Consider the following 57671-nt stretch of genomic DNA (forward strand, 5'->3'; position numbering starts at 1 on the left):
TCGTGAGCTGTTTCTATCTCTATATATGGGAAGGGACAGAAATTTTTATCGTTGATGTCTATCTCAACTAAGGTGTTTTTGTATTTATAGCTTTCTCTAGATTTTTTTATAGTTTCAACTAAAGTTAATCCTAAAGCATTAAATAGTTTTTCGGCAGTATCACCGTCATCTACTATTATCTCGTTTTCTTCCATTACCTTATATTTTTCTTGGGATAGCATCTTTTTAGTGGTCATGTAATAAACTATTTTATTATTAAGTTTGTCATCAATAGTTCTAACTCTTGCGTAACCTTTAGCTGATAAAAGTCTTCTATCTGGAAAATCAAAGATCTTATTTACTTGATCCTCATCTTTAACTTTATAGCCTCCAAGAGCAGTTATCTTATTTTTGATTTCTTCAACATCAATATCTAAAATTCTTGTTTCTAATTCTTGCATAGCTTCCTCCGAGTTTCCTTAAAATTATAGAAAATGTATTTATAGTTTAATATAAATCGTATTGTATAGCTAATAATAGTTTATCAAAGTACCCATAAACTGCAATACTTAAATTCATTGGGATTACGTATAAGGATATTTTCAACATATTGTATGAAATATATAAGAACTTTAACTTATTTTAGTCAAAGTAACTAAAATGAAAATCCTTACGGAAAGGATTACATTTTATGCTATAATGATATCATTAAGGTATTCTGTAATGGAAATACAATGGTTGAGGGGGAAGTCATATGGATCAGTTTAAGGAACAATTAGTCAGAGCTCAAAATGTAGGAAAATATAAGACAGTAAAAATACTTATGTACATATTAGGTGTACTTGCAGTACTTAGTATACTTACTGGGAACTTTATGTTAGGGTTGCTACTTGCAGCAATTGCAGGTATACTTTTCTATGTGAAAAGATTCTTCTATCTTGAGTTTGAATATGTAATAACCAATGGGGAAGTTGATGTTGATGTTATATATGAAACAAAAACTAGGAAGAAGAAGATGTCCTTTAACATGAAGGAAGTTTCACTTTTAGCACCTTATGACAGTGATGCATATAAGGCGCTAAATAACAAACCTTCGAAAGTAATAACTGCAATACCAGATGGAAACAAAGATAGAGCTTATGTAGCTGTAGTTACAGAAGGAAATGATAGAGCTCAGCTTATCTTTGTACCTAATCAAGACTTTGTGAATATTTGCTTTTTATTCAATCCGAAGGTGGTAAAGAAAAATTAGTACCAGAGGTGAGTAGATGGAATACGTAAACGACATAAGTATCGTAGAAGCTGTAATTCATATATTGGATACAAACGGAGATGAACCTATATTAAACGAGTATAGGTTAGAATTAAACGAAGATATATATAAATTTTTATACAGACATATTGAAAGAGCCTTTAAGGATGAAGAACTTAAATATGCTGTATTCAATCCAGAAAGAAATATAGTAAAAGAAGTTTCTCAAGACTATCTAGATGGAATTAACTCAGATATTGTGTCTGTTTCTAAGGAACTTGCAAGACAGATGTTTGCCGTAATGAAAGGCAATGTGAACATCCCATCCTGTGATCTTATAGTTGTGTCTATTTCAACGGATCAGGGACCAATGCTTGCAATAATGAAGATGGATTATGTAAGAAATTTTACTCATAAGATAGACTTTATTGAAGATAAGATTGGAATTGATATAATAGAACAGGCTTCAGGACTTCCTGCAAGTAGCTCAAGGCTTCAAAAGTGTGCATTCATAAAACCATTAAGAGAAGAGCATACAGTTAATCTAATGGTTATAGATAAGCAAAAGAAGTCAAAAGAAGAGGAAGAATACGGAGCAAATTACTTTATAAATAATTATCTTGGCTGCTCAATTGTAACTAATGAGAGAGATATGACTAAAACCTTTGTAAAGGCTGCAGAAGCATGGACTAGAAATAACATGTATGAAGATGCAGATAAAGCCGAAAAGATAAGAAGTACCATTAAAAGCAAGCTAAAAGAAGAAGATACAATAAATATGCAAGAACTATCTCATGAGCTTTTCAAAGAAGAGCCTCAAGCTAAGGAAAGTTTCGATCAATTTGTATCTGCCCAAGGCTTAGAAGAAGAAATAGCAGTAGATAAGCAATGGGTAGAGAAAAAACTTAAAAGGGTAAGACTTAAAATCGATAAGGATATAGACTTATATTTGACTGAAGAAGCCTATAATGACCCTCAGAGATTTGAGATACAACGTAATGGTGACGGAAGCATAAACCTTGTGGTGAAGCATGTTAAAAACTATATAGAAAAGTAAACATATGCCTGAAATTACATATAAGTTAATGAGGAAAGACTGTGGGAGACCACGGTCTTTTTTTCATAGAAATATAAAAAACTAAGCTAGATAAAGCTAAAGATTTAAATAGTTTTACAATATTATAAAGGATATGCAGTAAAAAACTTATGGTTACGGAGGCAAAAAATAATACATATAATGTAAAATAATAGTTGTATATTACAACTATTGCATGATACAATAATTGTAAGGAGTGATTGAACATGATTTTTATGGATGATCCAAAGAAGTTAAGAGAATTAATACGAATGCTTGAGAGAAAACTTGGAATTTTACAAGATAGCGGGTTTTCGTGTTGCCAAATAACAATGTCACAGTGCCATGCTTTAGTAGAGATTGGTCGTGCAAAAGGCATTTCATTAAATGAATTAGCAGAATTATTAAATTTAGAGAATAGCACTATGAGTAGGACAGTAAATAATTTGGTAACAAATGAGCTTGTAAAAAGAGATATTGATCCAGAAGATAGAAGGTATGTAACTATATCTCTTACTGATAAAGGGAATGATATCTATCAAGAGATTGAGGAAGAAATGAATGTATACTTCACAAAAATATATGAAGCAATACCTGCTGATAAAAGACAACAAGTTTTAGAAAGTATAGATATTCTTCTTGAATCAATAGACAAAAGTAGTTGCTGCGAGTAATAAAAGAAGATTATATATGGAGGGGTATGAGGTGAGTAGTAAAGTGTATTTTAAAGAAGTAGCTAAAGAATGGGATACTATGAGGCAAGACTTTTTTTCAGAATCCGTAAGAGATAAGGCTTATGAGGTAGCAGATGTAAAAGAAGGTAAATTAGCTGCAGATATTGGAGCTGGAACTGGATTTATAACTGAAGGGCTTTTACAAAAGGGTTTAAATGTAATAGCTGTAGATCAATCTTATGAGATGATTGAGGAAATGAAACAGAAATTTAATTTATCTAATCAAGTAGAATACCGTCAAGGAGATGCAGAGAAACTACCAATCGATGATGTCACAGTAGATTATGCGATGGCAAATATGTACCTACATCACGTAGAAGATCCATTGATAGCTATTAAAGAAATGGTAAGGATACTAAAACCTTCTGGAAAACTTGTGATTACGGATTTAGATCAACACAATCATGAGTTTTTAAGAACTGAACAGCATGATAGATGGATGGGATTTGATCGTAAAGATATTGAGAATTGGTTTGTAGAAGCAGGATTATCAAATGTATTTGTCGATTGTGTAGGTGGAAATTGTTGTGCAACCTCAAGCTGTGGAGGTGAAAGTGCAAGTATAAGTATCTTCGTAGCTTATGGCGAAAAGTAATTAATAAAGATGTAATTTAAAAAGTAAATATATATTATAAAGACAAGGGACTCTATATAAAGTTGCTTGTCTTTCTTAGAAGGAGAATATAAATGAATTATAGTATAGAAGAGATGAAGTTATCAGACTGGGAACAGGTTAAGGATATTTATTTAGAAGGAATTAATACAGGAATAGCAACCTTTCAAAGCGAGGCACCAACTTGGGAATCATGGGATAAAGGTCATCTTGCAGCATGTAGATTTGTTGCTCGTTTGGATAACGACATCTTAGGTTGGGTTGCATTAAGCACAACTTCTACTAGAGAGTGCTATGCAGGAGTAGTGGAAGTAAGCATCTATATTGGGGAGAAATATAGAGGAAACAATATAGGATCAAGTCTTTTGACAAAGGTAATAGAGCAATCAGAAGAAAAGGGAATATGGACACTATATTGTGCTATTATTAGAGAAAATATTAAAAGCATAGAAATGCATAAGAAATGTGGATTCAGAGAGATTGGTATAAGAGAAAAAATCGCTAAAATGCCTAGTGGTGTGTGGCATGATGTTGTACTAATGGAACGAAGGAGCAAGGTGGTTGGGATAAGCTAAGAATGGTAGAAATATAACTTATGGCCAGATAGGGAATCCACTAGCCTATAATGCATACTCTGATATTTTTCAAGCATGTTTTTAATAAGGAATTACATTAAAAATATTATAAGGAGAACTTGAGTTGAATACACTTGAATTAAGAGAATGGGTTGTAAAGAATGATATTGAAAAAAAGACTATTAAAGGTTTTTGGAACTACTATAATAATTTCCTAGAGGAAGATTCAGAATCCTTTTACTCTATATATGGTAAGTTGGATCAAAAAATGATTTGTGTTAACTTATCGAAAGTTGCATTGACAATAGTAAATTGGCCGGATGATTATGTGAATGATTGCATTATAGCATATGCATCTATAAAATATGACGATATTAATATCGCAGAGTATAAGCTGGTTTTCAATCTTAAAGGTGAGATAGTTGATGATTATCTATTACCGGATTAAATAGTTATATGAATAATTAAATGAAAACCAATGGGGAAACCTATTGGTTTTTCTTGTTTTTTCATATTATCTAATCCACAACCCAATCTTAAGGTAATCTTAAGATAGTATTAATAACCACTTAAACAAAAGTGGTTAGAATTAATAATGTAGATAAACGTTGGAATAATGATTGCTACTAAAAGTAATAATGGTTTTGGGAGGATAAAGATGATTGAAATAAAGGAATTATCAAAGGTTTATAGGATGGGAAAGGAAAAAGTTATAGCTTTAAATAAAGTGTCTTTTAATATTCAAGATGGTGAGTTTGTGGCTATAGTTGGACCATCTGGATCAGGTAAATCAACTTTGATGCATCTTGTAGGGGGACTGGATACTCCAACTAAGGGTAGCATAGAGGTTGATGGTAAGGACATTGCGAAGCTTAAGGATAAAGATATGGCTAAATACAGAAATGAGAAAATCGGATTTGTATTTCAGGCTTTTAATTTAGAGAACACTCAAACTGCTTTAGAAAATGTTATGATGCCTCTTATATTTTCTGGAGTAGGAAAGAAGGAAAGAAAAGAGAGAGCACTTAAAGCTTTAGAACTTGTTGGATTAAGTGACAAGGTTAAGCATAAACCTACTGAGATGTCTGGTGGTCAGAGACAGAGAGTTTCTATTGCTAGAGCTATAGTAAATAATCCTCAGATTGTTTTTGCTGATGAACCTACTGGTAACCTGGATTCTAAAACTGGTGAAAATATAATGAACTTGTTTCAAGAGTTAAATGACAAGGGTTATACCATAATAATGGTTACTCACAATCAGGTTGAAGCTCAAAAGGCTAAGAGAATGATCAAGATTATGGATGGTGTTATAACTGATGATTTGGTCACTGAAAGGGGAATAGAAAATGCGATTTAGGGACAATATAGGCATGGCCCTTCAGGACTTAAAAAGAAGAAAAGGAAGAACTTTTTTAACTTCACTAGGTATAGCCATCGGTACAATGTTAGTGCTTATAATGGTAGGACTTGGCTTCACTTTGAAGAATTTTATAGTTGATGCCATGAATGGAGAGTTAAGTTCTAAAGTTATTACCGTAGCTTCTATAAAGAAAGATGCAGAGGAGTTAGATAATGCTGCAGACTATGAAGAATGGAATGAAAAAAACTTTAAAAAGATCGACAGCAGTATGTTAGACAAGTTTGGTGCTATAAACGGAGTTAAGGAATTAAAGGCATCTATGTCTACTATGGTGGAAAAGCTTAAGGTAAACGACAGTACAAAGGAAGGTGCTTTTAGCATACAAGGTTATGATTTAAACCACTCAGTATTCTTTCAAGATGAGATAGAAAATAAGAAGAAAGCTGAAAAGGATGAGAATTTAAAGACTATAGTAAGCGGAAGTATGTTAAATAAAGATTCTAAAGCAGAAGCTATTATAAGTGAGGATATGCTTTCTACTTTAGGTTTTAGCAAGGCTGAGGATGCTATAGGTAAAAATATATCTATAATAGTTGATAAAGCTAAGGGTATTTCTATAAAACCTGTAGAGAAGAATCTAAAGGTTGTTGGGGTTGTAAACAAAAAGCTATTACCTGGAAATAGTATAATAACCTCCTCTAAAGATGCAGCTGAGATAATAGGTTTAACTGAATTAGTTGAAAACTACGAAAAGGAAAAAGGCTTTAGCTCTGTTCAGATTTCAGCAGATGATATTAACAATGTTGAAAAAGTAAAAAATGCAGTACTTGCAGAAGGATACCAAGCAGTTTCTAATCAAGATATGATAAAAGAGATAACTAAAGCTTTTGATAATATAAGCTTAGCTTTATCAGTACTTGGAATAATAGTATTATTTGTTGCTGCCTTAGGTATAGTAAATACAATGGTAATGGCAATATATGAAAGAACTAGAAGCATTGGAGTAATGAAATCAGTAGGAGCAAATAATGTGAGTATAAGAAATATATTCTTAGTTCAATCAGGCACCATAGGTTTCTTAGGTGGAATTACTGGTATTGTGCTAAGTCTCGGAATATTTAAGGTAATAGAGTTTGGACTAGAAGCTTATTTAAAATCTAAGGATATAAGTATGAGTTTGAATTTTAACATACCGCTATGGCTGATAGGCACTACTTTAGGTTTCTCTATCGTTATTGCAGTGCTCGCAGGATTATACCCAGCTATGAGAGCATCAAGATTAGATCCTATCGATGCACTTAAGGGTTAGGAGGGGAAGATAAATGAAACTATCAGATGGATTTTCAATGGCAATAAATGATATAAGAAAAAGAAAGATTAGAACTGTTTTAACGGTAGTGGCTTTATCGGTAGGAAGTTTTCTAATGGTTACTATGATGGGCGTAGGAGATTCTATCAATAAAGGAGCTTCTAATTTATTTTCAAGTTTTGGAGATACGAAGCAGATTGGTGTACAACCAGAGAAATATGACAAGGCATCTTCTCCAGTAAATGTTACAGTGAATACAGGAACTAGTAGTACCTCAACCACTCCAGAAAAGAAGGAAGATAAATTTAAGAAAATTGATAAAGATGCTTTAACAAAGATGTCAAAGCTTGATGGAGTGGATAAGCTTTATGCTTACCTTAACTCACAAATAACTGGTGTTGATATTGAAGGAAACAGCAGTATAAAGAAAAAGAGTACTAATATAGTTGGAGTATGTTTTGATTTTGATTATAAAACAGATAATGAAATAACCTATGGTAGCGAACTTTCAGGAAAAAATGATGAGATCGTTGTTGGTGAAAAGTACTTAAGTAAGATAGGAATAACAGATTATAAATCAGTCATAGGTAAGAAGATAACACTAAAGGTTGAGTTCCCTAAGATCAATGGAGTAGAGATTAAGAAACCCTATTCTATTGATGGAAAGATTGTTGGAGTAGCTAAAGGTAAAAGTGATTTCGGAAATGAAATTCTAGCGTCTGAAGACTTAGTAAATAAAATACAAGGTTATTATGAAGATAAAGCTGACTACTTAAGTGAAAAAGGATATTCAGGTGTAGCTTTGATGGCTAAGAATGAAGACAGCGTGAAACCTATCACTGATAAGATAAGAAAAGATTTAGGGTATTCTGCATCTAATATGGTAGAGATGCTGGATATGGTAAATTCTATGACTAAGGTTGTAAAGAGCATACTTGCAGTAGCAGGTATCATCGTACTTTTAGTTGCTAGTTTAGGACTTATAAATACCATGACAATGACTATTCAAGAAAAGAAAAAATCTATTGGAGTTATGAAGGCTGTGGGAGCTTCAAAGAATCAAATACGTTATATATTTATATTTCAATGTTTAGTTCTAGGACTACTAGGTGGCTTAGTTGGATGTCTATCATCCTCAGCTGCAATATATGGAATAAACTTATATATGAAGTCAGTGGCAAGCACATTAACATTAACTTTAAATATTAATAATATTTTGATAGCACTTGGAGTATCAGTTGTTGTAGCATTCTTTGCAGGGATAATACCAGCAGGTAGAGCTGCAAAGTTAAATGTAGTAGAGATATTAAGTTATGAGTAGAGGAAGTTTGAACGTATAATGAAATAAATTGTGGATAAGTACAATTTTATCTGTAACTATTATAACAAATCATAGTTAGTTTGCTTCACCTTTAGGTGGAGCAAATTTTTCTTGTGCCCAAGACTTCAGTAAATTATAATATTTCTATAACTAGAAAAAAATGTATAGTAATAATTAAGTTGGATTACTATAAATCTAATTTGGGGGTATTTATGGCAAAGAACATATTAATTGCTGATGATGAAGTTGAGATAGTTGAGTTAGTTGAACTTTATCTTGAGAAGGAAGACTACAACATAATAAAATGTTTCAACGGAATAGATGCATGGAATATCATGTGTGAAAAAAATATTGATTTGGCCATATTCGATATAATGATGCCTGGTATTGACGGGTACCAGCTTATAAAAAAGGCAAGGGAAAAACTTAATATCCCAATAATATTGATATCTGCAAAAAATGATTTTAGCGATAAGATACTGGGACTGGGACTGGGAGCAGATGACTATGTAACTAAGCCTTTTAACCCACTTGAACTAATTGCTAGAGTTCAAGCACAGCTTAGAAGGTATTACCTTTTGAAAGGTGATAATGATAATGGGCAGAAGACTGAAAGAATAGTATATGGTGATATTGAGCTTGATGAAGAAAGCTGTGAGGCTTTCAAAGGTGGCAAGCTTTTAGAGCTTACCTCAACTGAGTACAAGATACTTAGTCTTTTCATAAAAAATATCGATAAGGTATTTACTAAGAAGCAAATATTTGAAACTGTATGGGAAGAAGTATACTACGGTGACGATAATACCATAATGGTTCATATAAGTAACCTTAGGGATAAGATTGAAGATAACCCTAAAAAACCAGAATATCTAAAGACTGTGAGAGGATTAGGGTACAAGTTTACTGGAAAGTTAAAGGTGGACTAGATGAAAACAATTAAGAGGAAAAGAAAACCTAAGAGTATATATATAAAAATAATGCTAGGATATTTTATATTTGGAGTCGTAACCATAGTTCTTCTTTTTACTCTTATAATTGCCCTTGCATTTTTTACTCTATTTTCAGCAAGGAGACATGATGAAAATGATTTTCCAAAGTCTACAGCAAAGGCTATTGTATGTAGTGATTACAAAAAAATTGATTCTACGTACATAGAAAAAAGTGGTGGATGGGTAGAGATACTTAAGGATAACAAAGTTGTTTTTGTAAAAGGTGATAAGAAGGATAATATAAATGAATACACAGAGGAGCAACTTATTAACTATACTTCTACAGATCTAAAGTCAAGCTTTGATTTTAACAGAGTAATTTACTCAGCAGCAGCCTTTAAAGGGCAGGATGGCAATAACTATATTTGTCTTGTTAAGTTTCCACCGAAAAGTGGTGATATGACCTTTGGAGGACAACTTAGTGGTTCTCCCCTTGGAAAGGAAATAGAGATGTTTACCACCTCAATCTTTAGTGGTGCAGCACTTATACTTTTAATTATAATGTTTATACTTAGTAAGATAGTTGCGAAGCAGATAAGCAATCCAATTAAACATATAGTAAAAGGTATACAAACTATAAGTACTGGTGAGTATGATTATAGAATTAAGTGTAAAGCTGATAGTGAACTGGCTATGATAAGGGATGCGCTTAATGACATGTCTAAGAGAATACAAGAGGCAGAAGCTCAGAAAAAACTCGCTGAGGAAAGTAAGAGGATGATTATAGCTGATATTTCTCATGATTTAAAAACACCAATAACCTCTATTCAAGGATATGCAAGAGCTTTAAATGATGGGCTTGTTGTAGATGAGGAAAAGAAGAAAAAGTACTTAAATTATATATATGAGAAATCTAACAGGATGAATTATTTAATAGATGAATTATTCACCTTTTCAAAAATGGATGCTCCATCCTATAAGCTTAACCTCATTGAAGGAGATTTAGCTAATTTCTTTAGGGAAAGCATAATAGGATTTATTCCAGACTTTGAAAAGTGCAATTTTAATTATAATGTGGACGTAAGAGAAGAATATATAAAGTATAGCTTTGATAGAGATGAGCTGTATCGTGCCATATCAAATATAATAATAAATGCACTGAAGTATAATTCTCCAGGTACATCCTTAAACTTCTTTTTGATAAAGGAAGAAAATAAGATAACTATGTCTATAGAAGATGATGGAATTGGAATATCAGAAGAAGTTAGAAAGACTATCTTTAATGAATTTACAAGAGGAGATAGTGCTAGAAGGTCTGATGGGGGAAGCGGTTTAGGCATGGCTATTACTAAAAAGGTTATAGAACTCCATGGAGGAAATATAGGAATAGAAAGTGAGATTGGGAAAGGAACCAAGTTTATAATTAACCTCCCAACTATGGATGATGAAAGTTAAATTTGATCTAGAGCTTAAATATAAAAACAGAATAGTGATTCGGGAAGATAGATATACAAAAAAACCACTAAAGTAAGACACTTTAGTGGTTTTTTATATTAAGCTTGGTTAACTGAACCGAAAAGTTCCATCTTTTCTTTAACTGTAGCTTTTATAGCTTCGAATCCTGGTCCTAAAAGTTTACGTGGGTCAAATCCCTTTCCTTCTAGGTCTTTACCAGATTCTATATACTTACGAGTAGCTTCAGCAAATGCTAATTGACATTCAGTGTTAACATTTATTTTTGCAACTCCTAAAGATATAGCTTTTTTAATCATTTCTGCAGGAATACCAGTACCACCGTGTAGAACTAGTGGAACGTCACCTGTAACATCATTGATTTGGCTTAATGCATCGAAAGCTAATCCCTTCCAGTTTGCAGGGTATTTTCCGTGGATATTACCGATACCAGCAGCAAGCATTGTTACTCCTAGATCAGCTATTTGTTTACATTCGTTTGGATCAGCGATTTCTCCTGCTCCAACAACTCCGTCTTCTTCTCCACCGATTGAACCAACTTCAGCTTCTAATGAAAGTCCTCTTTCACCAGTTACTTTAACTAATTCAGTTGTTTTTGCTATATTTTCATCTATTGCATAGTGTGAACCATCAAACATGATTGATGAGAACCCAGCTTCCATTGCTTTGTAAGCTCCTTCGTAGCTACCGTGGTCTAAGTGTAATGCTACTGGAACAGTTATTTTTAACTCTTCTAATAATCCATTAACCATTCCTACAACAGTCTTATATCCGCCCATGTACTTTCCAGCACCTTCAGATACACCAAGGATTACTGGTGAGTTGTTTTCTTGAGCAGTTAAAAGTATAGCTTTAGTCCATTCTAAATTGTTGATGTTGAATTGACCAACAGCGTATTTCCCATCTCTAGCTTTATTTAACATTTCTTTAGCACTTACTAATGACATGTTTATACCACCTTTCTTCTCTATAAAAAATCATATGGCAAGGGACTTACTGAGTCCCAGTGGGACTATTTATCCCTTGATTACATTATATACTATTATTTTTATATTTTCTACCAGAAAATAATAAAAATAATTTTAAAATATATTTTGTATACTAGGCGTTTGAAGAGCTTTTATTGCTTTGGTAGAGTACTTTATAAGATGGATACTTGAAAGAGCCTCTGATTTATCTTTATATTTGCTATACTGAGATAGTTTAAGTGCTTCATTTATCAATAGGTCACCGTCTTGATGATTTATATAAACTGAAAGAGGCTCAAAGCTTTTTTCTATGTATTCTTTAAGTTCAACTGAAAGCTTATAAGAATCCTCCCAATCATCTTCCTGAAGGCTTTTTTCAAGAACTGAACACTTTTCATTCACGGCATCACATACCTTGATGAGGTTACCGTGTGAGTAAATAATAAAACCGAAGAGACATAGAAAAATAAAAAGTGATGTAAGTGTATTTTTCATAAATCATCATCTCCAAAATCAATGATGTCATCCTTTTTTTGAAGAAAAAACTGTGCATTTGAATCCATCATAGCTATATATACATTTTTTAAATCATCTACATTATTCTTTTTCAACATTTTTTCAAGCCAAGAAAAGTCTTTATTTGCTCTATGAAGTGCTTTTTTATCTAGCTTACCATTAATGACTAGAACTAATGGCAGTTTGTCCTCTTCTTCATCTACTTTTACATCTTGTTTGGTAGCAGGAGATAAAGCTTTTTTGGGAATAACTGAAACCTGCCCATTATTCTCTAAGATTGCATACTGTATGTCTTTGATATTAAAGTATCCACTAAGTCTGAGCTCTTCCATCAGATCATCTATATTTATTCTCTGACTTATAAGTGATTTGAAATTTACTTTACCTTCCTTTATAAGCACACAAGGAGTACCATCTATAACTTTTCTAGCTATTTTACTTTTAAGTTGTATTTCAGATAAAAGGGTTTTTAACATTAATAATGTTATTATTGGTATAACTCCTAAAAGAAGCGGTAGCCTAGTATCTTGCATTGGTAATGCAGCGAGGTCTGATATCATCATGGTTATTACAAATTCATAAGGTTGAAGTTCACCTATTTGTCTTTTTCCCATAAGTCTCATAACTAAAACTACCACAGAGTAAAGTATTACTGTCCTTATAAGTACTATTAGCAATTCAATCACCTCTCCAAAGTTATAGTTTGTTATACTAGCTTAAATTATTCAAATATTAGGATTTTTTTAAATTTAAAGATGTATAATATTATTAGAAAAATATTATTTTGAAAATGAAATTCAAACTTCTATTTCAATAATATTTTTAAACATAGCCTGAGTAAAAAGATATAAATTAAGCTTCTTAATAAAATTGAAAGTTCTAGGAGTGGATACATGATGGTATTGAGACTTGAGGTTAATAATCAAAGTATTGAAGTGGAAAAGGGCACCACATTTAATGAGCTGGTTAATATTTATTGCCAAGGGAATAATGTGCCTATAGTGTTAGGCAAGTTGAACAATAAGTATTATGAGCTTAGTTGCTCCATAGAAGAGCCGGGTAAGGTGGATTTTATAGCGGCTGACGATAGAATTGGCAATAGAGCTTATGCAAGAACCTTACAATTTCTATTTATAAAAGCAACTTTAGACTTATTTCCAGAAGCTAAAATCACAATAGAACATTCTTTGAGCAAAGGCATATTTGGGGAAGTTCATATGGAAAAAGCTTTGGATGCAGAAGATATCATCTTGATTAAAAAGAAAATGGATGAACTTATAGAAAAAGATATTCCTATTAAGACTCTTAAAGTAAAAAAGGAAGAAGCAATAAAGATTTTTTCTTCATATGGTATGGAGGATAAATTAAAACTTCTTAAGAATCTTAGAAACAATGAACTTAGATTATACGAATTAGATGGAAGATATGATTATTTTTATGGTAAATTAGGCTATTCAACAGGAGTTCTTAAGTATTATGAGCTTGCTTATCATGAACCAGGTTTTTTGCTTAGGTTTCCTGAAGAAGGGAAAGGTGTAGAAATTCCTGTTTTTGAACCTCAAGAAAAGCTTGAGAAGATATTTCAAGAAACAGAGCAGTGGCTCAATATATTAGATATTGCAGATGTAGGTTCGTTAAATGAAAAGGTGCTTAGGAAGGAATTTGATGAAATAATAAGAGTTTCAGAGGCATTGCATGAAAAGAAAATAGCATATATTGCAGATATGATTCATGATAGAAATGAAGTGAAAATAGTACTCATTGCCGGTCCGTCATCTTCAGGTAAAACCACTTTTTCAAAAAGATTAGCAATACAATTGAGGGTTAATGGATTAATTCCAATTCCTATTTCCCTTGATGATTATTTTATTGATAGAGATAAAACACCACTTGATGAAGAAGGAAAGCCAGACTTTGAATCAATTTACGCACTAGATCTAGAATTATTTAATAAACAATTAAATCTTTTGCTTGAGGGAGAAAAGGTTACTATACCATCTTATAATTTTAAAACTGGAACAAGGGATGAAGAAGGTCATGATATGCAGCTTCCTCAAAATGGAGTGTTAATAATTGAAGGGATACATGGACTGAATGATATTTTAACTTCGACTATTCCTGATCACAATAAATTTAAAATTTATATAAGTGCCTTGACACAACTTAACGTAGACAATCATAATAGAATTGCAACAGCAGATGTAAGAAAAATAAGAAGAATTGTAAGAGATTTTCTATCTAGAGGTTACGGTGGAGATGAAACTCTAAAAATGTGGCCTTCAATAAAGCGAGGAGAAGAAAGAAATATATTTGTATATCAAGAGCAGGCAGATGTTATGTTCAATTCAACTTTAGTGTATGAATTATCAGTTCTAAAAAACTGCGCTATTGAGGAATTGTCCAAAATACATCAGGATAGTGAAGTATACAATGAAGCTGAAAGGCTTATAGATTTTCTAAAACTTTTCGAAGCTATAGATAGTGATATGGTTCCTGAAAATTCTATCCTAAGAGAATTCATAGGTGGCAGTTGCTTTTATAAATATTGATTTTTAAATATGGAGTGTGACAAATGAAAAAATATGGAGCTTTTGATATAATTGGGCCTATTATGGTTGGGCCATCAAGCTCTCATACTGCAGGGGCAGCTAGGCTTGCAAAAGTTGCAGCTGCCATTGCTGGTGAGAGAGTAAAAGAGGTTACATTTCTTCTTCACGGTTCTTTTAGTAAGACCTATAAGGGACATGGCACTGATAGGGCTTTGGTTGCAGGCATACTTGGAATGGAACCTAGCGATTTAAGACTTAGAGAATCTATTGATATTGCTAGGGAAAAAGGGATAAAGATTGAATTCAAGGAAAAATATCTAGGAGAAGTTCATCCAAACACAGTTAAATTTGTAATAAAGGATGAAAATGATAGAATTTCTGAGATAACAGGCTCTTCGATTGGTGGAGGAAGTATTGTAATAACTGAAGTAAATGGCCAGGAAGTTAACTTTACAGGTCAGTATCCAACGGTAATAATATCTCATAGAGATGTTCCTGGAGCAGTATCTAAAGTATCATCAATTCTTTATGATAATAATATAAACATAGCTTTTATGAGCGTATTTAGAACTACAAAGGGTAAGGCAGCTACAATGATATTTGAAGTTGACAGCATTCTTACAGATGAAGTTGTAAAAGAGATAAAGCAGGTAGAAGCTGTTGATAATGTTATAAAAATAAATCCAGTTAAGGCTTAAATATAAATTAATCCTATTAGGGAGGGAAAAACAAAAGATGGTTAGGAATGGGGAAGAACTTATTAGTTTATGTAAAAAGAATAATTGGACTATTAGCGAATTTGCAATTCAATCAGAGATGGAGAGAAGTGAGTCTACCAGAGAAGCTATCCTTGAAGAAATGATGAAAAGCCTTAGGGTTATGATTGAAGCAACTGCTGAAGGTTGCGAAAAAGAAGTACATTCAGTAAGTGGTTTGATTGGTGGAGATGGATACAAGCTTCAAAATTACTTAAAGCAAGGGAAGAGCTTAACTGGAGATGTTATGGTATCTGCTATGGCAAAGGCTATATCCTGTGCTGAAGTAAATGCATCTATGGGAAGAATTGTTGCGTGTCCTACAGCTGGTTCTTGCGGAATACTTCCTGCAGTACTTCTTACTGTGGGAGAAAAATTACAATTATCTAATGAGAAGTTAGTTGAGGGATTATTTGCAGCAGCAGCTATTGGTAGCATAATAGCTCAAAATGCAACAGTGGCTGGTGCAGAAGGTGGATGTCAGGCTGAATGTGGCGCTGCAGCAGCAATGAGTGCGGCGGCAGTTGTGGAACTAATGGGTGGGACACCTGAAATGAGTTTAGATGCAGCTGCTATAGTTATAAAGAACATACTAGGACTCGTATGTGACCCTATAGCTGGACTTGTTGAAGTTCCTTGCGCAAAGAGAAACTTCGCAGGAGCAGTGAGTGCTTTAACTACTGCTGACTTGGTTATGGCAGGAGTGAATTCAAAGATACCTTTTGATGATACTGTGGATGCTATGTATAGAGTAGGTAAGAGTTTGCCGAGCGAACTTAGAGAGACAGCTCAAGGTGGTTTAGCTGTTACTAAAACTGGTTTAAAACTTAAGAAACAAGTCTTTGGTGATGAATAAGAATATTTAGGAAAGTAAGCAAGAATCAATGTTTAAGCTAGGATTGGTAGTGATGAAAATAGTGACAATCTATAGCTTTTATGTTAAGATAATTTATATTAAAAAATAAATAATAATCTGTGCTAGAGGGGCTGGTTATGCCGGCTGAGATAGAGAACGATATTCTCTGACTCTTAACACCTGAACTGGTTAAAGCCAGCGTAGGGAAGCAACAATAATTTTGTTAATTAATGCAGCTTTCTAGCTGCATTTTTTTGCTGTATAGTAAAGTATAAAGTTTCTAAGTTAACTAAACCTAGGTATTTAAAGTGTCTTAGAAATTTATTATGGATATAAGCAAAAAACAGAGTTTATATGATTCCTTCACAGATTAAAAGAAGGAGGCTTTTTTATGAAACAAAGTAGTGCTAATGTAAAAAATAATCAGAGTATGGTATATAAGTTAACCTTAAGTGGTTTATTTATTGCTTTTGGTACAGTTACAGGATCAGTTTTCTATATACCATTTTTAGGCGGAAAGATGTTTCCGGTTCAACACTTTTTAAATGTAGTTGCAGCAGTAGTACTTGGACCTTTCTATGGAGTAGCTAATGCTTTTTGCATCTCGCTACTAAGAAATATTTTAGGGACAGGTTCCATACTAGCATTTCCGGGAAGTATGGTTGGAGCTTTTTTAGCAGGAATAGTTTATAAGAAATTTAAAAATATATACCTTACAGCTGTAGGTGAGTTCGTAGGAACAGGAATACTAGGAGCCTTAATAGCATACCCAATGGCTACAATGATATTAGGTAAAAAGGTAGCTGCTTTTGCATATGTGTTCCCATTCTCATTAAGCTGTGCTGGAGGAGCAATCCTTGCAGTAATATTATTATCAGTACCAGTTATAAGAAAGGTGATCAAAAGGGAGGCATTATAAATGATAAGAAAGGCACTTACAATAGCAGGTTCAGATACTTGTGGAGGCGCTGGAATTCAAGCAGATATAAAATCATTTTCAGCTAATGGAGTTTATGGAATGAGTGTTATAACTGCAATAACCGTTCAAAATACTCAAGGTGTTTTTGGTATACAGGATGTTAACCCAGATATAATAGAGAAGCAAATAGAAGCTATATTCGATGATATTGAAGTTGATGCTATAAAGATAGGGATGGTATCTAAAATAGAATCAATTAATGCTATAGCATCCGCTCTAAAAAAGATAGATAAATTACCACCAGTAATTTTAGATCCAGTAATGGTTTCAAAAAGTGGATTTAAGCTTCTTTCTGAAGATGCAAAAGAAACTCTTATAAAAGAGCTATTTCCATTAGCGGAGGTTATTACACCAAATATACCAGAGGCAGAAGAAATTTTAGGATATCAAATAACAAACTTTGAAGAAATGTATAAGGCTGCGAAGGATTTAAAAGAATTAGGACCTAAATATGTTCTTGTCAAAGGTGGACATCTTGAAGGAGATGCTATAGATTCTTTATTTGATGGAGAAAAGCTCATAAGCTTTAAGCAGGAAAGAATAAACACAAAAAATACGCATGGTACTGGATGTACATTATCTTCAGCTATAGCAGCTAATGTTGCAAAGGGCATGAGTATGGTTGAGGCAGTAGAGGAAGCTAAAAAGTATATAACAATAGCTATTGAACACAGTATAGAACTTGGTAAAGGGGTAGGACCAACTAACCACTTTTATGAGCTTTACAGAAAAGCAGGTCTAAATAACGAATAAAAATATTTATAGTTGGAATTTCTATAAATAATCTTAGATAAATTAAAGGCGATGCAATTAAACATGTTGAAATTAATTGCTTATTCATCCGATGCTTTAATGAGCTTACGCAAAGAATTAATATGATTTTGTCATATTCCATGGCTAAAACTGTAAACTCACTACGTTCGAACAGTACAGTTTCTTAACGCCATTCCATTTGAAAAAATCATTTAATTCTAGCGGCTTGCTCATATAGCATCTACTGCATAACCAATTAATTTCAATAATATTATTAAACACTGAAAATATAACAAAAGTATAAGATAAATAATACAAGTCAATAATTAAAGATAAGATGAATCAGTTTATTTATAAGTAAGCTGATTCATTTTTACTATATAAAAAACTATAAAACTTTCAGGAAGATTGCTTCACAACTTTTCTATGTTAGTATAAATTCATACAATTATTTTCTTATAGAAATTGGATTGTATAAAAAGTATAATTAAAGGTATAAATGTGACAAGAGAAGAGGTGCCAGATGGATAATTCACTAAAGGTATTAAAAAAAGTATTTGGTTTTTCTAGTTTTAGAGAAGGACAAAGAGAAATAATACAAACCATATTAAGTGGAAGAGATGTATTTGCTGTTATGCCTACCGGTGGTGGAAAGTCTGTTTGTTATCAGATACCAGCAGTTTTAATGGGAGGTATAACTTTAGTAATATCGCCTCTTATTTCTTTAATGAAAGATCAAGTAGATAGTATAAATAATGTAGGAATAAATGCTGCATTCATAAATAGCACTATAAATAAAAATGAAATAGTTGAAATAATTGAAGATGCACTCATAGGAAAATATAAGCTGATATATATTGCACCAGAAAGATTAGAGTTAGATTACTGCGTTAAACTCATAAGAACCTTAAACATATCTCAGATTGCAGTTGATGAGGCTCATTGTGTATCTCAGTGGGGACATGATTTTAGGCAAAGTTATAGATTTATACTGCCCTTTGTAAATTCATTATCAAAAAGGCCTGTAATAACAGCCTTTACAGCTACTGCCACTGAAGAAGTCAGGGTAGATAGTATGAAGCTTTTAGGACTAAAGGATCCATATGTACATATAAGTAGCTTTAATAGAGATAATTTATCAATGAATATACATAAGGAAGTAGATAAACTGGAATTTGTTAAGGACATAATAAGAGAACATGAGGATCAATCAGGAATAATATATTGTTCAAGAAGAAAAGATGTTGATGGACTTTATGACTATCTTAGAGAAAGAGGCTACAGTGCTGCAAAATACCATGGAGGCCTAAAGGACGAAGAAAAAGAATTCTTCCAAGATGAATTTCTTTTTGATAGAAAAGATATTATGATAGCAACCAATGCCTTTGGAATGGGCATAGATAAGTCAAATGTAAGATATATTGTTCATTTCTCCTTACCTAAAAATATAGAAAACTACTATCAAGAGATTGGCAGAGGGGGAAGAGATGGCGAGAAATGCCAGTGTCACTTGCTATATTCCAGAGAAGATATACCTTCTCTAGAGTATATGATAAATACCTCTACTGTATTAAATAGAAGGGAAATTGAACTTAGAAAGCTTCAAGCAATGGTTGATTTCTGTGAGTCACATAATTGCTACAGGCATTTTATATTAAAATATTTTGGAGAAAGTGATATAAAAGAATACTGTAACAATTGTTCTAATTGCCTAAATAATGATGAACTTAGAGATATAACTGTAGAAGCACAAAAAATTCTTTCTTGTGTTTATAGAACTAAAGAACGCTATGGAATATCTGTGATGGTAGATATACTGAGAGGGTATTCGGGGCCTAAGATACTAGATAACAAATTAAATGAACTTTCAACTTACGGTATTATGAAAGAATATAGTACAAAGTTTATTAAGGATATAGTACAAACTTTAATAGATGAAGGCTTTGTAGATAAAAAAGAAGGTACCTATTCTATGTTGAAGCTTAATAAAAAGTCAATAGATATTCTTAAAGGCAAAGAAAAGGTGATGGCAAAGCTTAAAGATACTAATGATGATACTGTTTTAGATGAAGAACTATTTAAGAAGTTAAGAATACTTAGACGTGATTTATCTCAAAGTGAAAATGTAAAACCATACATAATATTCTCTGATTCTACTTTAATACAGATAGCTAACTTAAGGCCTCAAACAAAAGAGGAACTTAAAGAAATACGCGGTGTAGGCGAGAAAAAAATTGATAGATATGGAGAAAGAGTTCTTAGGGTAGTTCATAATCATATTTTGATGAAAAGCAAGGTTAATTAGTTGATATGTGGTAAATAACGAGAAATTATAAGAATTTAAGAACATAACAATATAACAATTTAAAATCATAACTATATATAATTATATGAATATATAGTTATATCAACGGTTTGAAAGATTATTACCTTGAAAAATTATATTATAAACTGTTGGTATCTAATGAGTATATTACTAAACACAAAAATCAAGGACCAAAAATAAAAAAATAGGTCTTTGATTTTTTTATTTTTTCTATCATAATAAATATATGGCAATTAAAACCTAAAATAATAATTAAAAGATAGTTTGAATTTTGAACAGCAAATTAAAAAATATACTATAATAAGAAGAAATATATCTTTATATGGTAATGTTTACAATGGAGGAGATTTTTATGAGTAAGTATATGGTTATTGACGTTGGAGGATCAGCAATAAAATATTCGATTATGGATGGAGAAGGTGTTGCTTATGAAAAAGGGAGTATTCCTACTCCAAAGAGTGGTATAAATGAGTTTGTTGAGGTATTAGGAAATTTAGTAGAAGGTTCAAAGAAGACTTATGAAATTGAGGGACTAGCTTGTAGTATGCCGGGAGCTGTAGAACCAAAAAGCGGAATTATTTATGGAGCTAGCGCTGTAGATTACATACATGGTCCTAATGTAAAAGAATTGCTATCGCAAAGAACAGGACTTAGAGTATCCATTGAAAATGATGCGAATTGTGCTGGATTGGCAGAAGGATGGCTTGGTGCAGCAAAGGATTGTGAAAATTATATTTGTGTAGTAATTGGAACAGGTATTGGTGGCTGTGTAGTGGTAAATAAAAAGATTCTTAGAGGAAAAAATCTCCATGGAGGAGAATTTGGATTCATGCTTGTAGATGACAGTGATGACATAGAAGGACATACGTGGAGTAATAATGCATCTACCTTTGCTTTAGTAAGAAAGGTTGCAAAGGAAAAAGGATTAAATGAAGAAGAATTAAATGGTAAGAAAGTTTTTGAAATGGCTGAAAATGGAGATGAACAAGTAAAGAATATCATAGATAAATGGTACAACTATTTAGTAAGAGGATTATTTAACTTAAAATATATCATAGACCCTGATAAGATATTAATTGGTGGAGCTATAAGTAGTAGAGCAGATTTCTATGATGTTGTAAATGAAAAGCTTGATAAAATGAAAAGCTATTATGCAAAACTAGATATTGCTGTAGAGAAGTGTGCTTTTGAAAATGATTCTAATTTAATAGGTGCTTTATACAATTTCTTGTACTGTGATAATTAAATAAATTTTATAAGAATAAGAAGCTAGAGAGTTTTTATAACTTAATAGCTTTTTTCTTTTCAATATAAAATTATCTAAATTTGAAAAATAAAATTTTAATTTTATAATCCACTGAAAAAATACCATTTTAGTAGCTTTAATCTAAATTGGATAAAGATGTGTAGTATAAAAATAATTCTTATTTAACAAATATTCAAATCAGATTAGTCATAGATAGTTTGTCCCTCTGAATATATTTTTATAAAAGGAGGGAGATGTAGATGGATTTTAAGCAATTTATTGAAAATGATAGAGAAAAACATAATAAGCATAAGTTTAAGGGGACATTTCTAGATTATTTGGAAATAGTAAAGGAAAACCCAGATGTAGCAAAGTTGGCGCACAAGAGAGTCTATGACATCATAGTTGATAAGGGTGTAAAGATATTAAAACCTGAAGAGAATGCAAGGGTTAGAAAAATATATGGCAATGAAATGATAAAAAGGTATAACTTTTTTGAGAATGACTTCTTCGGGATAGATAAGATATTGATGAAGCTTGTTAATTATTTCTATTCAGCTTCAATGAAGGGAGAAGAAGCAAGGCAGGTACTATATTTAGTGGGACCAGTTGGAGCTGGAAAATCCTCATTAGTTGAGGCATTAAAGAAAGCTTTAGAGATGGCAGATCCAATATATGCTATTGAAGGGTGTCCTATGCATGAAGAACCGCTTCATCTTATTCCAAAGCATCTTAGACCTAAATTCGAAGAATCACTGGGAGTTCAAATAGAAGGAGACCTTTGCCCTGTATGCAGATATAGACTAATGAATGAATTTAATGGAAGATATGAGGACTTCCCAGTAGAAACTAAAGGGTTCTCAATCAGATCAAGGAAGGGTATAGGCGTAGTGCCTCCTGTAGACCCAAACAATCAGGATACATCTATTTTAACTGGTGCTGTAGATATATCTAAGATGGATATGTATCCAGAAGATGATCCTAGAATATTCTCACTTAATGGTGCTTTTAATGTAGGTAATAGAGGTCTTGTTGAATTTATAGAAGTATTCAAGAATGATGTTGAATATCTTCATACTATAATAACAGCAACTCAAGAAAAATCAATTCCTTCACCAGGTAAAGGATCTATGATTTATTTCGATGGACTTATAATAGCTCACTCAAATGAGGCTGAATGGAATAAATTTAAGTCAGATCATACAAATGAAGCGATACTAGATAGAATAGTAAAGATTGAAGTTCCATATTGTATGGAATTAAATGAAGAAAAGAAGATATATGAGAAGATAATAAAGAAGAGTAACTTTAATGCTCATATAGCTCCTCATACTCTAGACATTGCTGCAATGTTTGCAATTCTTTCTAGATTATCTCCATCAGCAAAGGTGGACCCAATAACTAAGCTAAAGATATACAACGGTGAAGATATAGTAGAAAAGGGTTCTACAAAGAGATTAGATCTGTTAGAACTCAAGGAAGAAGCAGGTCCTAATGAAGGAATGAAGGGAATATCAACTAGATTTATAATTAAAGCTATTGATAATGCTCTTTCAAGTTCTGAATATCCATGTATAAACCCTTTAAGTATCATGGAAAGCCTAATAAAATCAGTTAAGGATTTAGATACATCACAAGAAGATAAGAAGAAGTATCTTGGTTTTATACAGGATACATTAAGAAAGGAATACAATAAGATACTTGAAAAAGAAATAACTAAGGCATTTATACATTCTTTTAGAGAGCAAGCTGAGAGTTTATTTAACAACTATATCGATAATGCAGAAGCATATGTTAATAAAACTAAGCTTAAAGATAATTCTACTGGAGAGGAATTAAATCCAGATGAAAGCTTTATGAGAAGTATAGAAGAGCAGATTGGTATTTCAGAAAGTTCAGCTAAAGGCTTTAGATCTGATGTAACTTCATATATGTTCTATGTTGTGAGAAATGGTGGCCATATAGATTATACTGCTTACGAACCTTTGAAGGAAGCTATTGAGAAAAAGCTTACAGCTTCAGTAAGGGATCTTTCCAGAATTATAACTAAATCTAGAGTTAGGGATAAGGAACAAGATGAGAAGTATAATGCTATGGTAGAAGAAATGAAAGAGAATGGATATTGCCCTCATTGCTGCGATGTTATATTAAAATACGCTGCAAACAACTTGTGGAAGGATTGATAATATGGCAATATTCAGAGACCATGCTGAAAATCCAGTTGAACACGATAGAGCTATAGAAGATAGAAGAAGACATAGGCAGTTAGTTGAAAAGTCTATAAAAGAAAATTTAGGAGATATACTTTCTGAGGAAAGTATAATCGGAGAATCAAAAAATAAGAAGTTTAAAATTCCTATAAGAGGGATAAAAGAGTATCAATTTGTGTACGGAAACAATAATGGCGGGGTAGCAAATGGTACTGGCGAAGAAAAAAGAGGAGATAAGGTAGGTAAAGCTTCAGAGCAAGGGGGCAATGGCCCCGGCTCTGCTGGCAATCAAGAAGGTGAAGATGTATATGAGACTGAAATAACTTTGGAAGAGTTATTAGATTATATAGTTGAAGATCTTGATCTGCCTAACTTAGATAGAAAGAAGTATTCGGAGATAATCGTAGAAAGTTCTGGACGAAAAAGAGGTTATCAAAGGTACGGAATAAATCCAAGACTTGCTAAAAAGAAGACAGTTATGGCCAAAATAGCTAGAAAGCAAGGCAAGAAAAGGGCACTGGCTGAAATTGGAAAAGGTGAAGAGATTGAAAGATTTCCATTTAGAGAAGAAGATATGCGATATTATAAGGTAAAGAAAAAACCTAAAAAAGAAAGTAATGCGGTTATGATCTTTATAATGGACGTATCTGGATCAATGGATAATTCAAAGAAGTTTCTTGCTAGATCTTTTTTCTTCGTGCTATCTAGATTTATACGAAGAAAGTATAACAATATAGCTTTTGAATTTATATCACATACCACATTATCTAAAGTTGTTAATGAATATGAATTTTTCCACAAAGCTGAGTCAGGCGGAACTTATATATCTTCGGGACTTAACAAGGCCTTAGAGCTTATAAGGGAGAAATATAACCCAGACATGTGGAACATATATCCATTCTATGCATCTGACGGAGATAACTGGAGCGAAGATAATGAAAGAGCTATAAAAGCAGTAAATGATCTATGTGAAATAAGTAATTTATTTGGTTATGCAGAACTGTTGCCTTCTACTTATTCTACAACTATGTACTACAGATTTCTGAAGGAAATAAAAAAGAAGAATTTTGCAATGGTTGTAGTGAAAGAAAAGAAAGACCTGTGGAATGCATTGAAATTTATGCTATCTAAGGAGCTTAAGGAGGAAGGGTGATGGATTATACAGTTAGAGAATTAGAAAAATGGAACGTATTAATAGAAGATATGGCAAAGGAAGTAGGTCTTGATTTTTACCCCCAAGAGTTTGAAATAATAGGGTATAATGAAATGTTAAGCTACGAGGCTTATGTAGGAATGCCATCAAGATATCCTCATTGGAGTTACGGAAAAGCTTACGAGAAAAACAGAACACTATATTCACTAAATCTCACTGGATTACCATACGAAATGGTGATAAATTCTAACCCAAGCTTGGCATATCTAATGAAGGACAACACATTACTTCTTCAAATATTAACCATGGCCCATGTGTATGGACATAATGACTTTTTCAAGAATAACAGATTATTTAAGGAAGGTACTGATGCAGACCATACCTTAGAGATGTTCAAGTTAGATGCAGAGACTGTGAGACGATATATCAATAATCCAAGCATAGGATATCAGAGAGTGGAAAGAGTTTTAGATGCAGCTCATGCCATAAGATATCAGATTAGCCGTGTTATCGGTGAGAAAAAAGTATCACAGAATGAGCAAAGGAAAAGACTTATAGAGGATTATTCAAGAAAAGTTGAAAGTAGAGGAATCTTAGATAGTAATGATCCTATTGAGGAGCCTAATTTATCGAAAATTCCTTTAAGTCCGGAAGATGATTTGTTACAGTTCATAATAGATTATGGTGATTTGGAAGATTGGGAGAAGAGTCTTTTAACTATAGTAAGAAGAGAAACATTATATTTCTTACCACAGATTGAAACAAAAACAATGAATGAAGGATGGGCGAGTTTTTGGCATTATAATATACTTAAGAAGCTCAATCTTCCTCAGGAATTGCATTTTGAATTCTTAAAAAGACATAATGATGTAGTTGCTCCGATGCTAGGAGGGTTAAATCCTTATTATATTGGATTTAGAGTTCTTGAGGATATCGAAAAGAGATATGGCAGAGATAAGATTTTTGAGGTTAGAGCTATTGAGAGGGATAATTCGTTTTTAAGAAAATATCTTACTGAAGAATTATGTGCTGAACTTAATTTGTTCCAATATGCTAAAAAAGGCTTTGATTATGTAGTTGATGAAGTAGCTGATGAGTCAGGATGGAAAAAAATAAGAGATACTATAGCGACTAACACTGGGGTCGGAAGTATACCGTATATAAGAGTTATAGATTTAAATAGAAGAGATAATACTCTTACTTTAGAGCATGTATTTGACGGAAGAGAATTAGATATAGCTTATGCTAAAGAAACGTTAAAGTATGTTCAAGAATTATGGGGCTATAAAGTAGTATTGGTTACTAAGACCAAAGAACTGCAGGATATATCCATAGTTTGTGATGAAACTAAGAAGATAATTACAAAATAAAAAATCGCGGGAAACCGCGGTTTTTCATTTTGGCGCTGTTAAAGCATAGTTGGTAACAATTGTAATATGTTTGAATATATTAATGTGTGTAGTATTTTTAGGAGAAATTTTATGAAATTAAAGGACAGTGAAACCTTAAAGAATTTACTAAAAACCTTTGCAGGAGAGTCGAGAGCAAGGAATAAATATAATCTATATGCTGAAAAGGCAAGGCAAGAAGGATTTGTATGGATAGGGCAAGTTTTTGATTTAACTGCATCAAATGAATATGCTCATGCAAGAGAAGCATGGGCAAAGTATTTAAGTATGGTGAAATCAACAGAAGAAAATCTGTTAGATGCAATGGAAGGTGAAGGGGAAGAAACTAATAACATCTATAAGGAATTCGAAGAAATAGCTAGAAAAGAAGGGTTTGAAGCTATTGCAAACTTCTATAAGGAACTTAGAGAAGTGGAAGAGAGTCATAGAGAAAGATTTAAAGATATATATGATAAGGTAAAGTGTGGAACTGTATTTAAATCTAGCACTGAATCAGTTTGGAGATGTATGAATTGCGGCTATATTTATGAAGGAAAACAAGTTCCTGAAGTATGTCCTTTATGTAAGTTTCCTAGAGCTTATTTTGAGCCAATTACAGATTGTAACGATAAATAGGAGGAAAATAGCATGAAATTTTCTTATGCAGATGAATACTTTTTTCCAGTTGTAATGAAGAATATAGAGTTATTTGATTTTGTTGACAACGAAACAGAGGAGGAACTTTTAAGAAAGAAGAAAGATGAAGATTTATTTAATGAGCTTTTTAGGACAGTAGATGATGAATTTATAGATGAATTATTGCGAAGTAACATATAAAATGTATTGGCTTGTTCTTTATTGAGCAAGCTAATGTGTTTTTGTAGAAGGCACTATAAAGTTGGCGTTTTTTGTAAGGAATTAAATAATAAATAATTTAATATATTGTTATGATAGCAATAATAGGGTGATTGAATGGAAAGCTTTAAAGAGTTATTTGATTCATATTTTATTGAGGTAAACAATTTAACTGATCTCTTAACAAAATACGTTAATTCATATAGATTGCTTATAGGTGGTGCAGGGGAACTCAATGGAATTGCACTTGCTAGAAAAAAAGAAGTAAGAGATGCTATAAAGAGAGCTAATCAGCTTGGTGATATTATAGATGTCTTACTTAATGTTATTCAAAGTGTTGAATGCTGCTATCTTGATTACATACGAATTAAAGCAGATGTAATTGCAGTAAAAACTGCTCAAAAATCTATAATATTAACAGAGATAGATAATGATTTACTATTCCAAAATTCAAGTGGAGGTCCTGGAGGTCCTGGGGGTCCTGGAGGAAGGCAACCTATTCATCCGCCAAATACAAGAAAGAGACGCAAAAGCAAAAAGGATGATAAAGACGATGATTGTGAAGATCATGATAAAGATAGAGATGATGAAAATGACAACTGTGAACCTTGTGATGATAGGGAGAGGGATCATGAAGACGGAAATTGTGAAGATCACCACGAGAATGAAGATGATCATAAGGATTTTGAACATGATTAAAGGACCTAAAAGGTCCTCTAATCTGTTGTTGTATATTAAAGTTTTTTTAGTTTAAAATTCGAAATCATTAGATAAGAGAAGATTAACATTAATATTACAGGTAAAACCATTGGTACAGTATATCTCGTTGTAATTAGAGAGAATATAGCCATTAAGCTGCCTGCTATTGTTATTGGAACTCCTCTAAACACACCATCAAATTCAGCTAAATTATATCTAGCTAGTCTGAAAGCTCCGCATATAGGGAATATAATCAAGGCGCAATATCCTAATAGGCCTCTTGGACCAAAGCTGTTGAAACCGAATTGCGAGTAAATTAATATAGAAGGAGCTACGCCGAAAGATACTAAGTCTGCTAAAGAATCTAGTTCTTTACCTAGCTCACTAGATACATTAAGAAAACGTGCGACTCTTCCATCATATCTATCAATAAGTGCAGCTATAATTACAAATATTGCTGCTAAAAAATAATCCGCATTTAGCGTTGCAAGTATTGAGAATACTCCAAAAGATAAATTTGCAAATGTAAAGAAATTGGGTATACTACTTTTTCTCATATAATCACTCCTAGTAAAATAAATATAATTCCATCATCAATAAATAATTATAACTCATTTTTAATAAAAGTATAAGAGGTAAAATCTCATATATTCATCATTAAATGTAGATATTTAATGATTTTCACTTGTTTTACTAATAAAATACCATTTGGACACTGTGTAAATCTATAATAATCTTGAAATTGGCTATAATATATTATGATATAACAAAAGTTTAAATAATATTTACTTAGAAAACATAAATTATATGAATAAAGATGAAACACTTCAATCCGAAATCAATTTTCAAAACTCCTCTGGTTTCTAAGAGGAGAATTTGAAAATATAAGTTTAATTATGAAGTGGTTCATCTAAAGATGAAACACTTCAATCCGAAATCAATTTTCAAAACTCCTCTGGTTTCTAAGAGGAGAATTTGAAAATATAAGTTTAATTATGAAGTGGTTCATCTAAAGATGAAACACTTCAATCCGAAATCAATTTTCAAAACTCCTCTGGTTTCTAAGAGGAGAATTTGAAAATATAAGTTTAATTATGAAGTGGTTCATCTAAAGATGAAACACTTCAATCCGAAATCAATTTTCAAAACTCCTCTGGGTCCTGAGAGGAGAATTTGAAAATATAAGTTTAATTATGAAGTGGTTCGTCTATAAAGCAGTACATATGAAAATTAATTGTTTTTGTAAGCACCCAGTTAGAAATTAAGTTAAATTAGTTTAAGAATACATTAGGGTATAAAGATTGTTAATTAAATAGTTTGATATTTGACATTTGGAATATATAACTAATATATTATAATTAAAATCGAAATTTCAGGCTGATGGGACAACCTCGACATAAGTTTATAATTCTGCTATAATGTTTAATGATTGATTTTAGAAAGAATATGATGTAAAAAATTCAATAATTTTACATAATGTTATTATGGAGGTATTCTATGAGAAAGGTGAAATTTATATATAATCCATTTTCAGGTGAAAATGTTATTCTAGATGAATTAGATAAAGTTATAAGTATACATCAAGAATATGGATATATAATTGTTCCCTACAGAATAAATAAAGAGTCAGACATATCAGAGGCTCTAAATGATATTAATGAAGAATATTACTATATTTTAGTAGCAGGTGGAGATGGAACTGTAGACTCATTAGTGAACGCTATGAAGTCTAAAAATATAGATTTGCCAATTGGAATATTACCAGTAGGAACCGCAAATGATTTTGCAAAGTTTTTAGATATACCATCAGATGTAGGAGCTGCTTGTAAGAAAATATTAGATAGTTCTCCTAAACCTGTAGATATAGGAAAAATAAATGATAAGTATTTTATAAATGTAGCAAGTACAGGTCTATTTACAGATGTTTCCCAAAAAACTGATGAAAATTTAAAGAATATGATAGGTAAGCTTGCCTATTACTTAAAAGGGTTTGAGCAACTACCTAATTTTAGAAGACTTAAGGTTAAGATCTCGTCTAAAGAATTAGAGTATGATGGCCATATGTATCTGATGTTAGTATTTAATGGGCAAACAGCAGGAAATTTTAAATTAGCTACTCGAGCTGATGTTATGGATGGTTACTTAGATGTAATAGTTTTTAAAGCTGTTTCTATAAAGGATTTAATACCTTTATTTATAAGAGTTATAAGAGGGGAACATTTAGATGACCCTAAGGTTATATACTTTAAGACTAAGGAAGTTACTATAGAAACAGATGAGGATATCGTTACAGATATCGATGGTGAAAAAGGTCCAGGATTTCCGTTACGTTTGGAATGTGTAGAAGGTGGCATAAAGGTTTTAGGAATAAATTAAATAATACATTAATAAATTATAAGTAAGAGTTTCTTTAAGCTTTGTAAGCAATATTAGTTTTTTTATTACTTAATAGTAGTGTGAGAATTATTTGAATGCTTAAGGCTGAGAACCAAAATATTAAGAGGTGTGATATGGTAGGGGTATATCTATACTTTGTAATATTATTACTTATAATTTTTTTATGCATATTTATATTAGACAAGCTATTAAGATGGGCGCCAATTAAAATTAAGACTGTATCAATTTTTATGATATTATTTGTGATGCTAAAGTATATTACTTTGATTTTACTTGCATTACTGGAAGACCAAAAATATATATATTATATTAAGTACTTAGTTTTTCTGCAGTATGTTTATATTCCAGTTATTTTGTATATTATATATTATATTTGCAGAAGGAATGATAAAATTAAATTTTCTACTACTTACAGCATTATGGCTGCCTTTGTAATATTTTACGCTATACTTTTAGCTGTTTACGAGCCTAACATAAGTATATCGTTAAAATTTGGATATATAATTATGTTAAAATCAGAATATATATTTACACTAGCATTTATTGTAGTTCCAACAATAATTCTAGTCCTATCTATTTTGGCATTAGACAGAAAGTTTGTAAATAAGCCTGGAATTAGGCTGACAATAATTGCCACTGCATTTATAATATTAGATAACTTAATAAAACTTTTTGGAGTAAGCTTGTATCCCTATTGTGTTATAAGCGAGCTAGTGACTTTGCTAGTGTTTAATTATTGTATTGGGTTGTTTAAGAAGTTATATTGATATAGTTAATTCTAAAACAAGGGCTATGTTTAAAAGCATAGGATGTATGACAACTTAATTTAAGAAAAAAGCTTTAACAGCACCAAAATAAAAAAGAACCAATATTGATAAAAAACATATTTAAAGTATGATTTTTATCAATATAAAGGTTCTTTTTTAGTGTTTTAATGTACTCTTTTGCTTCTTACGTTTGTAGAATTACTTCTAGTATTAGTGCTTTTGTCAGACTTGCTGCTGAAGCTTTTACCATCTTTACTATGGTTTTTTTCTGAGGTTTTGCTCTTATTGCTTATACCAGATGTCTTGCTGATATTATTATTTTTTGTATTAGAAGAATCTTGTTTATTCGTTTTTTTACCACTACTCTTATAGTTTCTTTCTTTAGCTGGAGTCCAGTCTATTAGACAGTTTTTATCTTTACCTATTAGATCTTCTCTTCCAGCCTTAAGCAATGCTTTTTTAACTAAAGAATGGTTTTTTGGAACAGCGAACTGTAACAATGCTCTCTGCATACTTTTTTCTTCTTGAGTCTTTGGTGTATAAACTGTTTCTCCAGTAAAAGGATTCACTCCAGTATAATATATTGTTGTTGATATACTTCCTGGTGTTGGGTAAAAATCTTGTACCTGCTCTGGAGTATAACCCATTTCTTTTATATAAAGAGATAATTCTATAGCAGCTTTCAGGTCACTTCCAGGATGCGAACTCATAAGATAAGGAACTAAAAATTGTTTCTTACCGATCTTCTCATTTACCTGGTAGTATTTTTTTACAAATCTATCATAGACTTCTCTTGTAGGTTTCCCCATTTGAGCTAATACTTTATCGCTAACATGTTCAGGGGCAACTTTTAGCTGTCCGCTTATATGATGTTTGCAAAGTTCAGAGAAAAATTCATTATTTTTATCGTGAATTAAATAGTCATATCTTATTCCAGAACGGATAAATACCTTCTTAATGCCTGGCAAAGTTCTAACTCGTCTAAGCACTCCTAAATATTCGCTATGATCGGTGATAAGATTGCTACAAGGTTTAGGAAACATGCATTGCTTATCTTTACAAGTTCCAAACTTTTCTTGTTTCTTACAAGATTTATGTCTAAAGTTAGCAGTAGGGCCACCTATATCATGTATATATCCTTTAAAATCATCTAGGGTAGTGAGAAGTTTAGCTTCATCTACTATTGAATCCCCGCTTCTATTTTGTATTATTCTTCCTTGATGGAAGGTTAAAGCACAGAAAGAACATGAACCATAACAGCCTCGATGACTTGTAATTGAAAATTTAACTTCATTTATGGCAGGGATACCACCTTTAGCTTCATATATAGGATGATAGGTTCTAGTGTATGGAAGATTATATGTTATATCCATCTCTTCTTCAGTTAAAGGAAGTTGAGGAGGATTTTGAACTAAATATCTATCTCCATGAGGTTGAATAACAGTCTTGCCTATTATTGGATCTTGTTCGTAAGATTCTAATTTGTAGCTTTCACCATATGCTTCCTTACTGCTAGCCGTTTCTTCAAAGGAAGGAACTAATACATAACCGTTAAGATTGGTTATATCTTTAGTTAGATAGCATGTTCCTCTTACATCGGTAATCTTTTTTACATCCATACCATAGGATAAAAGATTAGCGATTTGTACTATAGTCTTTTCTCCCATTCCATAGCTCAATAAGTCGGCCTTAGAGTCTAGTAGTATGCTTCTTCTTACTTTATTATCCCAGTAGTCATAGTGAGAGAATCTTCTAAGTGATGCTTCAATTCCTCCGATAACTATAGGAATATCTTTAAAGGCTTCTCTTATTCTGTTGCAATATACTATAACGGCTCTATCCGGTCTATGATCTGCTTCACCACCTGGTGAGTAGAAGTCATCTCTTCTTTTTTTCTTTGCAGCAGTATAGTGGTTTACCATAGAATCAATATTTCCTGAGTTTACTAGGAAACCATATCTTGGTCTTCCTAATTTCTTAAAGTCCTCAGAATCATGCCAATTTGGTTGAGGTATTATTCCAACTGTAAAGCCATTTGCTTCTAAGGTTCTTCCAATTATAGCGGTGCCAAAGGAAGGGTGGTCTACATAAGCGTCGCCTGTAACTATTATAAAATCTAGTTGCTCTATATTACGTCTTTTTAAATCTTCTCTACTAATAGGTAAAAATTCTTTTGATAAATTCATTATAAGACTCCTTAAAGTTATTAAATTAGTCATTTTTATGAAATATCTTTAAATTTAGGAGCTGTGATGTATTAACTCTAAATTTAAAAAGTAGTGCATAAAGTTAGACCAATTATAAAGAATTTGAAAAATATAAAATCATTTTTGGGTTATGTATATCAAATTAGTGTATTTTTATTTTTTAATGACATAAGTGATTTTTCATATCACTAAGTTATATTATCATAATGACCAATAAAATAAAAGTGGAATAAGTCAAATGGAAGAATATAAAGTAAAACGGAGAATTCCTGCGAGATTTTGTAAAAATGGATGATAAACAAATTCATATTGTAAATTTGGAGATTTTAGGTTGCAATTTGGACCTAAAGTAATATAATATATTATAGAAAGTGAATATTTCATTGTTAGGTGAGGCTCCTACAAGAATGCACGCTACTGCCCGGAAACATCGAGAGATGCCAATGGGTCAACAGGTTTTATCGAAGCAAGGTATAACTTAACGTAGCTAGACCAAGAGAGGTCTTAAGTTTTGTAGTGCTAAAACTCAACGTAGTGATATTAAGATATTAAGTTGAATTTTAGAGGCCTTAACGGGCCTTTTTCTATTTTTATGCAATAAGTTATGCTTTAGGGTTCTAATTTACTAAGGCATAAAGGATTAATCTGATGGATAGACACGCATAAGTAAGTTCATGGAAGTGTACTGAAATTATAACGAATACTTAAAAATAAATAATTTATTATCAGGGTGGTGAAATTAAATGGAGGGTGGCCCTCATAGTAGGTCGCAAAGAAAATTAAATAGAGTAGTCTTCAATGAGTGGCTTCAGCGAAATTTATCATGAACCTTGTGTATATGCTCTAGCTAAGGCCCTTATTGAATATTGAGGGAGGTTAGAATGATGAAAAGATTGTCTGTATTTCTTTATAGTTCTATACTAAATAAAAAGATCTACGATGAGTTTGATGATGTACTTGGTATCTTAAAGGATGTTTATGTTACTACAGAAGATGGGTATCCAAGAATTATTGGATATAAGATAAAAAGAGATGGCTCAGTATTTGATTATGAATTTAGAAATGTAGATGTTTATCTAAAGGATGGTAATAAGATAAGGATTGAGACCAGAGGAAGCAAGGAAATATTGCCAAGAAAATATACCTATTTGCTTACACAAAACCTTTTAGATAAAAAGATAGTAGATATAAATGGAAAAAAGGTAGTTAGAGTAAACGACTTAAGAATTGCAGAAATTGCAGGTGAGTATAGAGTTGTAGCAGTTGAAACTGGTCAAATTGCGAGATATAGAAGAGTTGGATTAGAAAGCTTTGGAAAAGTAATACTTAAGTTTATGAAGCAAGAAACTACTGACCAAGCACTAATGTGGGATGATGTAGAAACTTTAGAACTAATAAATGATAGTTTGCAGCTATCAGTACCTTATAAGAAATTATCAAATTTACATCCTGCGGATTTGGCAGATATATTAGAAGAACTTGATGATAAACAGAGAAAACAAGTATTTGAAAATCTAGATGATGACTTAGTGGCTGATGCTCTCGAAGAAATAGAACCAGAGTTCAAAGGGTCAATAATAAGAGATTTAAGTGTATCAAAGACGGCGGAAATACTTGAAAATATGCCAAATGACGAAATTGCAGATTTATTAGATGAACTCAATGAAGAAGAAAGAGAAAAGATTTTAGTATCTTTAGAATCAGAAGATGCTGAAGAGGTAAAAGAGTTATTAGGATACGAAGATGAAACCGTTGGAAGTATAATGAATAAAGATTTTATATCCTTTAATATAGATGTAACAATCGAAGAAACCATAGATTTATTAAGAGAAATGCAGCCTGATGAAGAAGTTATGCATTGTGTATATATAACAGATGAGAATGAAAAACTTCAGGGGGCAGTTACCATAAGACAGTTAGTCATGAATGGAAGAGAAGTTAAGCTTCAAGATATAATGGATAGGAATACTTTAAAGTTTAAACATGATTTTCATATAGAAGATGCTATAGAGCTTATAACCAAATATGACTTATTATCTGTTCCTGTAGTGGATGATGAGGAGAAGCTTGTAGGTATAGTTTTAATTCATGATATTGTAGATGAATTCTTATTACCTATTTGGAAAAAGAAAGCAAAAAAAGCAGTTTAATATTATAGAAAAATGTTGTTGACATTTAAGACAATTAGCATATAATAAAATTAAGACTAAACATATCAAAATACTCAACTTTAAATGCAAAGAAAAAGAAAAGTATCATAAATGAAGGTTTCAGAGAGGAAGAGATGGTGTGAATCTTCTACTTGGATTTTATGAGAAGTGCGCTTTGGAGCAGGTAGCTGAACTTTTAGTAGGTGATCCCGGGATGCCCGTTATAGCAAGAAAGCATGGTAGTGCTTATCGTGAGTGAGATCATTTTGATCTAAGTAGAGTGGAAACGCGAATTATCTTCGTCTCTAATAAAGAGATGAAGTTTTTTTTATTCTTTAGTGAACTTTAATGGAGTGAAAACTTATATATAACTAAATTTAGTCCTAAAAAACAATTGGTACAAAACTAAAGAATAAAAAAGCAGAATATATCGCCTGCCAGATTTTCCTCATATACATTCGGAAAGGCAGATGCGCAAAAAATTCACTAAAGAAGGGCGCATTAGCGAATTTTTATTCTTTTGTGAACTATAATGTAGTAAAAATCTATGGATAATTTTAAAAATTAAGATAACTAATAAAATAATAAATATAATTTTTGGAGGTTGAAGATATGTTATTTAATAATGCATTAGAATTACTTGGAAACACACCAGTACTAAAAGTAAACACTTTAACAGGAGAAAATTCAGCTGAAGTATATGTAAAGCTTGAAAAGTTTAATCCAGGCGGAAGTGTTAAAGATAGAGCTGCTTACGGTATGATAGAAAAGGCTGAAGCTTTAGGACTACTAAAAGTTGGAGATACTATAGTAGAACCTACAAGTGGAAATACTGGAATAGCGTTAGCTATGATTGGAAAATTAAAAGGATATAAAGTTGTTATAGTAATGCCTGAAACAATGAGTAAGGAAAGAAGAGACTTAATAAAAGCTTATGGAGCTGAACTTGTATTAACAGAAGGCGCTAAAGGCATGAAGGGTGCTATAGCAAAGGCAGAAGAATTAGTAAAAGAAAATGGATATTTCATGCCACAACAATTCTTAAATGTAGCTAACCCAGAAAAACACTATGCAACTACAGCTGAAGAAATACTTAAAGATTTACCAGACATAAACGTATTTGTTGCTGGAGTTGGTACTGGTGGAACAATATCAGGTGTTGGTAAGAAACTAAAAGAATTAAAGAGTGATGTTACAGTAGTAGCTGTGGAACCAGAAAAATCACCAGTAATTTCAGGTGGAGCACCTGGCCCACATAAGATACAAGGTATAGGTGCAGGATTTATTCCAGAAATATACGATAGTTCAGTAGTTGATAAAGTTGTTCAAGTTAAGGAAGAAGATTCATTTGCAGCTGCTAGAAACTTCGGAGCTAACGAAGGTGTACTTATAGGCATATCTTCAGGTGGTGCACTTCATGCTGCTTTAGAATTAGCTAAGGAATATGGTCCAGGCAAAAAAATCTTAGTAGTAGCACCAGATGGAGGAGAAAAATATCTTTCAATGGGCCTATATGAATAATATAAAGGTGTGATAATAGGTGTTTAAGAACCTTAGGTACGATATAAAAAAGATACTTGAAAATGATCCAGCAGCAAGAAGTTGGTTTGAAGTTTTGCTACTTTACCCAAGTGTTCATGCAGTTAATGGGCACAGAGTATCTAGCTGGTTTTATAAAAGGAAGATGTTCTTTATAGCAAGATTAATATCTCAGGTAGTAAGACTTTTTACAGGTATAGAGATACATCCAGGTGCTCAGATAGGCAGAGGTTTATTTATTGATCATGGTATGGGAGTGGTTATCGGAGAAACTAGTGTTATAGGTAACGATGTTGTCATATATCATGGGGTTACTCTTGGAGGCACTGGAAAAGATAAAGGTAAAAGGCACCCTACAGTTGGTGATAATGTAGTTATAGGAACAGGAGCTAAGGTTCTAGGGCCTATAAATATAGGGAATGATGTAAAAATTGGGGCTAACTCGGTGGTGCTTACAGATATCCCAGCTGGTGCAACAGCAGTTGGTATACCAGCAAGATTTATTGTAAGAAATTTACCTATAATCGAGATAGAAGATTTTAGAGGTAGAAGAAAGAAAATATATAATGATATGGTGATTTAGTTTATGAATCTATCAGTTGAAATTAAAAGATTTTGCATGAATTTAGGATTAGATACTGTTGGTTTTACAAAATGCAGAACTTTCAATGAGTTAAGAGAGTTCTACACTGAAAGAAAATCACAAGGTATAGAAAATGAATTTGAAGAAACAGATATAGAAAAAAGAATAAATCCAAATCATTATATGAGTGAGGGAAAGACTATAGTATCTATAGCTTTCCCTTATCTTCATAATGTGGATTATATAGAAAATGGATTTTCTGTGTATACTAGAGGTATGGATTACCATACTGTAGTACATAGTTATCTAGAAAAAATAGTAGCTTTCATCAATGAATTAGGTGGGAAAGCAGTTGCATTTACAGACAGTAACACATTGCCTGAAAGATACATTGCATATCTATCAGGGGTAGGGTTTATTGGTAAAAACAATATGATTATAACTGAGAAGTATGGTTCCTATGTTTTCTTAGGTGAAATAATAACGGATTTGAATATTCCAGAGTCTACAAATCGTACTTTTAATGATATAAATTATTTTACGGAATGTGGTAGTTGTGAGATTTGCTATAAAGAATGTCCTACGAAATCAATTAATCTAAATAAGAAGAACCCTAATATATGTATGTCCTACATAACACAGAAAAAAGAGATAGACGATAAATTCGCTAAGTTAATGGATGGAAGAGTGTTTGGTTGTGATAGTTGTCAGAAAAAGTGTCCATTTAATGAAGGAAAAGAGTTTTCGCCTATAAAAGAGTTTTATCCAATGAATTTTATGAATGATGATGATGTGGATAAAATAATAAATATATCTAATTCGGATTTTAAAAGTAGTTTTAAAATAACATCTTGTGGGTGGAGAGGTAAAAATGTTTTAAGAAGGAATGTTCTCATACGGAAAGCTTTGTTTCAAAACAAGGATATTGCAAATGAAGAACTTAATTCTCCATATTTAGAGCAGTATAAACTAATGATTGAAAGGCTTAAGGAATAGATTACATTAAAGTACTTTGCTAAAATTAATGTGTCACTCCTCCGATACTTTAATGAGTTTCGCAAAGAATTAATATGATTTTCTACAATTCCATAGCTAAAACTGTATAACTCACTACGTTCGGACAATACAGTTTATTAACGCTATTCCATTTCCGAAAATCATTTAATTCTAATAGCTCACTCATATAGTATCTCCGGTGTGACACATTAATTTTATGATAATAGTAGCTTACTAAAAAAATTGTTAACTTCGTACTAAATATATAAGAATTAACCAATGTAATTATGGAATCACAATGGAGGTACAAAATGAAGAAAAGCACGAGAAATATACTAGAACTATTAAAAGAGCAGTATCCTGATGCAAAGTGCGAACTTGATTACGGAACACCTTTTCAGCTTCTTGTAGCTACCATACTTTCAGCTCAGACTACTGATAAAAAAGTGAATGAAGTAACTAAGGATTTATTTGAGAAATATCCTACAGTGGATGATTTTTTACTTATATCGCAAGAAGAATTAGAAGATAGAATAAAGCAAATAGGACTTTATAGAAATAAAGCGAAAAATATAATGATGATGTGCAGGCAGCTTAAAGAGAATTTTAATGGAGAGGTACCAGATACTATGGAAGGTATAACTTCTCTTGCTGGAGCTGGTAGGAAAACTGCTAATGTAGTACTTTCAAATGCGTTTGGAGTTCCGTCGATTGCTGTAGATACTCATGTTTTTAGAGTTTCTAATAGAATTGGCCTCGCCGATTCTGAGAATGTATATGATGTAGAGTTACAGCTTCAAAAAGAGCTTCCGAAGAAAGAATGGTCTTTGGCCCATCACTTATTAATATTTCATGGCAGAAGATGTTGCACTGCGAGAAATCCGAAATGTGAGGTATGCCCTATAAAGCATATGTGTAAATATTATAAGAATATAGCTAAATAGCTCTTATAAATCGATACAAGAATACAAACTTAAAGTAAAAGCTAAAGGTCAAATATGGATCATTAGCTTTTACTTTTTTTATTATTACTTAATAATGTCGCTTAATCTACCTTTTTAATGCTACAAAAATATACATTAATGATAAAAATGTGATTTATTTCTGTACTTTTTTAGAACAGGACAGTGAGTTTATAAAAAATTATTTAATTCATTATTATTTAATTAAAAACTTAGGTAAATGAAGCCAAAAAAATATAACTATATATCGATAATTGCGATAATTAAATTTTTAAAAAATGATAATTGATAGTATAATTAATTAGTAAATTACAATTTTTATAATAGGTGGATAATAATATGAACTATTTTCTACAAATACACAAAAAACTATCTAAATATGTAAAAATTAATACAATGATAATTTTTTTGCTAATCATATTATTTGCCATATCCTTAAAGGTTTTGGAAAGATATCAAGTTTACAATTTTCATGAAATTATAAATAGACTTAAATTTGTAATAATGATGATCTCTTTATTTTTTTTGTATATGTGCTTTAAATATCTTTCATATGAAGATAGAGCAATACCTATAGCTATTTGTTTTAGTTATATGTATTTTTGTTTTGAATTTATATTTAGGCAAGTTTTTACAAACTTAAATATTAGTGGATCTAATGCTAATCTCATTACAGGCATTGTTAACTATCCATTTACTATAGGTCTTACTTTAAGACCTATAATTATATTGCTCGCATTGAAGTACAGTGAAACCAGGATTTTTCATTTGAGAAAGAAAAATATTTTAATACTACTGATTGGATTATTGTTGGGGATATTCACCACTTTAGCTGACATTTATATAATATTACCTCAATGCTTGAATTTATCCGAGCAAAGAATAGTAACGACATATATAGATACTTTGCTAGTAAATTCATTTGTGGTCATAATTTCAATAATATATAATGTAAACAACAAGAATGATTTCTCCAATTTATTGGTATATTCAACTTTAATGCCTATCTTTGTAAAGTATTATGCCTTCTATTCAGGGGGGCAAAATTCTGTTTTTATAGTTGCAGCTGAAGTTGTTATGAGTACTTTACTAATCACCGGTCTAGTGTATTTCAAGATTTCATGGAATAAATTGATAAATAAAGAGACCAATTTAGTTAGAGATGGTTATGTGAGTAATGCTATAATTAAGGAGAATTGTATAGATAAAAAAATAGAAAATAGGGTGAAAGGTTATTCGAAAAATATTGAAAGTTTTATTCAATCATATATGGATATTGAAGACAACTTACAGGAGATTTTGTTTTTAGTAGACGTTTCTGGAAGAATAAACTATGCATCAAAAAAATTCTATTCGCTATCTGGATTTGAAGAAGAGAGGGTAGTTGGAGCAAGTTTTTTTACCATAACTCATCCAGAAGAAATATTAAAAGCTAGGATACTTATTAACTTAGAAAAAAGCCATACTACACCTATCGTCCATAGAATAAGAAAAAATAATGGTAACTATATTCTTGCTGAATCAATTGCTGATTACATTTTTGAAGAAGGTAATATTACTGGAAAGATCATTGTAGCAAGGGATATAAGTTATAAAAATATATGAATTATTATGGAAGGATAACAAGGATGAATCGTAAAAATGCCGAGAAGAATCTCTCATATTTAAGTATTTATATAGGGTTTACTTTTCTAATTCTTTTAGAATATGGTTCTAATATAGATATCAAAATATCAAAATCTTATATAGATGGAATGATACCAGCGGAGACTATAATTACTTTTATAGTTGCGTTTATGATTTTAATATACTTCGAAGTATCAAAAAAAAGTTATATATTATTTATTGGACTAGGCACGATGACTTTATTTGGAACGAAGTTTATTGAATGCGTTGAGCTTATGAGTAAGGGGAGTAGTGTAGTTAGTATATATAATCAAGCTTTTTTATCTACAAGATATAATATAATAAGTTTTATAATCACTGTTGGCTTTATTTACTTCCTTTATAACAATAAAGAGCTTAAGCATGTAAGTAGAGAAAGTATATGCACATATTCTGTTTTAAGTTTCTTTATAGGAATAGTATTTTACTATATAGATATAAAACTTTTATACGGGTACTTAAGTGATAGGAGTATATATTGGAGGTCTATAATGACAATAATAGATCTTCTTGGAATTCTTGTATTAGGTATTGTTTTGATAAGAAAACAAAAAGAATGCAATGATTCTATGATGAAGTTTTTTGTAACTTCAACTATGTTTGAGTTTTTTAACCATGTTTATACCTTCTGTGATTTAGGGCAGAGAACTGCGCTTATCTATTTTTCTGACATTTTTTACATTCTATCTATTTCAGCAGTTATGATTGGCATATGTATTTGTTTTAAAAATAAATATATTGATGCAAAAAAAATAATAGATAATACGAATGTCTTTAGGACTGACATGCTCAAGTACTACAAGATCTTACAAGAGATGCCAAGTGTTGTTTTTATATTAGATAAGCAAGGCACCATACGTTTTACTAATGTAGCTGCAGATGGATTTATTAAGGAAAATTATAGTGATGACTCTGTAGAAGGGAAGAATATAAGTGATATTCTACCAAACAGAAAAAATCGTTCTTTAAACAAAATAAATAAAGTTATAGATATGGAAAAACAGTGGAGTGGGGAAAGTAAGTTAATAGGAAAAGATGGGAAGGTTTTTTACTTTAATACATATATAAATGAATTTGAAATCGATGAAGATATGTTCTATTTAGGAGTTATGAATGATAATACTAACTTTATAGATATGTCGCTGCAACTACAGAAGAGTGAGAAGAAGTTTAGACAAATAACAGACAGTGTTCATGATTTGATATGTAAGATAGATATCGAAGGAAGGATAGATTACTGTTCTCCTTCCTATACTAACCTCTTTGGTGGTAACTATGAAGACTATAAGATGGTTCCTTGGGTACATAATGTAGTTGAAAATGATGTTCAAAAAGTGCTGCAAGATATGAGATTATGCTTGGAAAAAAATAAGATAGTCACAAATGAGTGTAAAATGAAATCTGGTAAGAATACGTATATTTATGTGAATTACGTTATTAATCCGGTAGAAGAAAAAGATAAAATTGATGGAGCTATTATAAGTGCTAGAAATATAACTTATAAGAAATTAGCTGAGAAAGAATTAAAAGAGAGCGAGAGAAAGTATTCTGAAATATTTAACATGTGCCCAGATATGATATATGTACTTGATTCTAAAAGCCTAAGGATTACTGATGTAAATCCTGCAATGTGCGAACTTTTAGGTAAAAGTAAAGAGAGTATTTTAAATAAATATCTAAAGCAGGTATTTGATGATATTGACTATGAAAGTGAAGTTAATATAATTAAATACTTAAATGAAGGATTGATAGTTAGGGGACATGAGATATCATTTTTGTTCTATGGAGAGTCTAGATACTTAGAAGTAAACTATTCACCTTTAATAGAGGATGGTGAACTTACAAAGATTATATGTTTAGCAAGAGATATTACTGAAAAGAAAAAGATGGTTGAGCTTAAGGAAGAACATGAAAAGGATAGAAAAAGGTTAGATGAGGCTTTACAATATGACCAATTGAAGACAGAATTTTTTGCAAACATATCTCATGAACTTAGAACTCCAATAAATGTTATATTCTCTGTTATACAAGTTTTGGATTTATATAAGAATAAGGAAGATATAACGAAGATGCCTTATGAAAAATATAGTAATGTATTAAGGCAAAACTGTTACAGATTGCTAAGGCTTATAAATAACCTAATCGATATAACAAAAATTGATGCTGGTTACCTGAAACTTAACTGTGGAGTATATGATGTAATTAAAATTGTAGAAGATATAACTATATCTGTTGTTACATATGCTGAGAATAAAGGGATAGAAGTGATATTTGATACGTTTGTAGAAGAATTATATATTTACTGTGATCCAGACAAGATCGAAAGAATAATACTAAATCTTTTGTCCAATGCTATTAAATTTACAGATTCAAATGGAAAAATTCTGGTGTTGGTAGAACAAATTGAGGATAATGTAAGAATAGCCATAAAAGATGACGGAAGAGGAATTCCAGAAGATCAGATAAATATTATATTTGAAAGATTTAGACAAGTGGACAAGTCTTTAGCTAGAGAGCATGAAGGTAGTGGAATAGGACTTTCTTTAGTAAAATCTTTAGTTGAGTTACATGGAGGAACAGTCAGTGCTAAAAGTACCTTAAATAAGGGAAGTGAATTTATAATAAACCTACCAATAACTAGAATTAAAGAGATTGAACAAACTCCAATAATAATATCTAATGAGGATACTAGAATTGAACGAATTAATATCGAGTTCTCTGATATATATGAAATATGTTAAGATATAGATAAACTACTTCATATTAGAATTTATCCAAATAAAGATTCGTAGAACCATCGAAATCTTTATTTGGAGTTTAAGGACTGAAGTAGTTTATCAGTTCAGCGGAATAGATAATCCAGTTCTATTTAATAAAACTAAGTGATATTTCTGTTAACTATTAATGGTAATATGATTATTAAATATAGATTCTATTTGGAACTAGTTTATCTATAAAACACTTCAATCCTAAAAATATGGCGATGTTAAAGCACCGTGTTGAAATTAAGTGGTTATCCATCCAATGCTTTAATGAGCTTACGCAAAGAATTAATATGATTTTCTCATATTCCATGGCTAAAACTGTAAACTCACTACGTTCGAACAGTACAGTTTTTACTCTTTATTAATCAGTCATTATTGAAAAAATTTCATATATAAAATTAAGAAAGCAAAAAGAGTATATAAAGAGTAAAAAAGTGAGAATATGTCGCCTGCCAGAATTTCTTCACATACGTTCAGAAAAGGCAGATGCGTAAAAAAATCACTAATAAAGAACGATTAGCGATTTTTTAGAGCCATTCCATCTGAGAAAATCATTTAATTCTAATAGCTCGCTCATATAGCATCTCCTTTATAACCACTTAATTTCAACAATACTCTTAAATATAGCCAAAAATATAAATTCAATTATGAAGTGATTCATCTAAAATGGAATGTCATTTTAAATCGATTGACATATTATATAGTTGTAGTTCCTTATGGAAATTAAATACAATAGCTTTAAGGAATCTGATTATAGTGATATAATTAACAAGATTTGATTTTTTTATCTACTCTTTATAAAATTACAGTCTAGATAATTTATGAATAACTTTATTTGGTTAGAGCAAAAAAGGTTACTTAAGTAAAGAGTAAACAAGAAGTTCTTTGGAGGGATTATAATGAGAGTCGGAGTTATAATGGGGGGAATATCCTCAGAAAGAGAAGTTTCTTTGAATAGCGGACAATCTATATTAGCCAATCTAGATAAGGAAAAGTATGAAATTATTCCAATAGTTATAGATGCTAAAGAAGATTTATTTACAAAAGTCAAAGACATAGATTTTGCGCTACTAGCTTTACATGGAAAATTCGGAGAAGATGGAACAGTTCAAGCAGTCCTTCAGACTATGGGAATACCTTATTCTGGGTGTGATACTTTAAGTAGTGCTGTTTGTATGGATAAGGATATGACTAAGAAGATATTAAAATCAAGGGATATAAGAACTGCACCTTGGTTTAATGTTAAGTCACTAGATGATATTGACTATATGAAAATAGATAGTTTGGGATATCCGGTAGTTGTAAAGCCTAATAACGGTGGATCATCAGTAGCTACCTTTGTAATTAAGGAAGAGTCTGAAATTGAGAATGCGGTTATTGAAGCTTTAAAATGGGATAAAGAAGTTATGATTGAAAAGTATATAAAAGGTGATGAAATAACATGTCCGATTTTGGATGGACAAATGTTTCCAGTGCTAGCTATTAAGCCTAAGTCAGCTTTTTTTGATTACACATCAAAATACTCAGATGGTGGGGCAGATGAGTTTATAGTAGAATTAGAACCGTCACTTCATAAACAGGTTGAAGAAATGGCGCTAGCAACCTATAATGCTCTTAAATGTAGTGTTTATGCAAGAGTTGACATGATAGTTAGCGAAGGAGTTCCGTATATATTAGAAGTTAATACATTACCAGGAATGACTAAGAATAGCCTTTTTCCAAAAAGTGCAGCAGGAAAGAATGTAGACTTTAGTAAGTTGCTAGATCTAATAATCGAAACTTCAATAAAAGAACGTAGTTAAGCATAAAACTTATAAAATTAAGCCATGATCTTTTTTCATTTAGGTCATGGCTTTTAACATCTTTGGGATGAATAGCATATTATCTTTACTGTAGAGATAAGTATAAAATAAAACTTAACAACCAACTTGCCAGATTTTCCTCATAGATAATATTTTTATTAAGATAATATTAAGAATTTTGTCAATTATTTATTAAGAATTAGCATGTATAATAGAAATATAGAATTAGTTGTTTGTAAGATTGCTAAGTTTAATAGTAATATTAATAGTGTGGAATTAAAGATGAAACACTTCAATTCGGAATCTATTTCCAAAACTCCTCTAGTTTCTGAGAGGAGAATTTGAAGATATAAATTTAAGTATGAAGCATTCATATATACTTTGATTTAAAAGTGTAAATTTAAATATATTATTTAATCATTAATTATAAAGATTAATTTGATAGGGATTAGGGAGATTGCTATGAGAAACAAGTTGAAACATGCGTTTTTTGTTCTGCCATACTTTGTTATAGGAGTGTTATATCAATATTTTAATAAGCCCATTAATGGTGAGGTACATAGCCTCATGACTTCTGTAGATAGAAGTATACCTTTTGTTAAGGCTTTTATAATCCCATATTATATATGGTATATTTTTATTGGGTTTGCTATTGTATATCTTTTGGTCAATAATACTAAAGAATATTATAAATATGTAATTTGTTTATGCGTAGGGGAACTAATTTGCATATGTATATACTTAAATTTTCAAACTACAGTACCTAGACCTATAGTTGTAGGTAATGATATCTTAAGTAATTTAATAAGAAATATATATGAAATAGATAGACCATATAATTGTTTTCCAAGTATACATGTTCTTACTACATCAATAACCATGATATATCTATGGAAAAATAAAGACTTAAAAACTTGGTTCAAAATTGTAATTCAAATAGTAGGGATTTCTATAATATTATCTACTTTATTTGTAAAACAACATGCAATTATAGATGCGGTTGCAGGAAGTATACTAGCCTTGAGTGTGTTTAGCTTTATAAATATAATGGAAGAGGTAGGTGTAAGATATTGGAGAAGGAAACAATACTTATCGTTGACGACGAAAAAGAAATACGAGATTTAGTGGAGATTTATCTTAAGAATGATGGATATAACACAATAAAAGCTTCTGATGGGCAGGAAGCACTTGAAGTTCTAGAAAAAAATGATGTTGACTTAATAATATTAGATGTTATGATGCCTAAGCTTGATGGTATAGAAGCATGTATGAAGATAAGAGAAGAAAGAAATACGCCTATAATAATGTTATCTGCGAAAAGTGAGGATATGGATAAGATTTTTGGACTTACAACAGGAGCTGACGATTATTTAACTAAGCCTTTTAATCCATTAGAATTACTTGCAAGGGTAAAATCTCAGTTAAGAAGGTATATTAAGTTAAATAATAATGTAATTCAAAAAAAGAAAGATAATGTTATTGAAATAGAAGATTTAACAATTAATATAGAAACACATCAAATAGATATTAACGGTAAAGAAATAAAGCTTACTCCAATTGAGTTCGATATACTAGCTCTTTTAGCTGAAAATAGGGGCAAGGTATTTTCTATAGAAAATATCTATGAGAGTGTTTGGAATGAAAGCTTTATACAATCTGATAATACAGTTATGGTGCATATAAGAAAGATAAGAGAAAAACTTGAGGAAAACCCTAGAAAGCCTAAATATATCAAAACTGTTTGGGGAGTAGGATATAAAATTGAGAAGTAAGAAATTTCTAAAGTTTAGATTTATCAGATGGGTATGGAACTGGAAGATAATGAAACCAGTTAGACTAGTATTCAAGATCTTTAAGGAAAGAATGGAAAAAAGTATTAGGTTCGAACTTGTTGTTACTTTCGGAATTTGTTTCCTGATATCACTTGTGGCGTATGGTATATCTAATGATATACTACGAGATAACTATAAATCAGCTACTCTTGTATATGATGATAGTGAAATACAGGATAGAGCTCAGAGGTTTTCTAATTATTTGATAAATACTAAGGATTTGTCTGTAACTAATTCCAGTGATATTCAAAAAAGTGTAGGAAGATTTTATGGGGCTGATGCAAATGAAAAGGTGATATTAACAGATCTAGATGGCAAGATTATATTTAAAACTAATAATGTAATCCAAAATTCAGTTGATGTCTATGCAACCATAAAATATGCTATGGACTCTTATTCTAATAGATATAATAATCAATACAGGACTGAAGGAAAAGAATTTGTAATATTTTACCCACTTAATATAAAAGATGAGAAATTATATCTATTCATTTTTGCAACTCCACAAGCTAAGATGGAATACAACCAAACATATTCTTCGAACTCTATAATGGCTGTTATCATAGCGGTGATAGTTTTTGTAACAAGTTTTATCTATATAACAAATAAAAAGATGAAATATATAGAGGAGATTTCAGAGGGGTTAAGGAAGATTGCATCAGGTGATTTGAGATTTAGAATAAATGGAAGAGGAAAAGATGAACTTAATAATCTAGCTGAGAATATTAACTACATGGCTTCTGAGATAATGAACAGAATTGAAGCAGAAAGAATGGCTGAAAAAACAAAGAATGAACTCATAACAAATGTTTCTCACGATCTTAGAACACCTCTTACCTCTGTAATGGGATATATAGGACTTCTTAAGGATGGGAAGTACGAAAATGAAGATCAGATGAAAGAGTATATGAACATAGCTTTCAATAAATCTGAAAAAATAAAAATACTTTTAGAAGATCTTTTTGAGTATACAAAATTAACTAATCAAGGAGTAAGCTTATATAAAGAACAAGTTAACTTAAATGAGTTTTTATCTCAGCTTATAGAAGAACTTATGCCTCTTTTTGATGAAAGAGGACTTAGAATACATAAAGACTTTACAGAAGAAAGATTAGAAGCTAATCTTGATGTAAATAAAATGCTAAGAGCTTTTGAAAATCTATTAGGAAATGCTATAAAGTATTCCTTTGAGAATACAAATATAACTGTAAGTTTAAAAAGAGATAATGAATATGCGCTTATATCAATAAAGAATAAAGGCGAAAATATACCAAGAGAAAAGCTCGAAAAACTGTTTGAAAGATTTTATAGAGCAGACGAATCTAGGACATCTGAAAATGTAAGTGGTAGTGGTCTTGGACTTGCTATATGCAAAAATATCGTAGAACTTCATAATGGACGCATCTGGGCAGAGTGCTACGGTAATGATATAAAGTTCTCAGTAATGATAAGATTATAGTTTCTATGCAGAAACTCTTTAGATGGATGACTTTATAATTTAAGTTGTATTTTTTAAAACTTTGCTCAGTACCAGAAGAATTTTAAAAAATAGTCTTGAATTTGAGGATATCCATCCTTTTTTATTGTAATTAATAGTTAAATTAAACTAGTACATCTTTATATAAATTTAGGTGTTCCTACGAGAGATACTATATGAACGAGCTATTAGAATTAAATGATTTTTGCAGATTAAATGGCGTTAGGAAATTGTATTGTCCGAACGTAGTGAGTTATACAATTTTAGACATTTAATCGGAAGAAATCATATTAATTCTTTGCGAAGGTCATCAAAGTATCGGTAGTAGGAGCACCTAAATTTATTATGGGTACTACGATAAAGAAAATTTTATTATTTTGTAACGTTACTTGGACTACTTTAATATCCTAATGGTATGAGTATTATTATAGTTGGAGGAACTATGCAAAATAAAACAATGTTTAGTACCTTCGGTGCTGATATAAATGAGTACAAATCAGGGGTTAATTTTGCTATCTTAGCAAGAACAGTAGACTTTCTTTATCTTAGAGCATCTGGTTCAGGCTCTGGTAGATTTAGAGTTGATGCAAAGTTTATTGAATTTGCAAGAGGCTCAAGGGCTGTAGGTATCCCAGTAGGGGCATATCACTATGCATTACCTTCTGCAGATTATGCTACAGCGGATAGTCAATGTGATGCCTTTATCGGAGTTCTTCAAGATGGATTTGGTCAAGGAGATTATGGAGACTTATTTCCCGTACTTGATGTAGAAGCGCCTACCAATAAATCTATTACAACAGCGCAGCTTGTAAACTGGGTAGATAGATTTAGAAAAAGGTTTGAAAGTAAAACAAGAAGAAGACTTATGCTTTACACAGGAGTATTTTTTGTAAATCTATATGATGATTTTAAAATAGCTGGAAAAGGATATCCGTTAAGTAATATGCCTCTATGGATTGCTATGTATAAAGAAATTGCAGGTAATCCACCTGTGCCACCAGATATAGGTGGATGGAAGAGATGGCGAATATGGCAATATACAGAAGCTGGAGATATTCCTGGAGTTACCCCTCCTGCAGATTTGAACTATGGACCAGATAGCATAGATATGCTTACGCCACCAACTGATGTAAAAGGACTTTATGCAAGAGCTGATAATAAGAATATATATGTTTCATGGACAAAGAATAAAGATAAAGATCTTTTAGGATACAATATATTTGTTAACAGTAATTATGCAGGAACTGTAGGAGTAAATGATACTTATTATGTTATACCAAAATCAAAATTTACACTTCCAGCTGGAAGACCTATAGAAATAGGTATAGAAGCATTCGATTTTGATGGAGATTTTTCAAAGAAAAGAACTAAATTTTTAATTCAACCAACAAGAAGTGATGATCAATTAGAATATGGAACTTATTTTGATGGAGATTATTTTATATTTGGAGAAGGCGAAAAGTAGAATAATTTATAGAATGAAAAAATGCCCTATTAATTTGGGCATTTTTTTCGGTGTTTATAGATTATTTAGTTTCAGAATACTTTAATACCAACTTTAAAGTTTCCACAAGAGAATCTAAGTGAGTTCGTTCATAGGCGTGAGATGCAAAAACTCCAGGACCTATTAAAGCGGTTCTTATATTCCAGCCTGCATTTACTGCTGCAGAGGCATCAGAACCATAATGTGGATATATATCTATCTTATAATTTATATTATTTTCTTTACATAGACTTACAATTTTTTTTCTTAAGTCATAATCATAAGGGCCGGAAGAATCCTTGGCGCATATACAGACAGCATATTCAGATGAATTTTGTCCAGGACCAGGTGCGCCCATATCTACAGCTATAAATTCTTTTGTGTTCTCAGGCAAACCTGCTTTAGCACCATGTCCAACTTCTTCATAAGTAGAAATGAAAAAGTGTGTGTTGTATGGAAGTTTAAGATTTTTTTCGGAAATATATTTTATTGCAGTTAATAGAACTGCTACACTAGCCTTATCATCAAGATGTCTACTTTTTACAAAACCTTTTTCTGTTATGGTAGCTCTAGAATCAAAACAAATGAAATCTCCAACGTTTATACCTAGTCTTTCAGTATCTTCCTTGCTAAATACTTTTTCATCAATTATCACTTCCATATTTGGAGCGATTCTCTTTAAATCTCTAGCATCATCTCCACTTATATGAACTGATGGTTTTATAGTTTGTATAGTACCAGTATAAGAATTACCATCTAAGGTCTCTATAGTACAGTTTTCACCATCTATAGATGTCATCATAAATCCACCAACAGGTGTAAGCTCTAAAGCGCCATTATTTTTTATTTCTTTAACCATAGCACCTAGAGTATCTATATGTCCAGAAAACACTCTATCAAAGCTTTTATCTTCTCCTTTGAAGCTTACAAGAATTGCGCCTTTATTAGTTACAGTATAATTAACATTAAGTTTTTCTAGTTCAGTTATTACATATTTACGGATATTATCAGTATATCCGGTAGGACTAGGAGTTGTTAGAAGGTTCATTAAATAAGTCTTTAATACATCTAAATCAAATTTCATTTTTCTATCCCCCAAGAAAATTTTCTATGTAGATGTACCACTTCTTAATAAAATTTATATTTTTAAATTCTCTCACCAGAAACCGTGAGAGTTTTAAAAATAGATTTCGGTAAGAACTGGTACATCCTTAGATTATACATCTAAAATTATAGCGTTTCCAAGTAAAAGTAAAAAAATCAGATTGAGTCACAATATATACTATGTTTATTTGTACTGTGTTAAGTAATAAATTAAAAAAAATATTATAAAAGCCTAAAAATATCACATCATAAATAATATGATAAGAATATCTTTGTAACTTGTGCCTAAATATAAAGTTTACAATAAAAGTATATTTATTAATGGTTTTTTTTATAGTATAATTAGGAGTACCATAAAGGATATACCAATCTAATTGTTAAATATTTGAAAACATTTATAATCTATTATTAATATAAGATGAAAATATGTCAAATTACTTTTAGGTGGTTCATTTAAAAGAAAGGAGAAAATATATGAGCAACGAAGTAGGAAAAAACAAAACGTTAAAGATGGTAGTTGCTGGGACTGTAGCTGTAGTAGTGATTGGATTATCTGGAGCTGGTGTATACGCCATGTCTGTAAAGAATCAAGTTGCAAAATGGGATAATAAGATATACCAAGGTGTAAAGGTTAATGATGTTGATCTTTCAGGTAAGACAAAAGAAGAAGCAGTAAAACTATTAGAAGATAGTTTTTCAAATACAATAAAGCAAAAGAAGCTTATTGTTAAGGCGTTAGACCAAAACTTTGAGCTTGACTATTCAAATTTGAATCCTCAATTTAATGTTCAAGAAATGGCTCAAAAAGCCATAGAAGAAGGAAAAAATTTAAGCTTATTTCAGAAAAATAATATTATAAAAAACGGGACTAATAAAAATCTTCCTCTAGAGTTTAAATATGATGACAGCAAGATAAAGGCATTTGAACAGCAAATTGAAAGCAAAATAAACCAAGACCCTGTAAATGCAAAAATCTCCATAAGTGGAGGTAATATAAGTATTACTGATGATCAAACAGGTCGTAAAGTAAATACCGAACAATTGGACAAGTTGATTAAAACTAACATTAATGGGAAAATTGAGCAACAAACTGTTGTGCAAGCACCAATAGAAGAAGTTAAGCCAAAGTATCCAAAATCAGAGCTTGCAAAGATTGATGGCAAAATTTCAACTTTTTCAACTAGTTTTGCAACTTCTAACCCAGGAAGATCAGCTAACGTAACTTTAGCTAGTAATTTTATAAATGCTAAAGTGCTAATGCCTGGAGATACATTCAGCTATAATGAAGCTGTTGGAGAAAGAACAACAGCTAGAGGCTTTAAAGATGCAGCAATATTTGTAGGAGATAAAGTTGAACAAGGAGTTGGTGGAGGTATATGCCAAGTTTCAACTACACTATATAGAGCGGCTATGAGAGCTGGTATTAGATCAACGGAAAGAAGTAATCATTCTATGCCTACAAGCTATTCAGATGTAGGATTAGATGCAACGGTTTATTGGGGATCATTGGACTATAAATTTAAGAATACATATAATTTCCCTATATATATAGAATCATACACAAGCAATAAAAATGTATATGTTAACTTTTATGGAAATATAGCTGGAATGGGTGGAAAAACCTATGAATTATTTGCTGATACTTTAGCAAAGTATGATCCTACTATATCAAAAGTAGAAGATAGCTCCATTATGGAAGGTCAAACTCAATGGGATAAACATCCTGTTACTGGTTATAAAGTGCAGAGTTATTTAGTAACTTACCAAAATGGAAAAGAGATAGCAAGAGAAAATATAGCTACTGATAATTATCAAAAAGTAAATGGAGTTATGAGGGTTGGAACAAAGAAAGCTACACCTCCTCCGGTTACTCAAACACAAACAACTCAAGATCCTGCAGCAACTCAAGCTACAGCAACTCCAACTGTAGCAACAACAGGAACTAATCAATAAAAAATAGCTAATTTAAAGTCATCCTTTGGGATGGCTTTTTTTATTTTTTAGAAATTTATAACTAAATTATATATTTGGATAGTTATCCCAATAGGTTTAGTACATAATATAAGTTAAAGAATAAAAAAGAAGAATATATCTTAATACTTTTAGATGTTTTTACTATCTAAGATTAAAACCACTTAAGTAAGGGGATGTATTAACTTTGTCTTTTGAGGATAATTCAAGTAAAAAGTGCTTTTTTCAAGTAATATATTGTTGTTATTCAAGTAAAGTGTTGACATAATAAGCTTGTATACACAAAGTGTATTTATATGACATAGATTTTTACCGTGTTATTGAATAAATAAACTCGAAGGAGAAAGAGAAATGTTGAGAAAAGATTTCTTATGGGGAGGAGCTGTTACGGCTCATCAAAGTGAAGGCGGGTATACTGAAGGTGGAAAGGTAGCAGCTGTTTGTGATTTGACACCAACAGGAGAATTCTCTGACTTTAAGGATGGCATTGATTCATATCATAGATATGAAGCGGATTTTGATTTGTTTAAGGAAATGGGTTTTAATGCTTATCGTTTTTCCATTGACTGGTCTAGAATGATGGGTGATGAAAACACTTATAATGAAGCCGGTTTTGAATTCTATGATAAGTTTATAGATGCCTTAATTGAAAGAGGAATGGAGCCTATTCCTACACTTTATCATTTTGAAATGCCTATTTTTTTACATGAAAAATATAACGGTTTTTATAGTCGCAGAGTTGTTGATATTTTTGTGGAACTATGCAAGAAAATTGTTGATCGTTATGGACATAAGGTAAAGTATTGGATAATCTTTAATGAACAGAATGGAATATTACAAAAAGGTCCTAAAATGTTCTTTGGTAGCGTTTGTCCAGAAGAAATCAATGCACAGCTGTTTGATAATCAAATTATGCATAATACATTAATTGCTCATAGCCTAATTAATGAATATATTCACATACAAGGTGGAAAGGTTATGGGGATGGCAACAATTGTTCAAAGCTATCCAGAGACTTGTCACCCATTAGACACTTTAGAAAGTATGAAAGCGCAGAGTGAAGCTTATGTATTTTTAGATGTTTTTGCAAGAGGGCATTATAATTCGTATTACTATGCTAATATGAAAAATGAAGGAACAATGCCTGAGATTCTTGAAGGAGATTTAGAGCTTTTAAAGAAAGGAATCACAGATTATTTGGCTATTAGTTATTATATGTCTACCATATCTCATTATGGAGAGGAAAGTTTAACTAATGTGAATGATGTGGTTATTAAAAAGAATCCTTATTTAGAAATGTCTAAGTTTGGCTGGACCGTTGATCCAATTGGGTTAAGAATTACTTTAAGACAATTGTATGACCGTTATGAAATGCCTATATATATCGTAGAAAATGGATTTGGATATGATGATCAAATCGGTGAAGATGGCCAAATTATAGATGATTATCGTATTGATTATATGAGCAAACATATTGCAGAGATGAAAGAAGCTGTTCATGATGGAGTTGACTGTAGAGGTTATCTTGCTTGGGGACCAGTAGACATCCTCAGTAGCCGTGCTCAAATGAAGAAGAGATATGGTTTTATTTATGTTAACAGAGATAATGATGATTTAAAAGATATGCGTAGAATTAAGAAAAAATCATTTTCTTGGTTTAAGAAGATTATTGAAACGAATGGAGATGAGTTATAGCATATGACGCTATAATATATTAGTTTTTAGTAAAATTAAAGTTACTTCAGACATAATTAAAGCATCGGATGAATAGCCATTTAATTTCACATATCCAAGGTGAAAAGAAAGGATAATAGCTTATGAAAGTCACAATGAAAGATATCGCTAACAGATTAGGAATTTCTATTAATGCTGTATCTATTGCTTTAAATGATAAAGTTGGTGTAAGCGAAGAAATGCGATTAGAAATATTACGTACTGCTGATGAAATGGGTTATATAAATGAAAAAAGACAATATTTATCTGTGCTATCAAAGACTAATGTTTGTATTTTGATGCAGAGCTATTATGCAGATACAGGACATTTCTATTCTATTGTTTTACGTTCTATTGTTGAACAAGCAAAGGCTTTTGGCTATTTCTCCATCTTGAATTATTTTGAGGATACTGAATTTGCTATGCCTAAGTGTATCTTAGAAAGAAAGGTAGCCGGGGTTCTAGTTGTTGGAAAAATATCTGATTATAATTTAATTCTTTTGAAAAAAACTGGCGTCCCAGTGGTTCTTGTTGACTTTACATCCTTATGTGATCCTAGTGACTGTGTTTTAACTCATAACAAGCAAGGTGGATATATGATGGCAAATCATGTTATTCAAAAAGGCTATAAGAAAATAGGTTTCTTTGGTGACTTAGATTATTCCTTTAGTTTTGAAGATAGGTTTTTGGGATATAAGCAGGCGCTTCTTAAAAGCAATATAACAGATTATCAAGGTATAGATAGTTATATTGAGAGATATTCCTTTTTAAAAGGAATAGAAAAATTCATATTAGCAAATCAAATTTCTGATATTATAAGCATCCTACAATCAAAAGAGTTGCCTGAAGTTTTAATTTGTGCAAATGATTCTAATGCATTTACTGTCATTTCTGCGTTAAAAGATATGGGGGTAAAGGTTCCAGAGGATATTGGGGTGGTTGGCTTTGATGATACACCCTTATGTGAAAAGTCAATTCCACAAATAACAACTGTCCAAGTACAAAAGGAGCTAATGGGTCAAGTTGCTGTTTCTAATTTAATTGATCGTATACATCGAAAAGATAATATACCAATGACACAATTATTAAGTGTGAAAGTCATAGAAAGAGATTCATTAAAATTTAGAGATTAATGAATCTCTTTTTTTTTGTATAGGAAACCATAAAACTTTCAAGTAAATGCTCGTTGAAATTCAAGTAAAATTACAGAAGAATAGGATTGTGAGGTAAATGTTTTCAATGGAGGGAAAGGATATGATGAAAAGGGTTGGTAGGATTGTTTTATCTTTAATTATGATCATGGCTCTTGTTTTTGACGGTACAAGTATTGCTAAAGCAACAAATGTTGATGATATGAATTTAATCAAGAGTAGGATTAAGGAGTATTTTTTAAAGCTTGATACGATTGATGATGGGTCAAAAGTAGAGGCTTGCTATGTAAGCCACGCAGAAGATTATCTTAAGCTAATAGAACCGGATGGATCTTTTAAAGATGTGGATTATAAAGCTACAAATAATGCTGCAAATGGAGCTGCATGGTCCCCGTATCTAGCCTTAGATAGAATGCAGGCTATTGCAATAGCTTACAATAAACAAGGAAATTCAATTTATAAAAAGCAAGAAGTTGTTGATAAATTGAATAAAGCTATAGTTTATTGGGCGTCGCAAAATCCAAGATCAACAAACTGGTGGGAAAATCAAGTTGGTGTTCAATTACGATTTGCTAGAATCGGATTATTTATGGAGGACAGTATAAGCAGTGAAGCTTTAAATATTATTCTAAACAAGCTTTTAGAAAAAACGCCAGTTAAATATGGATCAGGTCAAAATAACTTATGGTTTGATCAAAACTATGTTTATTATGCTCTCATTAAAGAAGATGCAACTCAGTTAAAAGATATGATTAGTAATTATTTAGATTATTGTTTAACAACGCAGTTAGATGATATTACAAAAGAAGCGGTACAAGTTGATAACAGTTACTATATGCATGGAAGACAATTTTATTCAAATGGCTACGGGATGACTATGTTTAGAGACATGAGCTATTGGATCTATATGTTGAAATCAACAGACTTTGCAGTAAGCCAAGATGTTGTTGATAGAATGGGAAACTATATGATAAATGGTACAAGTTGGACAGTTAGAGGAGATATCATGGAGCTATACCTTGGATATCGTCCATACAAATACGACGTAGGATATGATAACTATTCTGAAGAATACATCGAGCCTTTAAAGAGAATGATTGAGTCAGATACTAAACGTGCTAGTGAATATCAAAAAATTTTAGATAATATTGAAGGCAAAAACAATTCCAATGGTAAGAACGGTAACTACTATATGTGGCGTTCTGGATATGAATCTCATATGAGGGATGGTTAT

Annotated in this window: 49 protein-coding genes, 2 riboswitches and 1 other annotated feature (2 of these 52 running past the window's edge); of the genes, 42 read left to right on the plus strand and 7 right to left on the minus strand. The window is 31.4% G+C overall.

Annotation, left to right across the window (positions count from 1 at the left end; translation table 11 throughout):
* Positions 1 to 440 carry the 5' portion of a class IV adenylate cyclase gene (locus bsdtw1_RS01770; protein ID WP_183275881.1) on the minus strand. It extends 121 nt beyond the left edge of the window, so the window shows 440 of its 561 coding nt (coding positions 1-440); the start codon lies at positions 438 to 440; the stop codon falls past the left edge of the window.
* 293 nt (positions 441 to 733) lie between these two features.
* On the opposite strand from bsdtw1_RS01770, the gene bsdtw1_RS01775 reads away from it, so the two are divergent.
* The 11 genes from bsdtw1_RS01775 (at position 734) to bsdtw1_RS01825 (ending at position 10602) form a co-directional block, all read left to right on the plus strand.
* A complete protein-coding gene (locus tag bsdtw1_RS01775; protein ID WP_183275882.1) occupies positions 734 to 1231 on the plus strand; it encodes a DUF6106 family protein in 498 nt (165 codons plus the stop codon).
* A gap of 16 nt (positions 1232 to 1247) precedes the next feature.
* Positions 1248 to 2288, plus strand: coding sequence for a nucleoid-associated protein (locus bsdtw1_RS01780; protein ID WP_183275883.1), 1041 nt, complete (start codon positions 1248 to 1250; stop codon positions 2286 to 2288).
* Positions 2289 to 2533: 245 nt separating this feature from the next.
* Positions 2534 to 2980: a MarR family winged helix-turn-helix transcriptional regulator gene (locus bsdtw1_RS01785; RefSeq protein ID WP_183275884.1), complete on the plus strand. Its 447-nt coding sequence runs from the start codon at positions 2534 to 2536 to the stop codon at positions 2978 to 2980.
* 31 nt (positions 2981 to 3011) lie between these two features.
* Positions 3012 to 3635: a class I SAM-dependent methyltransferase gene (locus tag bsdtw1_RS01790; RefSeq protein WP_183275885.1), complete on the plus strand. Its 624-nt coding sequence runs from the start codon at positions 3012 to 3014 to the stop codon at positions 3633 to 3635.
* Between the two features lie 92 nt (positions 3636 to 3727).
* Positions 3728 to 4228 carry a GNAT family N-acetyltransferase gene (locus tag bsdtw1_RS01795; RefSeq protein WP_183275886.1) on the plus strand — a complete coding sequence of 167 codons (501 nt, stop codon included), beginning with the start codon at positions 3728 to 3730 and terminating at the stop codon, positions 4226 to 4228.
* A 124-nt stretch (positions 4229 to 4352) separates the two neighbouring features.
* Entirely contained in the window at positions 4353 to 4676 is a 324-nt protein-coding gene (locus tag bsdtw1_RS01800) for a hypothetical protein (RefSeq protein ID WP_183275888.1), read from the plus strand.
* Positions 4677 to 4886: 210 nt separating this feature from the next.
* Positions 4887 to 5585 carry an ABC transporter ATP-binding protein gene (locus tag bsdtw1_RS01805; RefSeq protein WP_183275890.1) on the plus strand — a complete coding sequence of 233 codons (699 nt, stop codon included), beginning with the start codon at positions 4887 to 4889 and terminating at the stop codon, positions 5583 to 5585.
* Complete coding sequence (locus bsdtw1_RS01810) at positions 5575 to 6897, plus strand: ABC transporter permease (protein ID WP_183275891.1); 1323 nt, start codon at positions 5575 to 5577, stop codon at positions 6895 to 6897. Before bsdtw1_RS01805 ends, bsdtw1_RS01810 begins: the two co-directional genes overlap by 11 nt.
* 13 nt (positions 6898 to 6910) lie before the next feature.
* Positions 6911 to 8218, plus strand: a complete 1308-nt coding sequence (locus bsdtw1_RS01815) for an ABC transporter permease (protein ID WP_183275892.1) — start codon at positions 6911 to 6913, stop codon at positions 8216 to 8218.
* 212 nt (positions 8219 to 8430) lie between these two features.
* Entirely contained in the window at positions 8431 to 9144 is a 714-nt protein-coding gene (locus bsdtw1_RS01820) for a response regulator transcription factor (protein ID WP_183275894.1), read from the plus strand.
* The gene (locus bsdtw1_RS01825; RefSeq protein WP_183275895.1) at positions 9145 to 10602 is read left to right on the plus strand and encodes a HAMP domain-containing sensor histidine kinase; all 1458 of its coding nucleotides are present in this window, start codon (positions 9145 to 9147) and stop codon (positions 10600 to 10602) included.
* 98 nt (positions 10603 to 10700) lie between these two features.
* Here bsdtw1_RS01825 and fba read toward each other — a convergent pair whose 3' ends face one another.
* The 3 genes from fba to bsdtw1_RS01840 form a co-directional block, all read right to left on the minus strand.
* A complete protein-coding gene (fba, locus tag bsdtw1_RS01830; protein ID WP_183275897.1) occupies positions 10701 to 11567 on the minus strand; it encodes a class II fructose-1,6-bisphosphate aldolase in 867 nt (288 codons plus the stop codon).
* Between the two features lie 135 nt (positions 11568 to 11702).
* Complete coding sequence (locus tag bsdtw1_RS01835; protein WP_183275899.1) at positions 11703 to 12083, minus strand: DUF4363 family protein; 381 nt, start codon at positions 12081 to 12083, stop codon at positions 11703 to 11705.
* Positions 12080 to 12781, minus strand: a complete 702-nt coding sequence (locus bsdtw1_RS01840) for a DUF421 domain-containing protein (protein ID WP_183275901.1) — start codon at positions 12779 to 12781, stop codon at positions 12080 to 12082. Before bsdtw1_RS01840 ends, bsdtw1_RS01835 begins: the two co-directional genes overlap by 4 nt.
* 216 nt (positions 12782 to 12997) lie before the next feature.
* Here bsdtw1_RS01840 and bsdtw1_RS01845 point away from each other — a divergent pair, with 216 nt between their 5' ends.
* The 13 genes from bsdtw1_RS01845 (at position 12998) to bsdtw1_RS01905 (ending at position 27873) form a co-directional block, all read left to right on the plus strand.
* Complete coding sequence (locus tag bsdtw1_RS01845) at positions 12998 to 14653, plus strand: nucleoside kinase (protein ID WP_183275903.1); 1656 nt, start codon at positions 12998 to 13000, stop codon at positions 14651 to 14653.
* Between the two features lie 23 nt (positions 14654 to 14676).
* A complete protein-coding gene (gene sdaAB, locus bsdtw1_RS01850; protein ID WP_183275905.1) occupies positions 14677 to 15351 on the plus strand; it encodes an L-serine ammonia-lyase, iron-sulfur-dependent subunit beta in 675 nt (224 codons plus the stop codon).
* A gap of 37 nt (positions 15352 to 15388) precedes the next feature.
* On the plus strand, positions 15389 to 16264 hold the full coding sequence (gene sdaAA / locus bsdtw1_RS01855) for an L-serine ammonia-lyase, iron-sulfur-dependent, subunit alpha (RefSeq protein ID WP_183275906.1): 876 nt from the start codon (positions 15389 to 15391) through the stop codon (positions 16262 to 16264).
* A gap of 114 nt (positions 16265 to 16378) precedes the next feature.
* Positions 16379 to 16488, plus strand: a riboswitch (TPP riboswitch).
* Positions 16489 to 16655: 167 nt separating this feature from the next.
* A complete protein-coding gene (gene thiW / locus bsdtw1_RS01860; RefSeq protein ID WP_244638090.1) occupies positions 16656 to 17183 on the plus strand; it encodes an energy coupling factor transporter S component ThiW in 528 nt (175 codons plus the stop codon).
* Positions 17184 to 17996: a bifunctional hydroxymethylpyrimidine kinase/phosphomethylpyrimidine kinase gene (gene thiD / locus bsdtw1_RS01865; RefSeq protein WP_371874640.1), complete on the plus strand. Its 813-nt coding sequence runs from the start codon at positions 17184 to 17186 to the stop codon at positions 17994 to 17996. It begins immediately after the preceding gene.
* A gap of 523 nt (positions 17997 to 18519) precedes the next feature.
* Positions 18520 to 20301: a DNA helicase RecQ gene (gene recQ, locus bsdtw1_RS01870; protein WP_183275908.1), complete on the plus strand. Its 1782-nt coding sequence runs from the start codon at positions 18520 to 18522 to the stop codon at positions 20299 to 20301.
* A 373-nt stretch (positions 20302 to 20674) separates the two neighbouring features.
* On the plus strand, positions 20675 to 21568 hold the full coding sequence (locus bsdtw1_RS01875; protein WP_183275910.1) for an ROK family protein: 894 nt from the start codon (positions 20675 to 20677) through the stop codon (positions 21566 to 21568).
* Positions 21569 to 21828: 260 nt separating this feature from the next.
* Positions 21829 to 23751 (plus strand): PrkA family serine protein kinase, encoded by a 1923-nt coding sequence (locus bsdtw1_RS01880; RefSeq protein ID WP_183275912.1) that lies wholly within the window; start codon positions 21829 to 21831, stop codon positions 23749 to 23751.
* A gap of 4 nt (positions 23752 to 23755) precedes the next feature.
* On the plus strand, positions 23756 to 24931 hold the full coding sequence (yhbH, locus tag bsdtw1_RS01885; RefSeq protein ID WP_183275913.1) for a sporulation protein YhbH: 1176 nt from the start codon (positions 23756 to 23758) through the stop codon (positions 24929 to 24931).
* The gene (locus tag bsdtw1_RS01890) at positions 24931 to 26301 is read left to right on the plus strand and encodes a SpoVR family protein (RefSeq protein ID WP_183275914.1); all 1371 of its coding nucleotides are present in this window, start codon (positions 24931 to 24933) and stop codon (positions 26299 to 26301) included. Before yhbH ends, bsdtw1_RS01890 begins: the two co-directional genes overlap by 1 nt.
* 111 nt (positions 26302 to 26412) lie before the next feature.
* Positions 26413 to 26955: a rubrerythrin family protein gene (locus tag bsdtw1_RS01895; protein WP_183275915.1), complete on the plus strand. Its 543-nt coding sequence runs from the start codon at positions 26413 to 26415 to the stop codon at positions 26953 to 26955.
* Positions 26956 to 26967: 12 nt separating this feature from the next.
* On the plus strand, positions 26968 to 27156 hold the full coding sequence (locus bsdtw1_RS01900; RefSeq protein WP_183275916.1) for a hypothetical protein: 189 nt from the start codon (positions 26968 to 26970) through the stop codon (positions 27154 to 27156).
* A gap of 135 nt (positions 27157 to 27291) precedes the next feature.
* Positions 27292 to 27873, plus strand: coding sequence for a hypothetical protein (locus tag bsdtw1_RS01905; protein ID WP_183275917.1), 582 nt, complete (start codon positions 27292 to 27294; stop codon positions 27871 to 27873).
* Between the two features lie 35 nt (positions 27874 to 27908).
* Here the strand turns inward: bsdtw1_RS01905 and pssA are convergent, their stop codons facing one another.
* On the minus strand, positions 27909 to 28430 hold the full coding sequence (gene pssA / locus bsdtw1_RS01910; RefSeq protein WP_183275918.1) for a CDP-diacylglycerol--serine O-phosphatidyltransferase: 522 nt from the start codon (positions 28428 to 28430) through the stop codon (positions 27909 to 27911).
* A gap of 940 nt (positions 28431 to 29370) precedes the next feature.
* Here pssA and bsdtw1_RS01915 point away from each other — a divergent pair.
* Entirely contained in the window at positions 29371 to 30249 is an 879-nt protein-coding gene (locus bsdtw1_RS01915; protein ID WP_183275919.1) for a YegS/Rv2252/BmrU family lipid kinase, read from the plus strand.
* 134 nt (positions 30250 to 30383) lie between these two features.
* Positions 30384 to 31037, plus strand: coding sequence for a hypothetical protein (locus bsdtw1_RS01920; protein WP_183275920.1), 654 nt, complete (start codon positions 30384 to 30386; stop codon positions 31035 to 31037).
* A 164-nt stretch (positions 31038 to 31201) separates the two neighbouring features.
* Here bsdtw1_RS01920 and bsdtw1_RS01925 read toward each other — a convergent pair whose 3' ends face one another.
* Positions 31202 to 33223, minus strand: a complete 2022-nt coding sequence (locus bsdtw1_RS01925; protein ID WP_183275921.1) for a YgiQ family radical SAM protein — start codon at positions 33221 to 33223, stop codon at positions 31202 to 31204.
* A 396-nt stretch (positions 33224 to 33619) separates the two neighbouring features.
* A riboswitch (M-box (ykoK) riboswitch) is annotated at positions 33620 to 33787 on the plus strand.
* A 341-nt stretch (positions 33788 to 34128) separates the two neighbouring features.
* On the opposite strand from bsdtw1_RS01925, the gene bsdtw1_RS01930 reads away from it, so the two are divergent.
* From bsdtw1_RS01930 to bsdtw1_RS01985, 12 genes are all read left to right on the plus strand, one after another.
* A complete protein-coding gene (locus bsdtw1_RS01930; protein WP_183279707.1) occupies positions 34129 to 35394 on the plus strand; it encodes a magnesium transporter in 1266 nt (421 codons plus the stop codon).
* An 80-nt stretch (positions 35395 to 35474) separates the two neighbouring features.
* Positions 35475 to 35704, plus strand: a binding site (T-box leader).
* A gap of 302 nt (positions 35705 to 36006) precedes the next feature.
* The gene (gene cysK / locus bsdtw1_RS01935; RefSeq protein WP_183275922.1) at positions 36007 to 36915 is read left to right on the plus strand and encodes a cysteine synthase A; all 909 of its coding nucleotides are present in this window, start codon (positions 36007 to 36009) and stop codon (positions 36913 to 36915) included.
* Between the two features lie 19 nt (positions 36916 to 36934).
* Complete coding sequence (epsC, locus tag bsdtw1_RS01940) at positions 36935 to 37516, plus strand: serine O-acetyltransferase EpsC (protein ID WP_183275923.1); 582 nt, start codon at positions 36935 to 36937, stop codon at positions 37514 to 37516.
* Positions 37517 to 37519: 3 nt separating this feature from the next.
* Positions 37520 to 38512, plus strand: coding sequence for a tRNA epoxyqueuosine(34) reductase QueG (queG, locus tag bsdtw1_RS01945; protein WP_183275924.1), 993 nt, complete (start codon positions 37520 to 37522; stop codon positions 38510 to 38512).
* A gap of 311 nt (positions 38513 to 38823) precedes the next feature.
* On the plus strand, positions 38824 to 39456 hold the full coding sequence (nth, locus tag bsdtw1_RS01950; protein WP_183275925.1) for an endonuclease III: 633 nt from the start codon (positions 38824 to 38826) through the stop codon (positions 39454 to 39456).
* A gap of 357 nt (positions 39457 to 39813) precedes the next feature.
* Entirely contained in the window at positions 39814 to 41079 is a 1266-nt protein-coding gene (locus bsdtw1_RS01955) for a PAS domain S-box protein (RefSeq protein ID WP_183275926.1), read from the plus strand.
* A 23-nt stretch (positions 41080 to 41102) separates the two neighbouring features.
* Positions 41103 to 43880: a sensor histidine kinase gene (locus bsdtw1_RS01960; RefSeq protein WP_183275927.1), complete on the plus strand. Its 2778-nt coding sequence runs from the start codon at positions 41103 to 41105 to the stop codon at positions 43878 to 43880.
* Between the two features lie 923 nt (positions 43881 to 44803).
* Complete coding sequence (locus bsdtw1_RS01965) at positions 44804 to 45706, plus strand: D-alanine--D-alanine ligase (RefSeq protein ID WP_183275928.1); 903 nt, start codon at positions 44804 to 44806, stop codon at positions 45704 to 45706.
* A 462-nt stretch (positions 45707 to 46168) separates the two neighbouring features.
* Entirely contained in the window at positions 46169 to 46831 is a 663-nt protein-coding gene (locus tag bsdtw1_RS01970) for a phosphatase PAP2 family protein (RefSeq protein ID WP_183275929.1), read from the plus strand.
* Entirely contained in the window at positions 46777 to 47478 is a 702-nt protein-coding gene (locus bsdtw1_RS01975; protein WP_183275930.1) for a response regulator transcription factor, read from the plus strand. The genes bsdtw1_RS01970 and bsdtw1_RS01975 overlap by 55 nt, the downstream gene beginning before the upstream one ends.
* The gene (locus bsdtw1_RS01980; protein WP_244638091.1) at positions 47468 to 48997 is read left to right on the plus strand and encodes a sensor histidine kinase; all 1530 of its coding nucleotides are present in this window, start codon (positions 47468 to 47470) and stop codon (positions 48995 to 48997) included. Before bsdtw1_RS01975 ends, bsdtw1_RS01980 begins: the two co-directional genes overlap by 11 nt.
* A 460-nt stretch (positions 48998 to 49457) precedes the next feature.
* Positions 49458 to 50480, plus strand: a complete 1023-nt coding sequence (locus bsdtw1_RS01985; protein WP_183275931.1) for a glycoside hydrolase family 25 protein — start codon at positions 49458 to 49460, stop codon at positions 50478 to 50480.
* Positions 50481 to 50541: 61 nt separating this feature from the next.
* Here the strand turns inward: bsdtw1_RS01985 and bsdtw1_RS01990 are convergent, their stop codons facing one another.
* A complete protein-coding gene (locus bsdtw1_RS01990; RefSeq protein ID WP_183275932.1) occupies positions 50542 to 51582 on the minus strand; it encodes a M42 family metallopeptidase in 1041 nt (346 codons plus the stop codon).
* Between the two features lie 494 nt (positions 51583 to 52076).
* Here bsdtw1_RS01990 and bsdtw1_RS01995 point away from each other — a divergent pair, with 494 nt between their 5' ends.
* From bsdtw1_RS01995 to bsdtw1_RS02010, 4 genes are all read left to right on the plus strand, one after another.
* Positions 52077 to 53555, plus strand: coding sequence for a VanW family protein (locus bsdtw1_RS01995; protein ID WP_183275933.1), 1479 nt, complete (start codon positions 52077 to 52079; stop codon positions 53553 to 53555).
* Between the two features lie 369 nt (positions 53556 to 53924).
* Entirely contained in the window at positions 53925 to 55268 is a 1344-nt protein-coding gene (locus bsdtw1_RS02000; RefSeq protein ID WP_183275934.1) for a glycoside hydrolase family 1 protein, read from the plus strand.
* Between the two features lie 122 nt (positions 55269 to 55390).
* A complete protein-coding gene (locus bsdtw1_RS02005) occupies positions 55391 to 56419 on the plus strand; it encodes a LacI family DNA-binding transcriptional regulator (protein WP_183275935.1) in 1029 nt (342 codons plus the stop codon).
* Between the two features lie 121 nt (positions 56420 to 56540).
* Positions 56541 to 57671, plus strand: partial view of a discoidin domain-containing protein gene (locus tag bsdtw1_RS02010; RefSeq protein ID WP_183275936.1) — the beginning only. Its footprint extends 3645 nt past the window's final position; 1131 of the gene's 4776 nt are visible here — the first part of the coding sequence; its start codon is at positions 56541 to 56543; its stop codon lies beyond the right edge, outside the window.

This window comes from Clostridium fungisolvens (genome assembly GCF_014193895.1).
In the GTDB taxonomy this organism is placed as follows: Bacteria; Bacillota; Clostridia; order Clostridiales; family Clostridiaceae; genus Clostridium_AR; species Clostridium_AR fungisolvens.

What these genes read in the sequence shown, in the direction of transcription:
- bsdtw1_RS01960 (WP_183275927.1), top strand. Translation starts at nt 41,103, where the DNA reads ATGAATCGTAAAAATGCCGAGAAGAATCTCTCATATTTAAGTATTTAT.
- bsdtw1_RS02005 (WP_183275935.1), top strand. Translation starts at nt 55,391, where the DNA reads ATGAAAGTCACAATGAAAGATATCGCTAACAGATTAGGAATTTCTATT.
- bsdtw1_RS01780 (WP_183275883.1), top strand. Translation starts at nt 1,248, where the DNA reads ATGGAATACGTAAACGACATAAGTATCGTAGAAGCTGTAATTCATATA.
- bsdtw1_RS01825 (WP_183275895.1), top strand. Translation starts at nt 9,145, where the DNA reads ATGAAAACAATTAAGAGGAAAAGAAAACCTAAGAGTATATATATAAAA.
- bsdtw1_RS01835 (WP_183275899.1), bottom strand. Translation starts at nt 12,083, where the DNA reads ATGAAAAATACACTTACATCACTTTTTATTTTTCTATGTCTCTTCGGT.
- bsdtw1_RS01820 (WP_183275894.1), top strand. Translation starts at nt 8,431, where the DNA reads ATGGCAAAGAACATATTAATTGCTGATGATGAAGTTGAGATAGTTGAG.
- queG (WP_183275924.1), top strand. Translation starts at nt 37,520, where the DNA reads ATGAATCTATCAGTTGAAATTAAAAGATTTTGCATGAATTTAGGATTA.
- bsdtw1_RS01875 (WP_183275910.1), top strand. Translation starts at nt 20,675, where the DNA reads ATGAGTAAGTATATGGTTATTGACGTTGGAGGATCAGCAATAAAATAT.
- bsdtw1_RS01795 (WP_183275886.1), top strand. Translation starts at nt 3,728, where the DNA reads ATGAATTATAGTATAGAAGAGATGAAGTTATCAGACTGGGAACAGGTT.
- cysK (WP_183275922.1), top strand. Translation starts at nt 36,007, where the DNA reads ATGTTATTTAATAATGCATTAGAATTACTTGGAAACACACCAGTACTA.
- sdaAA (WP_183275906.1), top strand. Translation starts at nt 15,389, where the DNA reads ATGGTTAGGAATGGGGAAGAACTTATTAGTTTATGTAAAAAGAATAAT.
- bsdtw1_RS01920 (WP_183275920.1), top strand. Translation starts at nt 30,384, where the DNA reads ATGGTAGGGGTATATCTATACTTTGTAATATTATTACTTATAATTTTT.
- bsdtw1_RS01895 (WP_183275915.1), top strand. Translation starts at nt 26,413, where the DNA reads ATGAAATTAAAGGACAGTGAAACCTTAAAGAATTTACTAAAAACCTTT.
- bsdtw1_RS01890 (WP_183275914.1), top strand. Translation starts at nt 24,931, where the DNA reads ATGGATTATACAGTTAGAGAATTAGAAAAATGGAACGTATTAATAGAA.
- recQ (WP_183275908.1), top strand. Translation starts at nt 18,520, where the DNA reads ATGGATAATTCACTAAAGGTATTAAAAAAAGTATTTGGTTTTTCTAGT.
- bsdtw1_RS01775 (WP_183275882.1), top strand. Translation starts at nt 734, where the DNA reads ATGGATCAGTTTAAGGAACAATTAGTCAGAGCTCAAAATGTAGGAAAA.
- bsdtw1_RS01965 (WP_183275928.1), top strand. Translation starts at nt 44,804, where the DNA reads ATGAGAGTCGGAGTTATAATGGGGGGAATATCCTCAGAAAGAGAAGTT.
- bsdtw1_RS01905 (WP_183275917.1), top strand. Translation starts at nt 27,292, where the DNA reads ATGGAAAGCTTTAAAGAGTTATTTGATTCATATTTTATTGAGGTAAAC.
- pssA (WP_183275918.1), bottom strand. Translation starts at nt 28,430, where the DNA reads ATGAGAAAAAGTAGTATACCCAATTTCTTTACATTTGCAAATTTATCT.
- bsdtw1_RS01815 (WP_183275892.1), top strand. Translation starts at nt 6,911, where the DNA reads ATGAAACTATCAGATGGATTTTCAATGGCAATAAATGATATAAGAAAA.
- thiD (WP_371874640.1), top strand. Translation starts at nt 17,184, where the DNA reads ATGATAAGAAAGGCACTTACAATAGCAGGTTCAGATACTTGTGGAGGC.
- fba (WP_183275897.1), bottom strand. Translation starts at nt 11,567, where the DNA reads ATGTCATTAGTAAGTGCTAAAGAAATGTTAAATAAAGCTAGAGATGGG.
- bsdtw1_RS01955 (WP_183275926.1), top strand. Translation starts at nt 39,814, where the DNA reads ATGAACTATTTTCTACAAATACACAAAAAACTATCTAAATATGTAAAA.
- bsdtw1_RS01915 (WP_183275919.1), top strand. Translation starts at nt 29,371, where the DNA reads ATGAGAAAGGTGAAATTTATATATAATCCATTTTCAGGTGAAAATGTT.
- bsdtw1_RS01985 (WP_183275931.1), top strand. Translation starts at nt 49,458, where the DNA reads ATGCAAAATAAAACAATGTTTAGTACCTTCGGTGCTGATATAAATGAG.
- bsdtw1_RS02000 (WP_183275934.1), top strand. Translation starts at nt 53,925, where the DNA reads ATGTTGAGAAAAGATTTCTTATGGGGAGGAGCTGTTACGGCTCATCAA.
- bsdtw1_RS01995 (WP_183275933.1), top strand. Translation starts at nt 52,077, where the DNA reads ATGAGCAACGAAGTAGGAAAAAACAAAACGTTAAAGATGGTAGTTGCT.
- bsdtw1_RS01845 (WP_183275903.1), top strand. Translation starts at nt 12,998, where the DNA reads ATGATGGTATTGAGACTTGAGGTTAATAATCAAAGTATTGAAGTGGAA.
- bsdtw1_RS01880 (WP_183275912.1), top strand. Translation starts at nt 21,829, where the DNA reads ATGGATTTTAAGCAATTTATTGAAAATGATAGAGAAAAACATAATAAG.
- bsdtw1_RS01900 (WP_183275916.1), top strand. Translation starts at nt 26,968, where the DNA reads ATGAAATTTTCTTATGCAGATGAATACTTTTTTCCAGTTGTAATGAAG.
- bsdtw1_RS01925 (WP_183275921.1), bottom strand. Translation starts at nt 33,223, where the DNA reads ATGAATTTATCAAAAGAATTTTTACCTATTAGTAGAGAAGATTTAAAA.
- bsdtw1_RS01805 (WP_183275890.1), top strand. Translation starts at nt 4,887, where the DNA reads ATGATTGAAATAAAGGAATTATCAAAGGTTTATAGGATGGGAAAGGAA.
- nth (WP_183275925.1), top strand. Translation starts at nt 38,824, where the DNA reads ATGAAGAAAAGCACGAGAAATATACTAGAACTATTAAAAGAGCAGTAT.
- bsdtw1_RS01990 (WP_183275932.1), bottom strand. Translation starts at nt 51,582, where the DNA reads ATGAAATTTGATTTAGATGTATTAAAGACTTATTTAATGAACCTTCTA.
- bsdtw1_RS01930 (WP_183279707.1), top strand. Translation starts at nt 34,129, where the DNA reads ATGAAAAGATTGTCTGTATTTCTTTATAGTTCTATACTAAATAAAAAG.
- bsdtw1_RS01970 (WP_183275929.1), top strand. Translation starts at nt 46,169, where the DNA reads ATGAGAAACAAGTTGAAACATGCGTTTTTTGTTCTGCCATACTTTGTT.
- yhbH (WP_183275913.1), top strand. Translation starts at nt 23,756, where the DNA reads ATGGCAATATTCAGAGACCATGCTGAAAATCCAGTTGAACACGATAGA.
- bsdtw1_RS01810 (WP_183275891.1), top strand. Translation starts at nt 5,575, where the DNA reads ATGCGATTTAGGGACAATATAGGCATGGCCCTTCAGGACTTAAAAAGA.
- sdaAB (WP_183275905.1), top strand. Translation starts at nt 14,677, where the DNA reads ATGAAAAAATATGGAGCTTTTGATATAATTGGGCCTATTATGGTTGGG.
- thiW (WP_244638090.1), top strand. Translation starts at nt 16,656, where the DNA reads ATGAAACAAAGTAGTGCTAATGTAAAAAATAATCAGAGTATGGTATAT.
- bsdtw1_RS01785 (WP_183275884.1), top strand. Translation starts at nt 2,534, where the DNA reads ATGATTTTTATGGATGATCCAAAGAAGTTAAGAGAATTAATACGAATG.